General features: G+C 65.8%; 54 protein-coding genes and 1 pseudogene (1 of these 55 only partly in view). 32 read left to right on the forward strand and 23 right to left on the reverse strand.

What is annotated here, in order from left to right; translation table 11 throughout:
* The 3 genes from ABIA65_RS24835 to ABIA65_RS24845 form a co-directional block, all read left to right on the forward strand.
* On the forward strand, window positions 1–585 hold a 585-nt coding region (locus ABIA65_RS24835; RefSeq protein ID WP_354525222.1), incomplete at its 5' end, for an IS3 family transposase.
* A gap of 251 nt (window positions 586–836) precedes the next feature.
* The gene (locus ABIA65_RS24840; RefSeq protein WP_354525223.1) at window positions 837–1,634 is read left to right on the forward strand and encodes an enoyl-CoA hydratase; all 798 of its coding nucleotides are present in this window, start codon (window positions 837–839) and stop codon (window positions 1,632–1,634) included.
* Between the two features lie 64 nt (window positions 1,635–1,698).
* Window positions 1,699–3,201, forward strand: coding sequence for an adenylate/guanylate cyclase domain-containing protein (locus ABIA65_RS24845; RefSeq protein ID WP_354525224.1), 1,503 nt, complete (start codon window positions 1,699–1,701; stop codon window positions 3,199–3,201).
* A 10-nt stretch (window positions 3,202–3,211) separates the two neighbouring features.
* Here the strand turns inward: ABIA65_RS24845 and ABIA65_RS24850 are convergent, their stop codons facing one another.
* The 3 genes from ABIA65_RS24850 to ABIA65_RS24860 form a co-directional block, all read right to left on the reverse strand.
* A complete protein-coding gene (locus ABIA65_RS24850; RefSeq protein ID WP_354525225.1) occupies window positions 3,212–4,903 on the reverse strand; it encodes a hypothetical protein in 1,692 nt (563 codons plus the stop codon).
* A gap of 153 nt (window positions 4,904–5,056) precedes the next feature.
* Window positions 5,057–5,518, reverse strand: a complete 462-nt coding sequence (locus ABIA65_RS24855) for an OsmC family protein (protein WP_241400683.1) — start codon at window positions 5,516–5,518, stop codon at window positions 5,057–5,059.
* Between the two features lie 153 nt (window positions 5,519–5,671).
* Window positions 5,672–5,962: a WhiB family transcriptional regulator gene (locus ABIA65_RS24860; RefSeq protein ID WP_241400682.1), complete on the reverse strand. Its 291-nt coding sequence runs from the start codon at window positions 5,960–5,962 to the stop codon at window positions 5,672–5,674.
* Between the two features lie 441 nt (window positions 5,963–6,403).
* Here ABIA65_RS24860 and ABIA65_RS24865 point away from each other — a divergent pair, with 441 nt between their 5' ends.
* The 3 genes from ABIA65_RS24865 (at window position 6,404) to ABIA65_RS24875 (ending at window position 9,104) form a co-directional block, all read left to right on the forward strand.
* Window positions 6,404–7,198 (forward strand): hypothetical protein, encoded by a 795-nt coding sequence (locus ABIA65_RS24865; RefSeq protein ID WP_241400681.1) that lies wholly within the window; start codon window positions 6,404–6,406, stop codon window positions 7,196–7,198.
* Between the two features lie 84 nt (window positions 7,199–7,282).
* Window positions 7,283–7,861: a sigma-70 family RNA polymerase sigma factor gene (locus ABIA65_RS24870; RefSeq protein ID WP_241400680.1), complete on the forward strand. Its 579-nt coding sequence runs from the start codon at window positions 7,283–7,285 to the stop codon at window positions 7,859–7,861.
* Entirely contained in the window at window positions 7,854–9,104 is a 1,251-nt protein-coding gene (locus ABIA65_RS24875) for an anti-sigma-D factor RsdA (RefSeq protein ID WP_354525226.1), read from the forward strand. Before ABIA65_RS24870 ends, ABIA65_RS24875 begins: the two co-directional genes overlap by 8 nt.
* Window positions 9,105–9,121: 17 nt before the next feature.
* On the opposite strand, the gene ABIA65_RS24880 is transcribed toward ABIA65_RS24875, so the two are convergent.
* Entirely contained in the window at window positions 9,122–9,529 is a 408-nt protein-coding gene (locus ABIA65_RS24880) for a DUF5319 domain-containing protein (protein ID WP_163918866.1), read from the reverse strand.
* Between the two features lie 182 nt (window positions 9,530–9,711).
* Here ABIA65_RS24880 and guaB point away from each other — a divergent pair, with 182 nt between their 5' ends.
* From guaB to ABIA65_RS24895, 3 genes are read left to right on the forward strand one after another with little or no spacing between them, the layout of a single operon-like run.
* Complete coding sequence (guaB, locus tag ABIA65_RS24885; RefSeq protein ID WP_241400678.1) at window positions 9,712–11,253, forward strand: IMP dehydrogenase; 1,542 nt, start codon at window positions 9,712–9,714, stop codon at window positions 11,251–11,253.
* Window positions 11,254–11,283: 30 nt separating this feature from the next.
* Complete coding sequence (locus ABIA65_RS24890; RefSeq protein WP_241400677.1) at window positions 11,284–12,411, forward strand: GuaB3 family IMP dehydrogenase-related protein; 1,128 nt, start codon at window positions 11,284–11,286, stop codon at window positions 12,409–12,411.
* Between the two features lie 60 nt (window positions 12,412–12,471).
* Window positions 12,472–14,208 carry an FAD-dependent oxidoreductase gene (locus ABIA65_RS24895; RefSeq protein ID WP_354525227.1) on the forward strand — a complete coding sequence of 579 codons (1,737 nt, stop codon included), beginning with the start codon at window positions 12,472–12,474 and terminating at the stop codon, window positions 14,206–14,208.
* Between the two features lie 9 nt (window positions 14,209–14,217).
* Here the strand turns inward: ABIA65_RS24895 and ABIA65_RS24900 are convergent, their stop codons facing one another.
* Window positions 14,218–15,105, reverse strand: coding sequence for a TauD/TfdA dioxygenase family protein (locus ABIA65_RS24900; protein WP_354525228.1), 888 nt, complete (start codon window positions 15,103–15,105; stop codon window positions 14,218–14,220).
* Between the two features lie 68 nt (window positions 15,106–15,173).
* On the opposite strand from ABIA65_RS24900, the gene ABIA65_RS24905 reads away from it, so the two are divergent.
* Genes ABIA65_RS24905 through guaA form a run of 3 tightly spaced genes read left to right on the forward strand, consistent with a single transcriptional unit; the run spans window position 15,174 to window position 18,221 of the window.
* Window positions 15,174–15,740 (forward strand): TetR/AcrR family transcriptional regulator, encoded by a 567-nt coding sequence (locus tag ABIA65_RS24905; RefSeq protein ID WP_241400674.1) that lies wholly within the window; start codon window positions 15,174–15,176, stop codon window positions 15,738–15,740.
* A gap of 55 nt (window positions 15,741–15,795) precedes the next feature.
* Window positions 15,796–16,629, forward strand: a complete 834-nt coding sequence (locus ABIA65_RS24910) for a C39 family peptidase (protein ID WP_354525229.1) — start codon at window positions 15,796–15,798, stop codon at window positions 16,627–16,629.
* Between the two features lie 23 nt (window positions 16,630–16,652).
* Window positions 16,653–18,221 (forward strand): glutamine-hydrolyzing GMP synthase, encoded by a 1,569-nt coding sequence (gene guaA / locus ABIA65_RS24915; RefSeq protein ID WP_354525230.1) that lies wholly within the window; start codon window positions 16,653–16,655, stop codon window positions 18,219–18,221.
* Between the two features lie 19 nt (window positions 18,222–18,240).
* Here the strand turns inward: guaA and ABIA65_RS24920 are convergent, their stop codons facing one another.
* The 6 genes from ABIA65_RS24920 to kstD form a co-directional block, all read right to left on the reverse strand.
* Window positions 18,241–19,164 carry a MerR family transcriptional regulator gene (locus tag ABIA65_RS24920; RefSeq protein ID WP_354525231.1) on the reverse strand — a complete coding sequence of 308 codons (924 nt, stop codon included), beginning with the start codon at window positions 19,162–19,164 and terminating at the stop codon, window positions 18,241–18,243.
* A 1-nt stretch (window position 19,165) separates the two neighbouring features.
* Window positions 19,166–20,659 (reverse strand): flavin-containing monooxygenase, encoded by a 1,494-nt coding sequence (locus tag ABIA65_RS24925; protein ID WP_354525232.1) that lies wholly within the window; start codon window positions 20,657–20,659, stop codon window positions 19,166–19,168.
* 1 nt (window position 20,660) lies between these two features.
* Window positions 20,661–21,593, reverse strand: a complete 933-nt coding sequence (locus ABIA65_RS24930) for a ferritin-like domain-containing protein (protein ID WP_241400669.1) — start codon at window positions 21,591–21,593, stop codon at window positions 20,661–20,663.
* Window positions 21,594–21,602: 9 nt separating this feature from the next.
* Entirely contained in the window at window positions 21,603–22,451 is an 849-nt protein-coding gene (locus ABIA65_RS24935; RefSeq protein ID WP_354525422.1) for an SDR family NAD(P)-dependent oxidoreductase, read from the reverse strand.
* 5 nt (window positions 22,452–22,456) lie between these two features.
* Complete coding sequence (locus tag ABIA65_RS24940; protein ID WP_354525233.1) at window positions 22,457–23,455, reverse strand: alpha/beta hydrolase; 999 nt, start codon at window positions 23,453–23,455, stop codon at window positions 22,457–22,459.
* A gap of 78 nt (window positions 23,456–23,533) precedes the next feature.
* A complete protein-coding gene (kstD, locus tag ABIA65_RS24945; RefSeq protein WP_241400667.1) occupies window positions 23,534–25,189 on the reverse strand; it encodes a 3-oxosteroid 1-dehydrogenase in 1,656 nt (551 codons plus the stop codon).
* Window positions 25,190–25,278: 89 nt separating this feature from the next.
* Between kstD and ABIA65_RS24950 the strand changes: the two genes are divergently transcribed.
* Window positions 25,279–25,860: a TetR/AcrR family transcriptional regulator gene (locus ABIA65_RS24950; protein ID WP_241400666.1), complete on the forward strand. Its 582-nt coding sequence runs from the start codon at window positions 25,279–25,281 to the stop codon at window positions 25,858–25,860.
* A gap of 6 nt (window positions 25,861–25,866) precedes the next feature.
* Here ABIA65_RS24950 and ABIA65_RS24955 read toward each other — a convergent pair whose 3' ends face one another.
* The 4 genes from ABIA65_RS24955 to ABIA65_RS24970 form a co-directional block, all read right to left on the reverse strand.
* The gene (locus tag ABIA65_RS24955) at window positions 25,867–26,589 is read right to left on the reverse strand and encodes a hypothetical protein (RefSeq protein WP_241400665.1); all 723 of its coding nucleotides are present in this window, start codon (window positions 26,587–26,589) and stop codon (window positions 25,867–25,869) included.
* Window positions 26,586–27,815: a zinc ribbon domain-containing protein gene (locus ABIA65_RS24960; protein ID WP_354525234.1), complete on the reverse strand. Its 1,230-nt coding sequence runs from the start codon at window positions 27,813–27,815 to the stop codon at window positions 26,586–26,588. The genes ABIA65_RS24955 and ABIA65_RS24960 overlap by 4 nt, the downstream gene beginning before the upstream one ends.
* Window positions 27,812–29,434, reverse strand: a complete 1,623-nt coding sequence (locus tag ABIA65_RS24965) for a S53 family peptidase (protein ID WP_354525235.1) — start codon at window positions 29,432–29,434, stop codon at window positions 27,812–27,814. The genes ABIA65_RS24960 and ABIA65_RS24965 overlap by 4 nt, the downstream gene beginning before the upstream one ends.
* Window positions 29,435–29,516: 82 nt before the next feature.
* Window positions 29,517–29,771: a hypothetical protein gene (locus tag ABIA65_RS24970; RefSeq protein WP_241400662.1), complete on the reverse strand. Its 255-nt coding sequence runs from the start codon at window positions 29,769–29,771 to the stop codon at window positions 29,517–29,519.
* Between the two features lie 309 nt (window positions 29,772–30,080).
* On the opposite strand from ABIA65_RS24970, the gene imuA' reads away from it, so the two are divergent.
* Together imuA' and ABIA65_RS24980 are read left to right on the forward strand one after the other, a co-directional pair.
* Complete coding sequence (gene imuA' / locus ABIA65_RS24975) at window positions 30,081–30,788, forward strand: DnaE2-dependent mutagenesis accessory factor ImuA' (RefSeq protein ID WP_241400661.1); 708 nt, start codon at window positions 30,081–30,083, stop codon at window positions 30,786–30,788.
* A 34-nt stretch (window positions 30,789–30,822) separates the two neighbouring features.
* Window positions 30,823–32,385, forward strand: a complete 1,563-nt coding sequence (locus ABIA65_RS24980) for a DNA polymerase Y family protein (protein ID WP_354525423.1) — start codon at window positions 30,823–30,825, stop codon at window positions 32,383–32,385.
* A gap of 7 nt (window positions 32,386–32,392) precedes the next feature.
* Here the strand turns inward: ABIA65_RS24980 and ABIA65_RS24985 are convergent, their stop codons facing one another.
* Complete coding sequence (locus ABIA65_RS24985; protein WP_354525236.1) at window positions 32,393–33,430, reverse strand: nucleoside hydrolase; 1,038 nt, start codon at window positions 33,428–33,430, stop codon at window positions 32,393–32,395.
* Window positions 33,431–33,508: 78 nt separating this feature from the next.
* On the opposite strand from ABIA65_RS24985, the pseudogene ABIA65_RS24990 reads away from it, so the two are divergent.
* Window positions 33,509–33,946: pseudogene (locus ABIA65_RS24990) on the forward strand (IS607 family transposase); the annotation flags it as partial.
* Window positions 33,947–33,986: 40 nt separating this feature from the next.
* A complete protein-coding gene (gene tnpB / locus ABIA65_RS24995; RefSeq protein WP_241400660.1) occupies window positions 33,987–35,366 on the forward strand; it encodes an IS607 family element RNA-guided endonuclease TnpB in 1,380 nt (459 codons plus the stop codon).
* A gap of 36 nt (window positions 35,367–35,402) precedes the next feature.
* On the opposite strand, the gene ABIA65_RS25000 is transcribed toward tnpB, so the two are convergent.
* The 7 genes from ABIA65_RS25000 to ABIA65_RS25030 all read right to left on the reverse strand — a co-directional run bounded on the left by ABIA65_RS25000 (window position 35,403) and on the right by ABIA65_RS25030 (window position 41,666).
* Window positions 35,403–37,427: an SDR family oxidoreductase gene (locus tag ABIA65_RS25000; RefSeq protein WP_354525424.1), complete on the reverse strand. Its 2,025-nt coding sequence runs from the start codon at window positions 37,425–37,427 to the stop codon at window positions 35,403–35,405.
* 225 nt (window positions 37,428–37,652) lie between these two features.
* On the reverse strand, window positions 37,653–37,832 hold the full coding sequence (locus ABIA65_RS25005) for a hypothetical protein (RefSeq protein WP_354525237.1): 180 nt from the start codon (window positions 37,830–37,832) through the stop codon (window positions 37,653–37,655).
* A 1-nt stretch (window position 37,833) separates the two neighbouring features.
* Window positions 37,834–38,634: a cysteine hydrolase family protein gene (locus ABIA65_RS25010; protein WP_354525238.1), complete on the reverse strand. Its 801-nt coding sequence runs from the start codon at window positions 38,632–38,634 to the stop codon at window positions 37,834–37,836.
* Window positions 38,635–38,731: 97 nt separating this feature from the next.
* Complete coding sequence (locus tag ABIA65_RS25015) at window positions 38,732–39,886, reverse strand: cytochrome P450 (RefSeq protein WP_241400656.1); 1,155 nt, start codon at window positions 39,884–39,886, stop codon at window positions 38,732–38,734.
* Window positions 39,887–40,088: 202 nt separating this feature from the next.
* On the reverse strand, window positions 40,089–40,505 hold the full coding sequence (locus tag ABIA65_RS25020; protein WP_354525239.1) for a CAP domain-containing protein: 417 nt from the start codon (window positions 40,503–40,505) through the stop codon (window positions 40,089–40,091).
* An 80-nt stretch (window positions 40,506–40,585) separates the two neighbouring features.
* On the reverse strand, window positions 40,586–41,167 hold the full coding sequence (locus tag ABIA65_RS25025; protein WP_354525240.1) for an Rv1363c family protein: 582 nt from the start codon (window positions 41,165–41,167) through the stop codon (window positions 40,586–40,588).
* Window positions 41,148–41,666, reverse strand: coding sequence for an Rv1363c family protein (locus tag ABIA65_RS25030; RefSeq protein WP_354525241.1), 519 nt, complete (start codon window positions 41,664–41,666; stop codon window positions 41,148–41,150). The genes ABIA65_RS25025 and ABIA65_RS25030 overlap by 20 nt, the downstream gene beginning before the upstream one ends.
* A 291-nt stretch (window positions 41,667–41,957) precedes the next feature.
* Between ABIA65_RS25030 and ABIA65_RS25035 the strand changes: the two genes are divergently transcribed.
* The 15 genes from ABIA65_RS25035 to ABIA65_RS25105 form a co-directional block, all read left to right on the forward strand.
* Window positions 41,958–42,695: an MlaE family ABC transporter permease gene (locus ABIA65_RS25035; RefSeq protein WP_354525425.1), complete on the forward strand. Its 738-nt coding sequence runs from the start codon at window positions 41,958–41,960 to the stop codon at window positions 42,693–42,695.
* Between the two features lie 23 nt (window positions 42,696–42,718).
* The gene (locus ABIA65_RS25040; protein ID WP_241405807.1) at window positions 42,719–43,546 is read left to right on the forward strand and encodes an ABC transporter permease; all 828 of its coding nucleotides are present in this window, start codon (window positions 42,719–42,721) and stop codon (window positions 43,544–43,546) included.
* Window positions 43,543–44,979, forward strand: coding sequence for an MCE family protein (locus tag ABIA65_RS25045; protein ID WP_354525242.1), 1,437 nt, complete (start codon window positions 43,543–43,545; stop codon window positions 44,977–44,979). The genes ABIA65_RS25040 and ABIA65_RS25045 overlap by 4 nt, the downstream gene beginning before the upstream one ends.
* Window positions 44,980–45,016: 37 nt before the next feature.
* Complete coding sequence (locus ABIA65_RS25050; protein WP_241405806.1) at window positions 45,017–46,045, forward strand: MCE family protein; 1,029 nt, start codon at window positions 45,017–45,019, stop codon at window positions 46,043–46,045.
* Window positions 46,042–47,400, forward strand: coding sequence for an MCE family protein (locus ABIA65_RS25055; protein ID WP_354525243.1), 1,359 nt, complete (start codon window positions 46,042–46,044; stop codon window positions 47,398–47,400). The genes ABIA65_RS25050 and ABIA65_RS25055 overlap by 4 nt, the downstream gene beginning before the upstream one ends.
* A complete protein-coding gene (locus ABIA65_RS25060) occupies window positions 47,397–48,704 on the forward strand; it encodes a virulence factor Mce family protein (RefSeq protein ID WP_354525244.1) in 1,308 nt (435 codons plus the stop codon). Before ABIA65_RS25055 ends, ABIA65_RS25060 begins: the two co-directional genes overlap by 4 nt.
* Window positions 48,701–49,834 carry an MCE family protein gene (locus tag ABIA65_RS25065; protein ID WP_241400649.1) on the forward strand — a complete coding sequence of 378 codons (1,134 nt, stop codon included), beginning with the start codon at window positions 48,701–48,703 and terminating at the stop codon, window positions 49,832–49,834. Before ABIA65_RS25060 ends, ABIA65_RS25065 begins: the two co-directional genes overlap by 4 nt.
* 1 nt (window position 49,835) lies before the next feature.
* Window positions 49,836–51,329, forward strand: coding sequence for an MCE family protein (locus ABIA65_RS25070; protein WP_354525245.1), 1,494 nt, complete (start codon window positions 49,836–49,838; stop codon window positions 51,327–51,329).
* Between the two features lie 200 nt (window positions 51,330–51,529).
* Entirely contained in the window at window positions 51,530–51,811 is a 282-nt protein-coding gene (locus ABIA65_RS25075) for a helix-turn-helix domain-containing protein (RefSeq protein ID WP_241400647.1), read from the forward strand.
* A gap of 5 nt (window positions 51,812–51,816) precedes the next feature.
* Window positions 51,817–52,587: an IclR family transcriptional regulator gene (locus tag ABIA65_RS25080; RefSeq protein ID WP_354525246.1), complete on the forward strand. Its 771-nt coding sequence runs from the start codon at window positions 51,817–51,819 to the stop codon at window positions 52,585–52,587.
* A 299-nt stretch (window positions 52,588–52,886) separates the two neighbouring features.
* A complete protein-coding gene (locus ABIA65_RS25085; protein ID WP_354525247.1) occupies window positions 52,887–53,885 on the forward strand; it encodes an acyl-CoA dehydrogenase family protein in 999 nt (332 codons plus the stop codon).
* Complete coding sequence (locus ABIA65_RS25090) at window positions 53,882–55,024, forward strand: acyl-CoA dehydrogenase family protein (RefSeq protein WP_354525248.1); 1,143 nt, start codon at window positions 53,882–53,884, stop codon at window positions 55,022–55,024. The genes ABIA65_RS25085 and ABIA65_RS25090 overlap by 4 nt, the downstream gene beginning before the upstream one ends.
* Before the next feature lie 47 nt (window positions 55,025–55,071).
* Window positions 55,072–56,199, forward strand: a complete 1,128-nt coding sequence (locus ABIA65_RS25095) for an acetyl-CoA hydrolase/transferase C-terminal domain-containing protein (RefSeq protein WP_354525249.1) — start codon at window positions 55,072–55,074, stop codon at window positions 56,197–56,199.
* A gap of 17 nt (window positions 56,200–56,216) precedes the next feature.
* Window positions 56,217–57,125 carry an SDR family NAD(P)-dependent oxidoreductase gene (locus ABIA65_RS25100; RefSeq protein WP_354525250.1) on the forward strand — a complete coding sequence of 303 codons (909 nt, stop codon included), beginning with the start codon at window positions 56,217–56,219 and terminating at the stop codon, window positions 57,123–57,125.
* A protein-coding gene (locus ABIA65_RS25105; RefSeq protein ID WP_354525251.1) for an acyl-CoA dehydrogenase family protein crosses the window boundary here: on the forward strand, window positions 57,122–57,342 show its 5' end (the start). It continues 961 nt past the right edge of the window; 221 of the gene's 1,182 nt are visible here — the first part of the coding sequence; its start codon is at window positions 57,122–57,124; its stop codon lies off the right edge, out of view. The genes ABIA65_RS25100 and ABIA65_RS25105 overlap by 4 nt, the downstream gene beginning before the upstream one ends.

Consider the following 57,342-nt stretch of genomic DNA (forward strand, 5'->3'; position numbering starts at 1 on the left):
TTCTGCAGGGTGCGGCGGCGCCGTCGCTACAACTCGTTTCAAGGTGAGGTCGGCCAGGTCGCCGAGAACGTGCTTGCCCGCAATTTCACCGCTACAGCGCCCAACCAGAAGTGGGTGACCGACGTGACCGAGTTCCGCGTCGGGGCTGGCAAGGTCTACCTGTCGCCGGTGATCGACTTGTTCGACCGGTCAGTGGTGGCGCACTCGTGGTCATTCTCGCCGAACCTGGAGTTGACCAACTCCTCCCTGACCTCGGCGATCGCCACCCTGCAACCCGGCCAGCGGCCCCTGGTGCACTCCGACCAGGGATTCCACTACCGGCACCGATCCTGGCGGGGGCTGCTCGCCGACGCGGATGCCAAGCAGTCGATGTCACGTAAAGGCAACTGCCACGACAACGCCGTGGCCGAGAACTTCTTCGGCCATCTCAAGTCAGAAATGTTTCACTGCAACCGATTCGACACCGTAGAGGAGTTCACCACCGCACTCGACGCCTACATCCACTGGTACAACACCGAGCGGATCTCCACAAAGCTCAAGGGCCTGAGCCCGGTCCAATACCGGGCTCAGACCCTTGCGGCTTAAGCTCCAAACGCCAGAGTCCAACTTCTGGGGACCACTTCATCCTGTGGGCCGGGGGTGCTTTCGTTTCGGGAGGCACATTCCGATCCGCGGCACCGTGTGGACGGTCAAACGTGAGTTGGCGGGTCAGCCGGCCTAGTTAGAAGCAGGGCGCGGGGCTGATGTGGTCGCGCGTATGCGCAGCGAAGGGAAGAATGCGTCTAGCTGCGCGAGCACGGTCATCAACGCCGCGGCAATCGAAAGAGGTCAACGCGATGGACGAACCGCTGTTGCTGCAACACCGCGATGATCGCGGCGTCGTGACGCTGACACTGAACCGCCCCAAGACATTCAACGCACTGTCCGAGGCGATGCTCGCGGCGCTAGGTGACGCCGTCGACGCGCTTGCCGATGATGACGGGGTCCGCGTCGTTGTGCTCGGAGCAACCGGCAAGGCCTTCTGCGCTGGCCACGACCTGAAGGAAATGCGGGCCGAGCCTTCTCTCGAGTACTACGAGCGCTTGTTCGCACAGTGCACAGCCGTGATGCTCGCGATCCAGCGCGTGCCGGTCCCGGTGATCGCCCGTGTTCATGGGCTCGCGACTGCTGCGGGCTGCCAGCTCGTCGCGATGTGTGACCTCGCGGTGGCGAGCGATGACGCACGCTTCGCGGTCAGCGGCATCAATGTCGGGCTCTTCTGCGCGACCCCGGGCGTGGCGCTGTCCCGCAATGTGCCGCGTAAAGCAGCCTTCGAGATGCTCGTTACGGGGGAATTCGTCTCTGCCGAGGAGGCGCGCGTGTTGGGGCTGGTCAACCGGGTGGTTGCGGCCGATGCGCTCGACGACGCGGTCGAGGAGCTGGTAGCGCGCATTGTTGCCAAGCCGGCCGTCGCCGTCGCGGTGGGGAAGTCCCTGTTCTACCGCCAGATCGAGGTCGGTATCGAATCCGCGTATCAGGACGCGGGCGCGACCATGGCCTGCAACATGATGGATCCGAGCGCGCTCGAGGGCGTCCAGGCCTTCATTGAGAAGCGCCCGCCCAGTTGGTTGGCGGCGCCGGCGTCAACGACTTAGCCCGGCCGCAGAGAACCCGGAAAACCCGTACTTCACCTTCTCCAGAGGTGTTTCGTCTATTGGCATGGACCGCATCTGGCAGTGGGCGTGGGATCGGTACGGGGCCAGGTATTCGTGGGCGTGTTGGGTGCTCACGTTCCCGCTGGCGCTGCCGATTTATCTAGGTTGGTCGCTGGCCATCGTCGCCTTCGAGAGATCTGATCGCTACATCGAAGTGGTCGCGGTGAACGTGGTCGCCGTACTCGCCTACTTGTACGTGCTGATACTTCCCGGTACGAGTGGGGTCCGCCTCGGTGAGCAGTGGGCCGCTGGCGAGGACGTCGATCGAGCGAGCGCGCTACAGGCCACCTACAGGTATGGCCGGGCAGCGATTGTGAGGTCGGTGGTCCTCACCGTTGTCTGGGCCGCGGCGCTGTTCGTTGGTGTCGGGACGATTGCCGGAGCGAGCGGGTCACGGCTGGTCCAGTACGCGGTCACGGGCGCGATCGCCGCAACTGCTGGCCAGCTGATCACTGTGCACAGCTACACCGAGGGAGCGTTGCGGCCCGCTAGGGCTGCGCTCACCTCGGGTGCGGGAATCGGTGATTCCCTGCCTCGCTCTCGTCCGACGTTCACCACGTGGACTATCGCGGCCATGCTCGCGGTGGGGTTTGCGTTCGCCGTTTTGGGCGCGTTGCTGGGAGACGTGTTCGATGTGGGCAGGCGAGGCCCTGTGCTCGCCGTCGCGCTCGGCGGTGCGCTGGTGGTTGTCTGCGGGCCGTTGCTCTGGGCCGCATACTCTCCTCTCCTGCAACCCATTCGAGATCTCACCAGAGGAACTGAGCGTGTTGCTGCCGGTGACTACAGTCAACGTCTACCGGTGGTGCAGGACGATGACCTCGGCGCGCTGGCGGCGTCGTTCAACCGTATGCAGGCGGGTTTGGCTGAGCGGCAACGACTTCAGGCCGCGTTCGGGATCTACGTCGACCCGGGTTTGGCGGCGCGGCTGCTGGAGCAGGGCGACGATGTGTTCAGCGGCGAGCGTCGCGAGGTGACGGTGATGTTCGTGGACATCCGGGACTTCACGCCGTTCGCGGAGGCGAACACGGCCGAGGACACCGTCGCTCGGCTCAACGCGCTGTTCGAGATCGTGGTGCCCGCCGTCGTGGACGCGGGTGGGCACGTCAACAAGTTCCTCGGTGACGGCGCGCTGGCCGTCTTCGGCGCCCCCAACGACCTCGCGGATCATGCCGACGAGGCGGTGAGCGCCGCGGTGCTGATTCACCGCCTGGTGGGCGAGCGGTTCGGCGGCGTGCTGCGGATCGGCGTCGGGATCAACACCGGTGTGGTGATCGCGGGCACCATCGGTGGTGGCGGGAAGCTCGAGTTCACGTTGATCGGTGACACCGTCAATGTCGCAGCCCGCGTCGAGCAGCTCACGAAAGCGACCGGTGATGCGATCCTGCTCACCGGTCACTGCGTCGACGCACTTGTCGCTCGGCCACCCGGGCTGACCGAGCGGGGATCTCATGCCCTGAAAGGTAAGTCAGCCCCGGTGCACGTCTATGGCCTCAACCCAACGGCGTGAGCCGACTCGTTCAGCGGCGCAGGCCGGAATCGCCCACGTTGTGCAGCAGCCCCGTCGGATCGAGGCCGTCCCACAGGCTGATGTAGAGCAACTCCTTCGCGGCGAAGGCGGCTTCCTCGACATTGAGCAGGTCGGCGATCTGGTCGTAGCCGTAGAACAGGATCGATAGCGGCCCCGTGGTGAGGAGCAGTTGATTGATGGCGATCTGGGCGCCAGCCCTGTCGCCACCGATCGCCTGGATGATCGCCGGAATAACCTGCGTTATCGGGACGACGGCGTTGACGAACGGCACCATCTGGCTTGTCCGGTAGACGAACTCGAATGCCTCGCGGAAAATCGGGTCCACCTCGTTGGGGAGGGCGGACATGATGATGTTGCGGACCTCAAGCAATGACTTCGGCATTGCGGTGGGGTCGGGATCGTTCGCGCGGAACGGATTCGACCCCGGGTCGTCGGTGGTTGCGGCGATGGCACTGGTCGAGGCCGCAAGAATGACTTCCGGGGCAGTCTGGGATGGCGACGTCGGGGTCGACGGCGACAGGGGCAGGCCCGAGTCGCCTCTGTTGTGCAGGAGCGCGAAGGGGTCGAGGAGGTTCCAGGTTGTCGAGTAGAACCACTCTTTGAGCACCTGCGCCTCGTACTCGAGGTTGATGAGGTCCGCGACCTCGTCGTAGGCGTAGTACAGCACCGAAACCGGGTGCAGGGTCACGATGAGGTTGTTGACGATGCTCTGAGCCGCGGCCCGGACAACCGTCGGATCAGGGCTGGCCAGGTTCGGGAGCTGATTGACGATGTTGATGGCCGGGATCACCGCGTTGACGAACGGGATCATCTGACTGACCCGGAACCCGGCTTCGAAGCCCTCACGGACGAACGGCTTCAGGAACGGCGCGGGGTCGAAGGCCTTGAGGATGGCCTTCTCGACGTCCCAGATCGGGCCCGGCATGTCGTTGGGGGCCGGCTCGGGCGGCATCGGCCGGAACGGATTCAGGCTCCACGGCACCGGTGCCTCACCGGCCTTGGGTGCCGGTTCCTCCACGAGGTCAATGACCGGGTCTGGCTCGACATCGGTCACCAGCGCGAGCGGCTTGGAAGGTGTTCCGGGGACGGTGGACGGTGACGTCGACGGGGGCGCCGTGACGTCCTCGACTGCCGCGTCCTCGACGCTCTTGACGTCCTCGGTGGCTGCGGTGGCCTCGGCAGGGGCGAGCTTGTCGGACTTCTTCGCGTTCGCGCGAAGGAGGTTCGCGATCTTGTCGCCGTGCTTGATCACGGTCTTCACGTTGCCGCCGCTTGCCGCGACGGATGTCACCGGCGGGTTGCCGGCCGACGACGACGGACTCGTCGACCCGCCTGCACTCGACCCGCCCGGACTCGGCTCGACAGCCTCATCGTCGACGGCGTCGTCACGGCCCGACCCGATCGTGCTCACGGGCTTGGTGTCGGGACCCTTGTTCGGCTGTGAACCACCGTCGTTGGGTGTTTGTGCAGCGGGTGTCGACTGTGTCGCGCTTGATGTCGACCCGTCGTCCGCACCGGTGTCCGCGCCGGCGACGCCAGCCCCGTTCGCCATGGCCGCACCGATGCCGAGTGTGACGGCGCCTGCGCCCAGCCAGGCGTACCGAGCAATCCTTGGCTCCGACGGGGCACGATGCCTGCCGCTCTTGCGATGGGTGCGATGCGCCGCCGAATGGGCTGCCATTCATGATCCTTTGTTGTCGTAGCTAAGGAAGCTGAGAGCAGTGTCTCAGCGAACGCAAAGACAGCCCTGTATAGCACATTTCGGTCGCTTGGCCCCGACTTAGCCCAGCCCGTCCTTGACGCTCGTGCAACCTACGATGCGTCATCGTCGCGGTCACTGCGATGTGGTCGTGATGTGAACCTCTGAGGTCAGCGTCTGATGAATCGGGCAACGCTGCGCGATCTGTAATAGCCGTTGCCGTTGAGTCTCGTCGAGATTGCCCACCAATTCGACGTGGAGATCAATCTGGTTGATCCATCCCTTCTTGGTCTCGCAATCAGCACAGTCCTCGGCGTGAATACGTTGGTGTCGCAGTGTGACTCGAACGCGCTCGAGCGGCCAGCCCTTCCCGTTGGCGTACATCCGTACCGTCATGGACGTACATGACCCGAGGCTGGCCAGCAGCAGATCGTAGGGTGTCGGCCCCGCGTCGTCGCCGATCGGCAGTGGCTCGTCAGCGACGAGCCGATGGCGCCCGAGGGTGATCTGCTGTGTGTAGGTCCCAGCACCTGCCTCCGTCACGGTGACCGTGCCCTCGGAGGACGCAGCGGGATCGCCAGTCTGGTCGTCTGTCATGCAACTCTCCTCGGCGGAGTTCAGCGCCCAGGCCCGGGCGAATCCGATGGTCGCACGTTCGAGGACTGGAGAGCGGGCCATTGACTCACCGATGGAACACGAAGAACCCCACCCCGGTCGCCCGGGGATGGGGTTCTCTGCGTTGGTCGTGGATCAGGCGGAGCGGCGAATTCCTCTCTTGAGCAACAGCTCGCGCTCGGCCTCGCTCAGGCCGCCCCAGATTCCATATGGCTCACCGACACCGAGTGCGTGCGAACGGCACTGTGCGATCACCGGGCAGGCGCGGCACATCTCCTTGGCGCGCATCTCGCGTTGCGCGCGGGCGCGGCCGCGTTCTCCGTCGGGGTGGAAGAACACCGATGACTCGACGCCCCGGCAAAGCCCTTGCATTTGCCAATCCCAGATATCGGCGTTGGGTCCAGGCAGCTGCTGTGGCTGTGGCATTGGGAAATCCCCTCTCTACGCGATTCTTTCGCAATTCTGAGAATGCGCGAGGTCGTAAAACCATTTCGAGTACATGTCGCCGATGACAACTCGTGCACACAACGTAGAAGGACTCACGAAATCCAGTCAAGGGCCCGCGCAAGCGCTCAGGGGTGTATCCGCTGCTCGAGAATTTACGTCACGTTCATCTTTGCCACTGGACTGCAATCCCAAACATGGTTGCGGAAATTCAAGATCAAGACGTTCGGCCGTGTTTTCGCTGTTGGTGACGAACGGTCCGTGCGGTGCGTTGTCGCCCCTCAGTAGGGAGTTGACATCGAATTAACATTTGGTCCATCAAGTGTTAACCAATGTTGAGTTGGCAACACTTTCTCGGCGTGTATCCGCCGGTACCGGGTTCTCGGGGCGTGGTTTAGCCGGTGTTGATAGCGTGCCGATTCGATGACTACGTTGTCCGACGCTGCGTTCGGGGCCGTGCCGGGCCACTGGCCGTTGCCCGCCGCGCACTCCGCCGTCGACCTCTGGCACCGGTCGGTCGCGGCGGGTGGCCAGGGCCGTTACGCCAGCGCTCTGGCCGATCTCGACACGTTGGGTCGGATGTCAGGCGCAGCGGGGCCGCTCGCATCGCTTGCGCTCAGCACCAGGGCTTCGTTCCTGCGCCAGCTCGGCGGTCACGAGGCAGCCAGGGTGTGGGACGGCCGGGCGTGGGCTCAGGCCGGCGGCGACCTCGAGGCGGAGGCCGATGCGCTCATCGGACTGGCCGCCGACGCGCTCGGCGTTGGCCGGTTCGCGGCGTCGGCCCGGCTGCTCCGAAGGGCGCGCGACACCGTTGCGCGCGGCTCGGCGTGTGGCCTCGCGGCGCGCATACCCGTCCGGTTGGCGTGGGTGTCGGCCGAGCTGGCGATGGTGACCGGCGAGGGGGCGGCGGCGGTCGACCATGCCGAGCGGGCCGTCACGCTGGCCGGAAGCACCGGTTCGATGCGACACGCCGTGAAGTCAGAGGTCGTGTTGGCCGCCGCGCTGTGTTGCAGCGGCGAGACGTCCGCATCCAGCCGTGTCGCAGATGCGGCCCTCGGTCTCGCGCAGCGTCTGGGTCTGGTGCCGCTGAGCTGGGCTTTGGCGTGTTTGCTTGCCGATGTCGGCAGCGCCTCGAACACGCCGGAGGACATCGCCACCATTCGTGACGTGTCCGCAGATACGGTACGTCGCAGGGGCGGCGCATGGACGGTCCGCTGATTCTGCCCGCTGCAACGGGATCATTAGTCTTTATCTGAGCATGGGGATTGCGCCCCATCCGTAACGCTGGAGAGATCGCGCACGATGACAATTTCGGGAGATGGTCTCGATGCTGTCGTTGCTCAGGCGGTGGCCGGCGATCGAGACGCGCTCCGGATAGTGCTGGAGACCATCCGCCCGATCATCGTCCGGTATTGCCGGGCGAGGATCGGAACCGCGGAACGAAGTGGTGTATCAGCTGACGACGTGGCTCAGGAGGTGTGCTTGGCCGCCATCACGGCGCTGCCGCGCTATAGGGATCAGGGACGACCGTTCCTGGCCTTCGTCTATGGCATCGCCGCACACAAGGTTGCTGACTCCCACCGCGCTGCTGGGCGTAACAAGAGCGATGCAACCGACACCCTGCCGGACCGGCCGTCGAGAGACGCCGGACCCGAGCAGATGGCGATCGACTCCGAGTCGGCCGCCCGGATGGACAAGCTGCTGGCCACCCTGCCCGAAAAGCAGCGCGAGATCGTGATCCTGCGCGTCGTCGTCGGAATGAGCGCCGAGGAGACCGCCGAGGCGGTCGGCAGTACGGCGGGCGCCGTCCGTGTGGCACAGCACCGCGCGCTGGCGCGGTTGAAGGCCGAAATCGTAGCGACGGGACCAGACCATGGCTGATTACGGTCGCTGGTCCTCCAACGGGGGAGACCCGTCGCTCAACGAGATCAACCGCGTCGATCAGTTCATCGAGGCGTTGAGTTCCAACCGGCAGGCCTACTCGACGGATCGCGAAGAGGCAGAACTGGCGTTCCTGTTCGCCGACTGGCGCGACGGTGTCCGCGAGACGCCGACCTCCGTAACGATCACCGAGCAGGACGCCGTCGAGGCCCTGCGTGCGGGCCAGCCCTCCACCCGACGTGTTGGCCGCGGGCATCTGGCCGTCGTCGGTTCCGCCGCCGCGGCCGTGTTGTGCCTCGGCGGATTCGGTGCGGCCGTCTACGGTGCGGCACCCGGCGACGGTCTGTATGGCGTGCGGACGATGTTCTTCGGCGACCAGAAGGCCACCCGTGACGATCAGGTGGTGCTCGCCGCGCAGACCGAGCTGGCCGAGGTTCAGCGACTGGTCGAGCAGGGCCAGTGGGATCAGGCCCAGGACAAGCTCGTCGCGCTGTCGACCACCGTGCAGAGCGTCGAGCAGGTGGATAGCAAGCACGACCTGATCGAGCAGTGGAACGCCCTGACCTACAAGGTCGTCGAGCAGAACCCCGCGGCGACGCTGCCCCCGGTGGGCGACCCCATGCCGGTTCTGCCCGACTCGCCGCTGACGCTGCTGCCCGTTCCCGTCATCGAAGACACCACGTCAGCCCCGACGTCAGTCCCGGCATCACCGTCGGACACGTCGCTGCCGTCGCCGACTGACACCCCCGGACCCGAGGTGCTGCTCACACCGCCGTCGGATTCGTCGCTGCCGTCAACCTCGCCGACGAGCCCGACCGAGACGTCAACGCCGCCGAGTTCAACACCGCCGAGTTCAACACCGACCAGTTCGGTGCCGACCTCGACGACGACCGCGCCACCCAGCACGTCGACCACGACGGCCCCGTCGACGACCACCGCCCCGACGACAACGGCTCCGACAACAACGGCTCCTACGACGACGGCGCCGACGACGACAACCGCGACCAAGGCCGCGACGTCCACCGTGACCGCCACGACGACGGTGCCAACGGCTCCGGTCGCCGAAGCGCCCCCGGTGAGCCAAGCCCCGGCCGCGGAGCCGAGTCAGCCCGCGAGTGCGCCCAGGACGGCGGTCACGACGTCGGCGGCGCCGTCGACCGTGCGCGAGGAGTCGACCGATGAGGGCGAGGAGAGCGTCGCACCCGTGACGACCACAGTCGTGGCGCCGGGTGGCGGTGAATGATCTGAGCGGTTACGCCGTCAGCGATAGCCGTCGGAGTCCGACGATGTCGCCTCGTTGAGCGAGGCATCTGCGTAACCGCGGCAGTAGTCCCACGTCACGTAGGCGTCGGGCTCCGGATCGTAGGCCGGCTCGTGGGGACGGACCGTACCGTCGACCAGAAGCTGCAGCAGGTTTGCGCGCAGCATGTCCCAGTCGTGGTAGTGGTCCTGCTGGCACTCGTCGCAGCAGACAACCAGGCCGCGAATGCCCTTGTGGGCCAACAGGGCCTCGTATACCGCCAGGTCGGCGAGATCGGCCTCAACCGCGATGCGTTCCTGCGGGTCCAGCGGCTGGCCGGGCTCGATCGCATCGAGCGCAGCAGACGGATCACATGGGTCGTCGGCAAACGGGTCCGGCGGCAGACCCGGCGGCAGGTGATCACGCACGGTTCCACACTACGCAGCGGCGCGGCTATCGCGCCAGCCGTCCACGCCGCCGCGGGGGAGTGTTGGCGTCGGATTCCAAGATCAACCGAGCGTGATCTGGCGTGAACCAGATCACGTGGGTACGTGCCGATAAGATGGACACCTAAACGTCTCTATGTGCCCCGCTTTGGGAGGCCTCACCCATGTCGATCGCTGAACGTAGTTTTCCCCTCGCCGTTCCGGTGCCCACCGGCGGCGACGACCCGACCAAGATTGCGATGCTCGGGCTCACGTTCGACGACGTGCTCCTGCTTCCCGCCGCCTCGGACGTGATTCCCGCGAACGTGGACACGTCGAGCCAGCTGACTCGCAAGATCCGGCTGCGCGTCCCGCTCGTGAGTTCCGCGATGGACACCGTCACCGAGGCCCGGATGGCGATTGCGATGGCGCGGGCGGGCGGCATGGGTGTCCTGCACCGCAACGTGTCGGTGGCCGAGCAGGCCGGCCAGGTCGAGACCGTCAAGCGCTCCGAGGCGGGCATGGTCACCGACCCCGTGACGTGCTCGCCCGAGAACACACTGGCCGAGGTCGACGCCATGTGTGCCCGGTTCCGGATCTCGGGTCTGCCCGTGGTGGACCCGGCAGGGGCGCTCGTCGGCATCATCACCAACCGCGACATGCGTTTCGAAGCCGATATGAGCAAGCCCGTCGCCGAGGTGATGACCAAGGCGCCGCTGATCACCGCGCAGGAGGGTGTCACCGCTGACGCCGCGCTCGGCCTGTTGCGCCGGCACAAGATCGAGAAGCTGCCGATCATCGACGGCCACGGAAAGCTGACGGGCCTCATCACCGTCAAGGACTTCGTCAAGACCGAGCAGTTCCCGCTCGCCACGAAGGACAGTGACGGCCGGCTACTGGTCGGTGCGGCCGTCGGAGTCGGCGGCGATGCGCGCGAGCGCGCGATGGCACTGGCAGACGCCGGCGTCGACGTGCTCATCGTGGACACAGCGCATGCGCACAACCGCGGCGTGCTCGACATGGTCGCGTGGGTCAAGTCCACGATGGGCGACCGCGTGGAGGTGGTGGGCGGCAACATCGCCACCCGTGCCGCGGCCGCTGCGTTGGTCGAGGCAGGCGCAGACGCGGTGAAGGTGGGCGTCGGGCCCGGTTCGATCTGCACCACGCGCGTCGTCGCGGGAGTCGGCGCACCGCAGATCACCGCGATCCTGGAGGCCACGGCGGCATGCGCGCCGCACGGCGTGCCGGTGATCGCCGACGGTGGCCTGCAGTACTCGGGTGACATTGCGAAGGCACTCGCCGCGGGCGCCTCGACCGCGATGCTGGGCTCCCTGCTGGCTGGCACCGCGGAGTCCCCGGGTGACCTCATCTTCGTCAACGGCAAGCAGTTCAAGAGCTACCGAGGCATGGGATCGCTGGGAGCGATGCAGACCCGGGGCACCCAGAAGTCCTACTCGAAGGACCGCTACTTCCAGGACGACGTGCTGAGCGAGGACAAGCTCGTCCCCGAGGGCATCGAGGGCAGGGTTCCGTTCCGCGGTCCGCTGTCCACCGTCATCCATCAGTTGACGGGTGGTCTGCGCGCGGCCATGGGCTACACGGGCGCGGCCACCATCGAGCAGTTGCAGCAGGCGCAGTTCGTGCAGATCACCGCGGCAGGTCTCAAGGAGAGCCATCCGCACGACATCACGATGACCGTCGAAGCACCCAACTACTACGCCCGTTAGGGCCGGGGGAATCTAGTCAGCATGCGTGACATGGTTGAAATCGGGTTGGGCAGAAACGCCCGACGGACCTATGAACTCGACGACATCAACATCGTGCCGTCGAGGCGAACCCGGTCCTCGCAGGACGTGTCGACGACATGGCAGCTCGATGCCTACCGCTTCGAGATCCCGGTCGTCTCCCATCCCACCGACGCCTTGGTCTCGCCCGAGTTCGCCATCGAACTGGGCAAGCAGGGTGGGCTGGGCGTGCTCAACGGCGAGGGCCTGATCGGCAGGCACGCCGACGTCGAGGCCAGGGTCGCCGAGGTGATCGAGGTCGCGGCCAAGGAGCCTGATCCGACGGCGGCGATCCGGATGCTTCAGCAGTTGCACGCCGCCCCACTGGATCCCGAGCTGCTCGGTGCCGCGGTCATGCGCATCCGAGACGCCGGCGTTGTCACCGCGGTGCGGGTCAGCCCGCAGAACGCGCAGGCACTGACCCCCACGCTGGTGGCGGCGGGTATCGACCTGCTGGTCATCCAGGGCACCATCATCTCGGCCGAGCGGGTCGCGTCCGATGGCGAACCGCTGAACCTCAAGACATTCATCTCCGAACTGGACGTGCCCGTCGTGGCTGGCGGCGTCCTCGATCACCGCACGGCGCTGCATCTGATGCGCACCGGAGCCGCAGGCGTCATCGTCGGCTACGGTTCCACCGCCGGTGTCACGACCAGTGATGAGGTGCTGGGCATCAGCGTGCCCATGGCGACCGCGATCGCCGACGCCGCCGCCGCGCGGCGGGAGTATCTCGATGAGACCGGCGGCCGCTACGTGCACGTGCTCGCCGACGGCGACATCCACACCTCAGGCGAGCTGGCCAAGGCCATCGCGTGCGGCGCCGACGCCGTGGTGCTGGGCACACCGCTCGCCGCTGCCGAGGAGTCACAGGGCGGCGGCTGGTTCTGGCCGTCGGCCGCCGCGCACCCGTCATTGCCGCGTGGTGCGCTGCTGCAGGTCGCGTTGGGTGAGCGGCCGTCCTTGGCGCAGGTGCTGTCCGGGCCATCCGATGACCCGTTCGGGTCGCTGAACCTCGTGGGCGGTCTGCGCCGCGCGATGGCCAAGGCCGGCTACTGCGATCTCAAGGAGTTCCAGAAGGTCGGTCTGGCCGTCGGCAGCTAGCTTTACAAGTTAGGGTCCCCTGTCTAGCTAGTTACCGGTCGGTAAGTTCATACTGTTGGCATGGATCCTGACTACGACGTCCTGATCATCGGCTCGGGCTTCGGGGGCAGCGTCAGCGCGCTGCGGCTCACCGAGAAGGGCTACCGAGTCGGCGTGCTGGAGGCCGGCCGGCGCTATGAGGACGCGGACTTCGCGAAGACATCGTGGAACCTGCGCAAGTTCCTGTGGGCGCCGCAGTTCGGCATGTACGGCATCCAGCGCATCCACTTGCTGCGCAACGTGATGATCCTGGCCGGCGCCGGTGTCGGCGGCGGGTCGCTCAACTACGCCAACACGCTGTACGTGCCGCCGGATCCGTTCTTCAACGACGCGCAGTGGAAGGACATCACCGACTGGCGTGCCGAGCTCATGCCGCACTATGACCAGGCTCAGCGGATGCTCGGCGTCGTGACCAACCCGACGTTCACCGATGCCGACCGCATCATGAAGGAGGTCGCCGACGATATGGGTGTCGGCGACACGTTCGTCCCGACGCCCGTCGGTGTGTTCTTCGGGCCCGATGGCGAGAAGGTGCCGGGCAAGACGGTGCCCGACCCGTACTTCGGCGGTGCGGGCCCGGCGCGGACCGGCTGTCTGGAGTGCGGAGCATGTATGACGGGCTGCCGGTACGGCGCCAAGAACACTCTGCTCAAGAACTACCTGGGATTAGCGGAATCGGCTGGTGCACAGGTGCATCCGCTGACCATCGTCACCGGTTTCGAACAGCGCCCAGACGGGCTGTGGGAGGTGCGCACCGCGCGCACCGGCAGCAAGCTGCGCCGCAGGCGCAAGACGTTCACGGCGCGCCACGTCGTCCTCGCCGCGGGCACCTATGGCACGCAGAAGCTGTTGTTCAAGATGCGTGACAAGGGCAAGCTGCCCAAGCTGTCCGACAAGCTCGGCGTGCTGACGCGGACCAACTCGGAGTCCATCGTCGGCGCCGCCACCCTGAAGGTCACCGGCGAGTACGACCTCACTCACGGTGTGGCGATCACGTCGTCGATCCACCCGACGAGCGACACCCACGTCGAACCCGTGCGCTACGGCAAGGGCTCGAACGCGATGGGTCTGCTGCAGACGCTGATGACAGACGGCACCGGACCGCAGGGCACTGACACCCCGCGGTGGCGGCAGCTGCTGGATCAGGCGGGCGAGGATCCGAAGCAGATGCTGCGAATGCTCAATCCCAGGCAGTGGAGCGAGCGCACCGTGATCGCGCTGGTCATGCAGCACCTGGACAACTCGATCACCACCTTCACCAGGAAGACGAAGTTCGGCTTCCGCATGTTGGACAGCAAGCAGGGCCACGGTGAGCCGAACCCGACGTGGATCCCGGCGGGCAATGAGGTCACCCGGCGTATCGCCAAGAAGATCAACGGCGTTGCCGGAGGCACGTGGGGGGAGCTGTTCAACATCCCGCTGACCGCGCACTTCCTCGGCGGCGCCGCGATCGGTGACAGCCCCGAGCACGGTGTCATCGACCCGTACCAGCGGGTGTACAACTACCCGACGCTGCACGTCATGGACGGTGCGTCGATCTCGGCCAACCTCGGGGTGAACCCATCGCTGTCGATCACCGCGCAGGCTGAACGGGCCGCCTCGCTCTGGCCGAACAAGGGTGAGAACGATCTGCGACCCGATCAGGGAGACCCGTACCGCAGGCTGGCGCCGGTCGCGCCCGGACATCCGGTCGTGCCGGCGACAGCGCCTGCGGCCCTGCGGCGGTTGCCGATCGAGCCGGTCAGCTCCGCAGGCTGATCGACCGGCTCAGCTCGCCACCAGCAGTGCTGCATCGGCGAGCGGACGGCTGGACTGCCCGTGCACGTCGACGGGCACGTCGCCGGTCAGCGTCACCCGGTGCATGACGCGGCGCTGATTGTCGTAGTCGTCGACCGCGCGGTGCTGGGTGGCCCGGTTGTCCCAGATGGCGACGTCGCCCAGTGCCCAGTTCCATCGGATGGTGTTCTCGGGCATGGTGATCCGACGCTGTAGCAACTCGAGCAGGGTCTGTGACTCATGGCTGTCCAGGCCGAGGAATCCGCGGACGAAGTCTCCGGCCAGCAGGGTGCGCTCACCGGTCTCGGGATGAACCCGTACCACCGGATGCTCGGTGCGGAAGTCGGGCTTCATGAAGGCGTCGCGCAATCGCTGCTGCTCGTCGTTCACTTCGGCCACAGGCGCGGCGGCGTAGTCGTACCGATTACTGTGCACGGCCCACAGATTCTCGGTGAGTGTCTTGAGCGGCGCGGGCAGCGCGTCGTAGGCCGCGGCCGTGGATGCCCACAGCGTCGAGCCGCCGTATTCGGGCAGTGTCACGGCGCGCAGGATCGATGCGGAGGGGTAGTCGGGGACGAACGTGACGTCGGTGTGCCAGCGGGTTGCCTTGGCGTACTCGGAGTCGATCGGCGTGATGAGCGGGGCACCGTCCTGCTTCAGGGCATGGTGCCCGACCGGGGTTCCCAGCAGTCGTGCGAACGCGTTCTGGCGCTCGTCGTCGAGCTGGTCCTGGCCGCGGAAGAAGATCACCCGGTGTTCCAGCAGGGCGGCGCGGATTGTCGCGACGGTGTCCTTGGGCAGGTCGCCGTCGAGAGCCACCCCATCGACGCGGGCGCCGATGCGGCTGCCGAGCTTGGTGATGGTCGGGGCCGATGTCATGTGGTCTCCTCGTTCACTCGGTGCGGTGTAGTCAAGTGACTACACCATGCCTCGGCTAGTGTAGCCAGATGACTACACGGCCGCCATCCAAGCAGGTCGCGGCCCCGGTGGGGCGTGAGGAAGTGGCGGCAGCAGTGCTCGAGGCCGCATCCGAGTTGTTCGCGGAACGGGGGCCGGCCGCCACCTCGATCCGCGATGTCGCGACACGGTCGAAGGTCAACCACGGGCTGGTGTTCCGTCACTTCGGTACCAAGGACCGCCTCGTCGGTTCGGTTCTCGATCACCTCGCGGGCAACATCACCGACCTGCGCCGCGCCGGCGCGACGCAGGCAGAGATCGAACAGGCTGCTGGCCGGCACTTTCGGGTGATGGCTCGCGCGCTGCTGGACGGCTATCCGGTGGGGCAGTTGCAGAGCAGCTTCCCGAATCTGACCGAACTACTCGAGCAGCTCCGCCCTCGCTTCGATGACGACACCAGCGCCAAGCTCGCGGCCGCGAACGTCGTTGCACTGCAACTCGGCTGGCATCTCTTCCAGCCCTTTCTGCGCACCGCGCTCGGCCTGGACGCGGTCGACGACGCCGTCGTTCGCGAGTCCATAGCCGCGGCGGCAGCCGATCTCACCGAACCTCGGTGACGGCTGCGTCAGTAAAGGCCCGCCAGGGGGCGACCTGCTTTGTTAGTTTCTGTCGATGGTTGTCATTTCAAACAGTCGGCGAGCACGAGCCCGACGGGTCGCGATCTGCCTGGCCGCCGCGGCTGCCTTCTTCGGTACTGCCTGCGGCTCGGACTCGCCCCCAGCTGAGACGACAAGTGATGCGGCCGCCGAGTCGAACTGGGGTTGTGCCGAGGTCGCCCGGCCGAAGCCGGGTGGGGACCGCGCGAAGATTGAGGCGTCCGTCGCCGCCCGGGACGAGCAGGATGGTCCCAACGAGTACAGCGGGGTCTACGGCGACCCCGACGCCGCGACCCGGAACTGGGAGCAGCAGTCCGAGGGTGACTGCGGGCTGATGGCAACGCGGGCCGTCATCGGTGAGATCACCGACCAGCCCCCGACCGAGCGTCAGATAATCGACCTTGCGGCCAACACGCCCAGCAAGTGCTCACCGGGTGAGCCGGTGTACGACGAGAGCATCGACCCGGCCGACGGCGGAGTCGGCCACGGGACGTGCACGAAAGACCTGCTCCTGTTGCTGGATCAGTACGGAATCGGCGCTGAATACACCAACGATTTTGTCGCTGACGACGGTGGGACTGAGACGGGCATCGAGGCGCTCATGGACTACCTGGGCAATGGCCAGCAGGCCATCGTCTGTGTGAACTCGAAGATCATCTGGGACACCGAGGGCGACCGAACCAACTGCAGTCATCTGATCACCGTCGCGGCGATCGACGTCGACAACGACATCGTCTACCTCGGGGACAGCGGCGGCGAGGACACCCGCGGTGAACAGGTGACCATGGACGTGTTCGAGCAGGCGTGGCAGACCGGTGACCACGAACTCGTTGTCACCAATCCGCGCTGATTGGACCCCACTAGACTGACCGGGTGGAATCTGCAGCCCCCCGCCCCGTCCTGGTCGTCGACTTCGGCGCGCAGTACGCGCAGCTCATCGCGCGACGTGTCCGCGAAGCGCGGGTCTACTCCGAGGTGATCCCGCATAACGCGACCATCGAGGAGATCAAGGCCAAGGATCCTCAGGCGATCGTCCTTTCCGGCGGCCCCGCCAGCGTGTACGCCGAGGGAGCGCCTCGACTCGACCCGGCGATGTTCGATCTCGGGATCCCGGTCTTCGGTATCTGCTACGGCTTCCAGGCGATGGCCCAGGCCCTCGGCGGCACCGTCGCGCACACCGGCTCCAGCGAGTACGGCCGCACCACGCTGAATGTCACCGGGGGACAACTGCATTCGGACCTGCCGGAGAGCCAGCCGGTGTGGATGAGCCACGGTGACGCCGTCACCGAGGCGCCCGCCGGTTTCGACGTCGTCGCCACCAGTGCCGGGGCGCCGGTCGCGGCGTTCGAGGACCGCTCCCGTCGTCTCGCCGGGGTGCAGTACCACCCCGAGGTTCTGCACACGCCGCACGGGCAGCAGATTCTGAGCCGGTTCCTGCACGAGTTTGCCGGGATCGACGCGACGTGGACCGCGGCTAATATCGCCGACGCACTCGTCGAACAGGTCCGCACCCAGATCGGCGACGGCCGGGCGATCTGCGGCCTGTCGGGCGGCGTCGACTCCGCTGTGGCGGCCGCGCTGGTGCAGCGCGCCATCGGTGACCGCCTGACATGTGTGTTCGTCGACCACGGCCTGCTGCGCGCCGGCGAGCGCGGTCAGGTGCAACGCGACTTCGTCGCGGCGACGGGCGCGAAACTCGTCACGGTCGACGCCGAGGAACGCTTCCTCGAGGCCCTGTCCGGTGTGACCAACCCCGAGGGCAAGCGCAAGATCATCGGCCGCGAGTTCATCCGTGCGTTCGAGGGTGCGGTGCGCGACACCATCGACGACGCCGCCTCCAGCGACTCGGACGTCGAGTTCCTGGTCCAGGGCACGTTGTATCCGGACGTCGTGGAGTCGGGCGGCGGCACCGGTACCGCCAACATCAAGAGCCACCACAACGTGGGCGGCCTGCCCGCCGACCTGAAGTTCAAGCTCGTCGAGCCGTTGCGGCTGCTGTTCAAGGACGAGGTTCGGGCCGTCGGCCGTGAACTCGGCCTGCCCGAGGAAATCGTTGGGCGCCAGCCCTTCCCGGGACCTGGTCTGGCCATCCGGATCGTCGGCGAGGTGACCGCGTCGCGGCTGGACACGCTGCGCCGGGCGGACTCCATCGCGCGCGAGGAACTCACCGCAGCGGGCCTGGACAACCAGATCTGGCAGTGCCCGGTGGTGCTGCTGGCCGATGTCCGGTCCGTCGGCGTGCAGGGTGACGGACGCACCTACGGTCATCCGATCGTGCTGCGCCCGGTGTCGAGCGAGGACGCCATGACGGCGGACTGGACGCGGGTGCCCTACGAAGTGCTGGAACGCATCTCGACGCGAATCACCAACGAGGTGCCCGAGGTCAACCGGGTGGTCCTCGACGTGACGAGCAAGCCGCCGGGCACCATCGAGTGGGAGTGACGGCGGGCCGCAGGGACCGTCAGGCCTCGGGCTCGTGCTCGGCCTCCTTGGCGATGAAGTCGCCGAGGATCTGACTCACCGCCGATTCGATGGTCGACTCGATCGAGAAGGCCAGCGTCGCCGTCACCGCACTGACCGCCTGCGTGCGGAACCGCACCAGCATCGTGATCAGTTCGGCGAGTTCGGTATCCGGTGGCAGCACCGCACCGGGCTTGAGTCGATCGACGACGTGCTCGACTCCGGCAGCCACGAGCAGTCCGCTGATCTGGTCGATGAGCGGGGTGATCTGCTCGTGCAGGTCGACGAGCTTGGAGGTGGCGACGCCGTATTCGTGGATCTCGTTAAAGATCTCGATCAGCTTGGGGCGCACCACGGTTATCCGGTCGGCGTCGTCGGGATCGCGTTTGAGCACCCCGTTGCCCAGCATCCGCTCGAATGCGTCATCGTCATTGACCAGCTGCCGGGCCTCTGCCTCCGACATCCGCTCAGGCCGCTCGGTGGCCCAGCTGCCGGCGATCGCGGACTCCAGGCCGAGCATGTCGCCGAGGTCCTTGCCCTGCTCCCAGGCCGACAGCATCTCGTTGACATGCGCGATGTTGTAGCCCCGCTCGAGCATCGAGGTGATGAGGCGCAGTCGGGTCAGGTGGGTGTCGTTGAACAACGCGATGCGGCCGACCCGCAGCGGCGGATGCAACAGACCGCGGTCGCGGTACACCCTGATGTTGCGTGTGGTGGTGCCTGCCAGCCGGGCCAGCTCCTCGATGCGGTACTCGCCGGAGGACTCGATGCCATGCGGTTGGACCGCGGCGTCGAACAATTGCGACACCGCGTTCTCGATGACGTCGCGGGAGCCCCTTCGGATCTGGCGGGGTGCGCGACGCAACCCGCCCAGGATCGTCGAGATGGCGCCCGCCGGCTGCCGAGGAGGCTTGGCTGGGGTCATGTCAGGCAGACGATGTGAGGGTGGCGCGCGCATCGCGTGCCACCGCCTCATAGTCGCCGAATCTGAAGTCGCGCATCTGTCGAAGATACTGGGTGGCGAAGCCCGGGTACATCGACGCGTTGAATCCGTCGGCGGTCAGGTACCAGCTGTTGCAGCCGCTCATCCACGTCGTCTTGGTCAACCGCTGCTGTAGCCGCTCGTTGTAGCGGCGTTGGACGTCCTCGCGCACGTCGAGATAGCGCAGCTGATTGCGCAGGATCGTGGTGATGCCCGCGACGGCGTAGTCGAGCTGACCCTCCACGTACACCAGCAGCGAGTTGTGGCCGGGGCCCGAGTTGGGGCCGGTCATGATGAACAGGTTCGGATAGCCGTGGGCGTTGATGCTCTTGTAGGCCTGCGCACCGCCCGACCACTCGTCGGCCATCGACCGGCCGCCGATCCCGGTGACCGGATACGGCGGACCGGACAGGTGCACGTCATAACCGGTGGCGAAGACGATCGCATCGAGGTGGTGCTCAATGCCGTCGCTGGTGCGGATGCCCACGGGGCTCATGGTGGCGATCGGCCAGTCGATGAGCTTGCAGTTGTCGCGTTGCAGCGCGGGGTAGTAGTCGCTGGAGATCAGCATGCGCTTGCATCCAGGCGTGAAGTCGGGGGTGAGCTGACGGCGCAGCCACGGATCCTTGACCTGACGGCGCAGGTGGGCCTTGCTGAGCCGGGCGACGACGCCGGTCAGCGGTGAGTCCCACACCAGTGCGGTGGCGCTGGCCTCGTGACCCCAGTACAGCGCCTGGCGGGCAATCCGTTGTGCGGCAGGAACCTTGGCGAACAACGTCTGGGCCCGCTGGGGCGTGGCGATGTCCAACCGTGGCATCACCCATCCAGGGGTGCGCTGGAACACCTTGACGAACGCGGCCTGTTTGACCAGTTCGGGCACGATCTGCACGGCACTGGCACCGGTGCCGATGACGGCCACCCGCTTACCGGTGAAGTCGTAGTCGTGGTCCCACCGGGCGCTGTGAATCTTGGTGCCCTCGTAGGTGTCGATACCCCTGATGTCGGGCAGCTTGTGGTCGGGCAGCGGGCCCGAGGCGAGGACCACGGTGCGGGCCCGGAACGTCTTGCGGCCCTTGGTCTTGATGGCCCAGGTGCCGTCGTCCTCGTTGAACACCAACCCGTTGACCTCGACGCCGAACTGGATTCGGGGGGTCAGGTCGAACTCCTCGACCATGGCCTCGATGTGGCGGCGGATCTCCTCGGCCGGTGAGTACGCCCGTGACCACGTCGGGTTCGCCACGAACGAGAACGAGTACAGCAGCGACGGGATATCGCATGCCGCACCGGGATAGGTGTTGTCCCGCCATGTTCCGCCGACGCGGCCCTCGCGTTCGAGGATGACGAAGTCGTCGACCCCGGCCTGAGTCAGTTTGATGGCCGCGCCGATCCCGGTGAAGCCGGTGCCGACGATGATCGTGTCGTATACGCGACTCGCCACGTCAGGCCGCCGGCTCGTGGGTGACCTCGTTGACCCAGCTCGGCACCGACGGCAGCAGCGGCCGCGGGTACCGGTCGGAGAGCCAGACCATCGAGTTGGCCAACAGATGGTAGGGGTGGCGGGGGTTGGTGACCACGCCTGCATATCGCCGTAGGAAGCGGTAAGTCGGTACCCGCCGGGTGGATTCGCCCCGATCGCCGAGTTCCTTGAACCGTTTCACGGCCTTGTACAGCCGTTCCGGCTCCATACCCATGGCGACGATCTCGTTGCGGATCCTGTTGATCAGCGGTGCACCCATGATCGCGCCGATGATCAGACCCGGCGTGGCGTTGTGGCCGACGAAGTCGATCAGCAACCGCCGGATCTTGGCCTGCCCGATCATGTCGAGCACCTCGAAATCGACCACGAGATGCCGGGACTCGTCGTTGTTGATCTTCTCGAAGACCTGATGACACACCGGATCAGACACCTCGTCGAGCAGGAACTTCAGCAGCGCACCGTCGAGGGCGACCTCCAGCATCGGGATCACCGTGCCCAGCAGCGACAGCGGCATATCGTCGGCCCAGCGGTCCAGCCAGTCGATCGCAAGCCTGATGTTGACGTTCGGCTCGGGAACCTCACCGTCCTCGAGCATTCCCCACCGCTGCATCAGCGCTAGCTCGGCGTTCGCGTGGCGCTGCTCCTCGGCGTGGAAGTAGCGGTAGATCTCCGCGATCGTCGGTGTCGGCGCCTTCTTGGCCAGCGCGGCGAATCCACGGGCACCGATATTCTCGATCCAGCACAGGTCGGCCATGAAGGCCTTGAGCTTGGGCCGCATCTCGTCGGTGATGGTCTCGGCACCCGGTGCATCCCAGTCGATGTCTGCCAGCGCCCACTGCCGGTCCTTGATCTTGGCGAGCATCGCGTCCATGTCGAGCCTTGACTTGGGGGCCATGGTTACCTCCTAGGGTGTTCTGATGCGGGTGGTCAGTCCGACGGCACGGGTGTACACCGTCGGGGTCAAACGCTTGACGCCCCAACCGATCCTGGCGTCAGGCTGCGGCATGCAGTAGAGGCCGCCGCGGTCGTTGGTGTCGAGGCAGCTGCGGGCCACGCGCTCCGGGGAGAATCCGGTCCAGCGCATGAGCCGGTCGGCCAGCTCCGTGGACTGCTCGCTGATTCGACCCGCCGAGACGATGTTGGTCTTGACGAACGTCGGACACAGTGCGGTGACGGCGATCCCGGTCCCGGCAAGTTCCGCGGACAGCGTCTCCGACAGTGACAGCACGCCGGCCTTGCTGACGTTGTAGGCGGCCATCCCTGGTGCCGCGCCGAATGCCGCCGCCGACGCGACGTTGACGATGCCGCGCGGCCGGTCGTCACCAGTCTGGCTGGCCTCGCGCAGGATCGGCGTGAACACGTGGCAGCCGTGGATGGGACCCCACAGGTTGATGCCGAGAACCCAGTTCCAATCGTCGAGTCCGGCCTCGCCGATCGGCTGGCCGCCCGCCCCGACGCCGGCGTTGTTGATCACCAACGATGGGGGACCGCCGAACCAGGTCTGCGCCTGCTCGGCCAGCCGTTGGACGTCGTCGATACGGGAGACGTCGCAGCGCAACGGGATTGCCTGACCGCCCGCCGCGGTGATGTTGTCGGCGGTGGTGCGCGCCGTGGCCTCGTCGAGGTCGCTGCACACCACTCGGCCGCCCCGCTTCGCGAGTTCGACGGCGAACGCAGCGCCGATGCCGCTGCCCGCGCCGGTGATGACGGCGTCGGCGGCCTTGCTGCGCCCGCGGGATCCGAGGATGCCCAACACTCTCACCCCGCGACCCGCTCCGCGTCGTGCTGGTGCATCGAGTCGGCGATGAACGCGGCGACGTGGCGCATGGCGGGCGCGGCCTCGGGGGTCAGGCGAGGCAGGGCCTGGAACACGTGCACCTGGTCGGGCCACACCTGCAGCTCGCACCGACCGCCCGCCGCGGTGACGTCGGCGGCCAGTCTGCGAGCATCGGCGACGAGCATCTCGCCGCCGCCCGCCTGGATCAGGGTGGGTGGCATCCTCCGGCCGCCCGCGACGTCGAGGGTTAGGCGCGGGTGGTCGAGATCTGTTCCCGCGCAATACAGTCGGACGAGCCTGGCGGCGGCGGCCGCGCGGATTGCGGGGTCGCGTCGCAGGTACTCGCGGGTGCGAGCCAGTGCGAAGGTCAGATCGATGAGCGGGGAGAACAGGGCGAGCCCGGCGGGGTGCTCGATGTCGTTCTGCAGCAAGAGGTCGACGGCGAGGTGGCCGCCCGCCGAGTCGCCCGCGATGAAGATGCGGTCCGGGGCCAGTCCGCGCTCGGAACACAGCCAGTCCCAACCGGAGCGGACGTCGTCGGCTGCGGTGGGGAACCGATACGCGGGGGCGAGTCGGTAGTCGACGCAGAACACCGGCAGCCCGGTCAGTCGGGACAGCCACGCGGTCAGCCGGCGGTGCGTGCGTGGTGAGCACAGCGCGAACCCGCTGCCGTGCACGAAGTAGATCGCCCGATCGCCGGTATCAACCCCGGGGCCGCGGACCCACTCGCCGACCACGCGCCTGCCGTCGGCCATCCGGACGTCGACGGGTTCGATGCGCGTGCCGGCCAGAGACGGTCCGAACGAGTTCATGATCTGGGCGACGATCCGGCGTGAGGCCCACAGTCCCCAGGCGTGCTCTGGCGGCAGGACCGCGCTGAGTTGTCGCAGGGTGACTCCGCTGATCGCGGCAGCGCCACGGGACCGCAGCGAGCCGCGGGCGGGCAGATCAGTGCCGGTCACGGCCATATTGGCGGGCATTCGGACCTCCGTTGGTCGAAGCGTCCCACAAGTACACCACCAATGGTGACATTCGTCAATGTCAACATTGGTCGGCCGTTACGTCTGCCGATCGGTGATGTGAAGCGCTGCCAGGTAGCCGAATACGAGCGCGGGACCGATGGTGGCTCCGGGGCCGGCGTAGGTGTGGCCCATGAGGGCGGCTGAGGTGTTGCCGACCGCGTAGAGGCCGGGGATCGGTGTGGCATCGGGGGTGAGGGCGCGCGCGTGATCGTCAGTGCTGATGCCGCCCTTGGTTCCGAGATCGGCGGGCACCATCTGCGCGGCGTAGAAGGGTGCTTGGGTGATCTCGCCGAGGCTGGAGTTGGGGGTGTTGGTGGGGTCGGCGTAGTAGTGGTCGTATGCCGATTCGCCGCGGCGGAAGTCGGCGTCGTGGCCCGTTCGCGCCGCGTGGTTGAACGTGTTGACGGTGTCGGTGAGAGCGTCTGGGGGAACACCGATTTCGGTGGCCAGCGCGGTGATGGAGTCCGCCGTGGTGAGCGCACCGCTGGTGAACCACGAGGACGGTAGCGGGGTGCGGGCGGGCTTGCCGGCGAACATGTAGCGGTTGCGGTAGGTCTGATCGAATATCAGCCAGCAGGGCAGGTTGCTGGCGGGGCCTGTGCCCTGTCCGTGGGGGCCGCCGAACATGCGATGGGTGGCCTCGATGTAGGGCAGCGATTCGTTCATGAATCGTCTGCCGGTGGCGTTGACCATGATGCTGCGCGGTAGAGAGCGTTCGGCGAGGGCGAACCACGGGCCCTTGGGGAGTGGTATCGACGGTGCCCACCAGGCGTCATCCATGAGATCGGTTGCGGCACCTACCTTTTCCGCCGCCCGGATACCGTCGCCGGTGTTGGACGCCGCGCCAAGTGATAGCGCTGGGCCGGCCGGTGAGCGATGGTGGTGGGTGCGCATCTCCTCGTCGTGATCGAATCCACCGCTGGCCAGAATGACGCCGCGACGAGCGTCGATCACGCGTCCGTCGTCGCATCTGACCCCGGTGACGCGGTCGCCGGTCATGACCAACTCGGTGACAGCGGTGCCGAGGTGAACCGGGATACCGGCCCGTCGAACCCCGAGCATCAGCGATCCGGCCAGGGCGCTGCCCAGGCCGACGAGTTTGGCGCCGCGGGCTCGCGCGAGAGCGCTGCGGGCAGCGACCTTGAGCATGCGGAGGGGTCCCCGCCAGTGCCGGAATCCGACGCTGAGCCAACGGTAGTCGGACTGTTGGACCACCACGTTGAGCGGTGCCCGGGTGTAGAACGGCTGCAGCGTGGCCAGATCATCGCCGAGTCGGCGCGCGTCGAACGGACGCGGCTCGCACGAACGGCCCAAAGCCGTACCGCCGGGCTGTTCGGGAAGGTAGTCGCTGTAGCCGCGCACCCACTGCAGATCCAGCGCCGAGTGCTCGGTCAGGAAATGAAGCGCCTCGGGCCCCCGGTCGATGTACGCGTCGATACGCGCGGCGTCGACATCGGCGCCGACGATGGCCCGGAGATAGGTGCGCGCCGACTCGAGGTCATCGGCGGGCAGGTGCCTGCGCAGTTCGTCGTTGCCCGGGATCCAGACTCCGCCACCCGAGCGCGCGGTCGAACCGCCCCAGTACTGGGACTTCTCCAGAATCACCACACTCAGGCCGTGGGCGGCGGCGGTGATCGCGGCTGCCATCCCTCCAGCGCCCGAGCCGACTACCACCACGTCAACGGCATCCATCCCCATCACCCCAATCTGACAGTGTCATTCGATATGACAGTTACTATCATGTAGGTAGTTGATGGCACAAGGTGGCATGATGGTCAGCTGTGAGTTCGTCCTTGCGGGAGAAGCAGCGTGAGCAGGTGCGTCGCGATATCGACGCCGCGGCGCTGCAGCTGTTCGCCGAACGTGGCTACGCGCGGGTCACAACCGATGAAATCGCCGCCGCCGCAGGTGTTTCGCCGAGCACCTACTACCGGCACGTCCCCACCAAGGATGACCTGCTCCTGCGGCCGCTACGGGCCAGCAGCGCCGCAATCGTCAACGGATTCGCCTCGCACCCCGAGGACCGCGACGTGTGTGAGGGGTTGATCGACGCGATCCGCACACAGACCGGTCACGTCGACGCAGCCGAGATGCGGAAATGGCGAACGGTGGTCACCGCGGTGCCCGCAATACTGGACAGAGTGGCTCTGATCAGCGACGCCGACCGCGCAACGCTCATTCAGATGACCGCTCGTCGCATGCGCCTCGACCCGGACACCGACTACCGGCCCGGAGTCACGGTGTGCACCGTTCTCGCCGTCATCGAATTCGGATACCGGCAGTGGATGACGACCGCGAACACGGAGTCGACGCTGTTGTCGTGCATCGACCAGGCCATCGCGGCGTCCCCCTATGCCACGTAGCTGAGTTCAGCGCAGCGGGTCGCCACGCCAGCTGAAGCTGTTGACGTACTTGCCCATGTCCAGGGCGAGTTGGAGATTCGCCGCTGACGGCTTGCCGGAGCCGAAGTCCGGTCCGAAGGCGTGATACGGCCCGACCGCGCCGGCCACCAGGGCCAGGTCGTCCTTCACCGCGACCATGACGATCACCCGCATCCGTGAATAGCTGGCGGTCGCACCCTGGGGCCAACAGTCCGCGACCATCCCGAACCCGGGTTGATAGCCCACCATCGCGTTGGGAATCTCGTAGGCGGTCTTGGTGTCGGGGAACGTCTTGTTCACCAGGGCGATGGCGATGTCGCGCGGGGATCGGCCAGCCGCCGGCTCGCTGAACAGCCGCATGGTGCCGCCGTCGCCGGCCTGCAGGTTCGCCGTCACGCTGTTGGGCGCGGTGGTGATCTGGTAGGCCGAACCCTCGGCGGGATAGGCCACCGAGAAGGCGCCGTCGTCGGAGGTGAAGCGGGGATTGATCGTGACGGGCTCACCCAGTGGCGGTGCGCCGCAGTCCGGCGGGCACACGTAACGGGGCTTCGGTTTCTCCAGTGCGCCCGACAGCGCCACCAGACCGGCGGCGACGACGGCGATGGCCAACACCCACACGACGACGAGGCGGCGGTGCGACGTCTTGGCAGGCGGCGCCGCGACGGCATAGGTGCCGCCGAAGACCGAGTACCCGGGAGCGACCGTCGTCATCGGTCATCCGTCTCGGGCGTGGTGCCGGAGTCGATCCGTACCGGGCGTTGATCCCGGCGGATCTGTCGCGATGACCGCGACGCCGCGTGGGTGGCCGCCCCGCACGCCGGGCAGAAGGCCATATCGGGCACGACGTGACCGCAGAACGGGCACAGGATCGGTTCGTCCTCGCGGACCTCGTCGTGGGCCTCGTGCAGCAGTGCCAGATGCAGACCGATCCGAAGCGCCAGCAGCGCGATGACGGCGATCGTGAGATGCACTGCCAGTTGCAGGAACTGGGGCACTCGCGCGACGTCGACCAACCCCAGGCCGGCGTACATCGCCATCACGGCCAGGGCGAGTATGACAAGGACCAGTCGCACGTAGGTGCGGCCCTTCTCCTTCTTGTTGGCGGGTCGGGTGAACCACAGCGCCGCGCCCATCAGCCCCCCGACGCATGCCGCGGTGAGCGGTACCGCGATACCCCGGATCCCCGCCTCGACCATCAGCCCGTCCATCGGCCGCGCCCTGGCGATCATTCCGGTGGTGAACTGCGGTGCCAGACGGGTGAGGGTCGCCGCACCGGTGAACATCAGCGCACCGAGGGCGCCGAGTGCGAAGCCGTCCAACGACTCTCGCGGTCCCGGGCGGAACAGTCGGACCAGCGCGGCAGGCACGAGCATCAGCAGCATGCCGCCCACGGGTATGCCCAGTCCGTCGCGAACGATGCGAGTTGCGCTGATGCCCGCACCCAGCGGCACCCCGTACGAACGGGCCATGGCCGCGCCAGTCAGCAGCACCCAGCCCACCCCGAGGCCGATGCCAAGGGCCGCGGTGATCACCAGGGTCGCCGACGGGATGTCGCGGTGCGCGTCGGCCTCCTGCAGATAGATCAGGAAGAGCAGGGGCAGTCCCAACGCCGCCACGGTGATGAGCACGGCGGGAAGCTTGAACCAGGTGGCGGCGATGAGTGCGACCAGCAGCAGGCCGAGCCCGAGCAGGAAGACCTTCCGGGATGCCGGCGGCAGTTGCGGGAACAGCGAACTGGCGAGGTTCGGGGTCAGCAGGTGCTCACCGGGCGATGCGCTGAACGCTCTCATCCGCAACCACTTCGGGCCGCTTCGCGGGTGATCCTCCAGGTAGTCGCCGCAGTAGCCGCAGAACTGCCCGGCGGGGACGTCCATCTGGCACACCGAGCACTCCATGGTGGGCCGCTCGGGATCATTGGGTTCGGACTGCGTGCTCATCGCGTCACCTTCTGCAGAATGAGGATGTTGCGAACCAGATTGTCTACGTCAGGTGTGCCCAGACCGCTGACGAGGTCATAGCCCGGCCCCGCCGTGTCAACGGCATTACCGCCGAGGGTCACGTCGCGAAACGCGGGAAGCTGTGCGCCCTGGGCGATCCGGTAGAGCAGCGGGTTGAAGTCGCCGATCAGATCGCCGCCGTTGGCGAGCAGGTACTGGTTCATCACGGCGGCCAACCCGGCCCAGATGGGGGCCGACTGGGAGGTGCCACCTCCGACCACGTCCTGCTGATTGAGGACGATCTTCACCCCGGTGAACGGATCGGCGACGGCGGAGATGTCCGGGGTCATCCGTTTGCCGGTGTTCCGTTCGGGTGCAACCTGTTCGGTGAAACCTCGCTGCCAGGGCGGAACCTCGAAGAGCGTCGACACCCCACCGCCGGTGCCCTGGGACAGCGGCACGTCGAACCAGGCCTGTTCGGCAAGCCAGCCGCCGTCGGCGTCGGTGGACAGCGTGGTGCCACCGACGCTGGTCATCTCGGGCAGTGACGCCACCGAGTCCAGGCCGATGTCTTGTGTGCCCGGCGGTGAGTCCCAGTCATCGCCGCCCTTGCACTCCAGCCCGGCCAGATCGCCACTGGCGTTGAACGCGCTTGTGCCGTTCTCGTGGGCCACGGCAAGTGCTGAACGCACGGGTGCCAGATCGGCGGCGGTCAGCAGCTTGTCGCAGCCCCAGCCGATCGAGAAACTCCAGACCGCGCCGGGGAACTGGCGGTCGGTGTCCTCCAACATCTGACCGACCCTCTGGTAGCCGCCCTCGCCCTCGACAGTGGGCCGGGCGTTGACCACGACCTTCGTCGCATCGGGTGCAATGGCATGTGCCACTTCGAGATCCATGGTCAACTCACCACGCGGCTTGCCGGGCGATCCGCCCACGACCTCGGGAGTGAACTGGGGGAGCCCGTACTTGGTGGAGAAGGTGTCGAGGTCGGCTTGGTCGAACCCGTCGAACGCGAAGATGACGATCGTCTGGCCCTTGCCGGTGAAGCCGGCTCGCGCCAAGTCGTCCGCGTTGTAGGTGTTGAGCAGGTCGGTCGGGCTCAGCCCGCGATCCGGTACGTCGAGGGGGAAGTTGTCCGGTCGCGACATCCGGTGAGGCGTGTAGCTGAGGATCCGGCCCAGCTCGGTGACGTCGCCGGCCAGGGCGGCCGGCACGCGGGGTTGCTGCGGAGAGGCGTAGAACTCCTGGCCGCGTTTGCCGCGGTAGTCGTGCACCTCGACGTCGAGGGACTCCGACACCGCTGCCGGGGCGCCCTCGATGATCGCCCAGTTGTCGCCGAGTCGCCAGCGCGCCGAGAGCCCTTGTGCCCGTGCCCATTCGATCAACGTCACCGGTCGGGTGCGGTCACGCAGGGCAGCCGTCAGCTGGACGTGGTCACCGCGGGCGGGACCGAGATCGGTCGAGGCGGCCAGCAGTGACGCGAACGGTCCGTCGATCCTGCCTGCGGTATCGGGGCTCGGCGACGGCCGAATGTCCGATGTGACCAGGAGAGCTGCCGCGGCGACGGCAACGAACAACCACCGCGCGGGTCTGACCCGTCGGTTGGGGGGTGTCGTCATGGTCGGTAACGGCTGCCGAACCATCGCGGTATTGCGCTAGCGGTGCCTCGGAAGCCGGTGTGGCTCCCGAGGCCGCGCCAGATCAGTTGTCGCCAGGAATGGCCGTCGGCGCAGGAGGCGCCTTGACCGGAGGCGTGAACAGGTTGCCGCCCGTGGGGTTGATTGACTTCTCCGTGGGTGACAACGACGGTGCCGACGACGGAGTCGTGGTCGTCGTGGTCGTTTCGGGGGCCTGCTCCTTTTCGGTACCGCAGGCGGCGGTAAAGCCGACCATGGCAACGATGGCGGTACCGCCGACAGCTGCCGCGATGCGACGAGCCAGACGATTCGACTTCATGTGTGAGTCCTAACTATCCCCGAGTTCGAACACGAGTCTTCGGCGAACCGCTTGCGCGGCTCAGCACGGTCCGTGTCGGGGCCCGTACACCAGCCCCATCCCGAAGCGGGTTCTGGCGATCTTGACTTTAGCTCACCACTCATATCGGCGCACAGTCATTACGTATGGCCTCACCAGCGATGTTGGTCACCCACGCGGCGTATCGGCGCTCGGATCCGCTTGACGATTGTCGGAGGGCGAGTGTTTACTCGGATCATCGAACACATGTTCGATTGAAGATCTGTTCAGGATGGTGCGGGAGGTGCTTCTGTGACGAGTGCCGCGAGCCTGGAGGAACGCCGGTCGAGCCGCGCTGAGCAGGTAGAACACCTTCGCCGGAAGATGGCGGCGATGTCCGGGAAGGGGGCCGCTCCGGCCGGATCGGCACAGCGTACCCCGGCACCGGCGGGTGCCCTCCTGCCCGCCTCGGAAAGTTTGCTGCCGGTCCCGGATTCGCTGGCCGATCTGCTCCCAGGGGCATTGCCACGCGGGGCGGTGGCGGTGCTGACGGGCGCTCGGTCGCTGATGCTGAGCATGGTGGCCACCGTCACGGCGGCGGGTGATCACGTGGCCATCGTCGGGCTGCCCGACGTCGGACTGTTGGCGGCGGTCGAGATGGGTGCGGATCTGAGCAGGCTCGCGGTGATCCCAGATCCCGGTCCCGACCCGGTCGAGGTGGCCGCGGTTCTGATGGACGGCCTGGACCTGGTGGTGCTGAGCCTGGGTGGGCGATCGGTGTCGCCCAGCCGGGCCCGGGCGGTCACGGCACGGGCCCGGCAGCGGGAATGCACCCTGTTGGTGACCGGGGGCGACTGGCCGGGTGCGTCGGCGCGGTTGGAGGCCAGGGTCTGCGGATACGAGGTGACGGGTGCGGGGCCGGGGCCACCGGTGCCCGGATGTGGGCGGATCAGCGCGGTGAGGTTGGCGATGCGAGGTCGCGGTAGGGCAAGCGACCCCATTCGCGCAGTGGGTGGTTGACGTGGCTCACGCTCGGGTGCTGGCCATCTGGTGTATGGACTGGCCCACCGTGGCGGCAGCGGCGGCGGCGGGTCTGTCTGCCACCGCCCCGGCCGCGGTGACACTGGCCAATCGCGTCGTGGCCTGCTCGGCAGCCGCACGTGCGGCGGGGGTGCGGCGGGGCCTGCGGCGTCGGGAGGCCCAGGCGCGCTGCCCTCAATTGCACGTCACCGCGGCCGATCCGGCTCGGGACGCCCGCCACTTCGAGGGTGTGACGGCCGCCGTCGACGATGTGGTGCCCCGTGCCGAGGTGCTGCGGCCCGGATTGTTGGTGTTGTCGGTGCGCGGGGCGGCCCGCTACTTCGGGTCCGAGCAGGCCGCCGCCGAGCGCCTCGTCGACGCCGTGGCCGCGGCGGGTGTGGAGTGCCAGGTCGGCATCGCCGATCACCTGTCCACCGCGGTGTTCGCCGCGCGTGCCGGCCGGATCGTCGAGCCGGGGGGTGACGCCCGGTTCCTGTCCCCGCTGTCCATCCGGCAACTGGCCGCCGAGCCAAGCCTGGCCGCGCCCGGTCGGGAGGATTTGGCTGATCTGCTGTGGCGGATGGGCATCCGAACCGTCGGCCAGTTCGCCGCGCTGTCACGCACGGACGTGGCGTCCCGGTTCGGTGCGGACGCGGTGAGCGCGCACCGGTTCGCACGTGGTGAGCCGACCCGTGGACCCTCCGGCCGGGAACCACCACCGGATCTCGACGCCGTGCGCAACTGCGATCCGCCGGTGGACCGGGTGGACGCGGCGGCATTCGCCGGTCGGTCACTGGCCGCCGAACTGCATCGCAGTCTCGAGGCCGCGGGGATCGGTTGCACCCGGCTGGCCATCCAGGCTGTGACCGAAAATGGTGAGGAGCTGCAACGGGTTTGGCGATGTGCCGAACCGTTGACCGAGGATGCCACCGCCGATCGTGTGCGCTGGCAGCTGGACGGGTGGCTGAACCGTCGCCGGGAGGACCGGCCGACAGCGCCGGTGATCCTGCTGAGGCTGCATCCGGTGGAGGTGGTGTCGGCGGCGGCGCTGCAGCTGCCGCTGTGGGGGTCCTCCGGTGATGACGACAGGCTGCGTGCTCGGCGTGCCCTGGTGCGGGTCCAGGGTCTGCTCGGGCCAGATGCGGTTCGGGTGCCGGTGCTCAGCGGTGGTCGCGGGCCCGCCGAACGCATCACGTTCACCCCGTTGGGAGATGAGCCGGTGCCCCGGGCCGACCCGACACAGCCCTGGCCCGGTCGGCTACCCGACCCATCGCCCACCGTGCTGCTCGACGATCCGGTGGAACTGCTCGACGTCGAGGGCGCCCCGGTACGGGTGACCGCCCGGGGACTGCTCTCCGCGGTTCCGGCGCGCCTGACCGAGGACGGCAGATCCGAGAGCCTGAGCTGGTGGGCCGGACCGTGGCTCGTTGACGAAAGGTGGTGGGAGTCAGGGAATCCGGAGGAGTCGTCGGCTCAGGGGAAGGGGCGCACGGCTCGCGTGCAGGTGCTGCTCGAGAACCGGAACGACACAGTCGGCCGCGCGATGCTGCTGTGCTACCGGCAGAGGAGGTGGTATCTGGAGGGGGTGTACGAGTGAGGTGCCGTCAGGACAGGCCGGCGGCGAAGGGCCCCACGCGGGCGATGAACCGGTCGAAGAACGCGTCCGGGTCCACGCTGACGCCGACGTGGGCGTTGGGCTGTCGGCCCCAGTGTCCGCGCCAGTCGACCACGGTCATGGCGCGAGTGAGCCTGCCCGCCAGCTCCACATCGATGGTGGTCTGGCGGCAGCGCACCAGGTCAGGGTCGAGAGCCACCGCCGCGGCGAGCGGATCATGAAGGTGCGCGAGATACCCCTCGCCCTGGTCGAAGTGGAACTCGAAGTAGAACCGCATGGCGTCCTCGAGCACGCGGATCAACGGGTTGGCGGCAGCCGACAGGGTGCCGCGGTCGTCGAGCACGCTCATCGGCGCGGTCGCGGAACCGGCCGCGGCCGCGAGCCGGCTCAGGATCGCCGGTGTCATCACGGCGTGCTCGGTGAGGTTGAGCCCCAACACGATCGGCAGGTGCGTCGGCATCTCCAGACCCCACGCCGCACCCCAGACGTTGAACACCTCGGCGGCCGACTCGGGGTCGACGCTGATATTCCACTCGGCGACCGGTGTGGTGTTACCGCGGTAGTCGAAGGCGCCTCCCATGATCACCAGCCGTCGCAGCAGCCTGGGCAGGCGGGGTTCGGCGCGCAGGGCCAGCGCCAGGTTGGTCAGCGGTCCGGTGACCAGGCCGATCAACTCGCCCGGATACGCGTGGGCGGCCCGCACCCAGGCCTGCGCGGCGTCGTAGTCGGTCAGCCGCCCGTCCCCTGCGGGAAGCCGGGCGTACCCGAGGCCCAACGGTCCGTGGGTGTCCTCGGCGGTGCGCAGCGGTGTCGTCAGCGGGCGGTCGGAACCCCTTGACACTGGGACCCCGCTGACACCGCAGAGATCGAGAAGGCCGAGATTGTTGGCGCAGACCACGTCGACGGGGACGTTTCCCGCCGTTGACGCGATCCCGATGAGGTCGGCATCGTCGCTGGCGAACAGGTACGCGAGCGCCATCGCGTCGTCCACACCGGTGTCGACGTCGGCGAATACGGGCGCGCTCACGCCGCCAACGATAGGGCTACCAGCTGCTGCGGGTTGAGTGGCCGGTAGTTGTCGGTGGTGTGTTGTAGGAACGGAAGTGTGAATCTGGCGGCGTGGGCTGAGCGCAACGGTGTTGCGCGAGTGACTGCATATCGCTGGTTTCGCGCCGGGCTGTTGCCGGTGCCGGCGGGGAGGTTGGGACGGTTGATTTTGGTGGACGACCTGTCTGCCAGCTGCATCGCGCTCGCGAACTGCGGTGTATGCGCGGGTGTCTGCGTGGGCTACGGCCCAGCAGATCCCGGTCGACAAGGTCGTGACCGAGGTTGGGTCTGCGCGCAATGGGCACCGCCGCAAGTTCCTCGCGTTGCTGCGTGATCGGTCGGCGCACCGGATCGTGGCGGAGCGCCGGGACTGGTTGCCGGTTCGGCTCGGAATACGTTCAGGGCGCGTTGGCCGGGGGAGGTCCGAGAGTTGGTTGTGGTGGACTCGGCTGAGGTTGATGACGACCTGGTGCGCGATATGACGGAGATTCTGACACAGGCGCCGCTGGGGCTGGCGCTGACTGCGAGGCGCCCTGATGGCGCGTTTTGAGGTTCCCGCGGGCTGGTGTGTGCAGGCGTTCCGGTTCACGCTGGATCCGACCGAGGAGCAAGCCCGGTCGTTGACGAGGCATTTCGGTGCGCGGCGTAAGGCACACAACTGGACTGTGGCCGTCCTGAAAGCCGATATCGAGGCGTGGCACACCACTGGTGTTGGAACGGCCAAGCCGTCGCTTGCGGTGCTGCGAAAGCGGTGGAACGCGGTCAAGGGCGACCTGTGTGTGAACGCCGAGACCGGTGTGGTGTGGTGGCCGGAGTGTTCGAAGGAAGCCTACGCTGACGGTATTGCGGGCGCGGTGGACGCCTATTGGAACTGGCAGAGTTCCCGGGCAGGCACGCGTGCCGGGAAACGGGTCGGGTTCCCACGTTTCAAGAAGAGGGGCCGCGACGCCGACCGGGTGTGCTTCACTACCGGCGCGATGCGGGTCGAACCCGACCGCAGGCACCTCACGCTGCCGGTGATCGGGACGGTCCGCACGCATGAGAACACCCGCGGTATCGAACGCCTCATCCGTGCCGGGCGAGCGCGGGTGCTGGCGATTTCGGTGCGCCGCAATGGCACTCGACTGGATGCCAGTGTGCGGGTGCTCGTCAGACGTCCCCAGCAACCCAACGTGGCGTTACCCGGATCGCGGGTCGGGGTTGATGTGGGTGTGCGGCGTTTGGCGACCGTGGCCACCGCGGACGGTGTGGTGATCGAACGTGTCGAGAACCCGCGCCCGCTGGATAGGGCGTTGCGCGGATTGCGGCGCGTGTCGCGTGCGCGCTCCCGCTGTGTGAAAGGTTCCCGACGTTACATGGAACGCACTACAGAACTGTCCCGGCTGCACCGCCGGGTCAACGATGTCCGCACTCATCACCTGCATGTCCTGACAACGCGGTTGGCTAAAACCCACGGCCGGATCGTTGTTGAAGGTTTGGACGCTGCGGGAATGCTGCGGCAGAAGGGCCTAGCAGGTGCTCGGGCACGTCGCCGTGGCCTGTCGGACTCAGCGCTAGGCACACCGCGGCGCCACCTGTCCTACAAGACTGGCTGGTACGGGTCGCAGCTGGTCGTTGCTGACCGCTGGTTTCCATCATCGAGAACCTGCCATGCCTGCGAGCATGTGCAGGACATCGGATGGGCTGAACACTGGCAATGCGAGGCCTGTTCTGTATCGCATCAGCGTGATGACTGTGCCGCCATCAATCTCGCACGCTACGAGGACACCACTAGCGTCGTCGGCCCAGTTGGGGCCGCCGTCAAGCGTGGAGCCGACCGTAAGACCCGGCCTAGCCGGGCAGGTGGCGATGAAGCGCGGAAGGGACGCAGCCGCAAGGCTGCCGAACAACCCCGAGACGGGGTGCGAGTCGTGTGACCACTAAAGATCACTCACTCGCAACGGCCGAAACGGCTACCAGTGCACGCCGGGGATCAGGCGGACCGCCTGCTTGATCGGACGCGGTACCCGCAGGTGTGCGCCGCCGACACGCGCCGGAGGCTTGGGCCGGCGCGTGCGCGCGGGGTCGGACGTCCCGGTGTCGTTGCCGTCGGCGGCCGTGACGCCCCTGGCCGCCGCGGAGTCCGGGTACCCCAGATACAGCTGATGCAGCAGCCGTCGGGACAGCTTCGGGGTGAGGTAGGTGCCGAAGTCGGCCAGGGTGCCCAGCGGGGTGTCGATCCGCGTGGGCTTCTCGATGAGGCCGCGCACCACCATCGCCGCGGCGTGCTCGGCGGTGATGGGCGGGACGGGATTGAGCCGGCGTGAGGGCGCGATCATCGGCGTCCGGACCAGCGGCATGTGGATGCTGGTGAAGGTGATGTGCTCCGAGAGCGTCTCGGTGCCAACCACATCGGCGAACGCGTCGAGCGCGGCCTTGGTCGGCACATAGGCGCTGTACTTGGGGCTGCTGGCCTGGACTCCGGCACTGGACACGTTGACCACGTGGCCGAATCGGCGCTCCTGCCAGTGCGGCAGCAGGGCGAGCACCATCCGCACCGACCCGAAGTAGTTGACCGCCATCACGCGTTCGTAGTCGTGCAGGCGGTCGGTGGAGGCGGTCACCGATCGGCGGATGGACCGGCCCGCGTTGTTGACGAGGTAGTCGACGTGCCCGAACCGGCCGAGGATGTCCTTGACGGTGTGCTCGACGGACGCGGAGTCGGTGACGTCACAGGTGAATGCGTATGCCTGGCCGCCGGTTTGGCGGATCTCGGCGACCAGGTCGTCGAGTGCCGACGCGTTGCGGGCCAGCGCGAAGACCGTGGCCCCGCGTTCGGCGATCGCGATCGCCGACGCGCGCCCGATACCGCTGGACGCGCCGGTGATGATGACGTGCTTGCCCACCAGCGGCCCGCGCGGATCATCGCGTCGCGCCCGGTCGGGGTCGAGGTGCTGCGCCCAGTACCGCCACAGCCTCGGCGCATACGTCGAGAACTGCGGGACCTCGATTCCGGTGCCGCGCAACGCCTCTGTGGTGTTATCGGCGGTGAACGTCGGTGCCAGATCGACCACGTCGAGGATCTCGCCCGGGATGCCCAGCTGAGTGGCCACCATATTGCGCACGATCTTGACCCGGCCGCCGACCTTGAGGAATGGGGTCGCCGTGGCGCTGGGGAGCGAGCCACGAAGCGGCGGCAGTCCGGCCTCCTTGGCGATACCGCGGTAGATGCCACGCAGGCCCGTCGTCTTGGGTGCGGTGAGATGGAACGTCTGGCCGTCGCGGCCGGCGGCGTGCATGAGTTCGACCAACGCGTCCGCGACGTAGTCGACCGGCACGATGTTGGTGCGGCCCGTGTCGGGCAGCACGATCGGGGTCAGCGACGGCAGCTTGGCCAGCCTGGCCAGGATGGGAAAGAAGTAGTAAGGCCCGTCGATCTTGTCCATCTCGCCGGTGCGCGAGTCCCCGACCACCACGGCGGGACGGTAGACGCGGTAGCGCAGCCGCGGCGCCGACCGCACCAGCGACTCCGCCTCGAACTTGGTCTGGTGATACGGCGTCGGGAGGTCCTGGGCGACGTCGAAGTCCTCCTCGGTGTACTCCCCGGGAAAGGTGCCCGCCACCGCGATCGACGAGACGTGGTGCAGCGTCGCGTCCAGCCGTACGGCCAGGTCGATCACCGCGCGGGTGCCGTCGACATTGGCGGCTCGCTGGGTGGCGTCGTCGGCGGTGATGTCATAGATCGCCGCGCAGTGCACGACGTGGTCGACGGCGCCCAGCTCACCCAGCGCCTCATCGTTGAGCCCGAGGCCATCCGCAGTCAGGTCCCCGACCAGCGGTTTTACCCGCTCACCCCAGGACTGTGCGAGTCGCTCGAATCGCTCGAGGGACTCTCGCCGCACCAGCACCCACACCTGGGCGTCCTCGGAGCGGGACAGAATTCGGGACACGACCCGGCGACCAATAAACCCGGTACCGCCGGTAACGACATAGCGCATGCCAGCCATGGTCACCCTCATTGCGGCAAACGTCAACACCTGTGGATTCTCAGAACCGGCGTCACATTCTCGCGATGAACGTCACATCGATTTCATATGTGACACGAATCTGAGACGAACTTCCCCGGGCATCTGCTGCGAAATGGCTTGGCGGCTAGCGTCAAATGACCTACTAGTGGGTCTACATTGCCGGATAGATGAAGTTGACGGCGGCAACCCGGACCCTCAACGAGAGCCGGTTGCGCGAGACTTTCGGCGCAGCCTCTCAGACAGCAGCCGTGTCGGGCGGCTGACGAAGGCCAGCTCGTCATCCATGTTCAGCCCGTCGATGGCACCGATGTCATCGAGCCCGCCACCGGCCCGGTGCACGGCGTTGCAACTGAAAGCGGCTGCAACCAACTTCATTTCAGGACTTGGTGCGCGCGGCATACTGTCGATCGTGACAGTCAGGTGTAGCCGTTCGATGTTGCTGCGACTTACTCACCGCGAGCGAAGAATAGAGCTGTGCGGCGGTCCAAATCTCTGCCTGTCGCGGGAAGATCCGTCGCAGCAAGAATCTGTTCAGTTCGGGTTCGGGATCGGCAACACAACCTTCGACCATGATTATCCGGTAATCGCGGTCGGCGGCTTCTCTGATTGTGGTCAGAATCGCGCCACTGGTGTGACATCCGGCGATTATGAGTGTGGTAATACCGTAGTTCGTCAGTAGTTCGTCGAGATCGGTGTTCGAGAAGATACCCAACCGGGTGGTGCGAAACTCAATGTCCTCCGGACTTTTCAGGAGCGAAGGGTGCGACTCGCTACCGGGAGTCCCGTTCTCCAGTCGGTGTTCCTGCACCACCGCGGCGAACTCCTTATTGGTCAAAGGCGGGAACCTGTAGTCCATCGGATCGAATGCCATCCGCGCGTGTACAACGGTCCCCTCGTGGATACGCACGATGTCGATGACCTTGTTTATTTCCGCAATGAGTTCCTCGTGATCCGCTATCGGTGCGAGGATCTCTGGCTGGCATCCGAGGATGAGCAAGGCAAACTCGTTGGCTGCGACGGGTCCACCTCCGTAGATGTCGAAGTCCGCCGGCACAGGTCGTTCGACGAGCCGCGGCGTTCGGTTGTTCAGAGTCGCGGCAGAATGGTGGGGCGTCGAGGCGCGTCGGTGCAGACCGGCAGGCCAAATTAGATTTCGAAAAACTGAACCGATCAGCATCGAAACATCCTCCAGTAAAAAGACGTTGGTGCCAGTACTGTTGAAACCGAGTCAGTCAACAAGGTCACGGTTATGCTGTGCCGGTGCCGTGGCGCTGCTAGACGTTGACGGCGCGGGTGAATGCGATCGGTACCGATACCGCACCCCACACCTGGCTCTGGACATATTTGGCCTCCTGCCCGGGTGCGACATGGAAATCATCGAATGCGCGGAAGACCTCTTCTATCGCCACTCGCAGTTCCAGCCGGGCCAGGTGCATGCCGAGGCACTTGTGGATTCCGCTACCAAAAGTCAGGTGTCGAACGTTGTTTCGGTCGAACCTGGGGGCGTCGGGTTCAGTGAACTCTGCCGGGTCGCGGTTGGCGGCGGGCAGTGAGAGCAGAACCCGTTCACCCGACCTGAGCGTTTGACCTGCCACCGTGGTATCCGATTGCACCGTGCGGCCCGTGACGACAGGGGCGAACAGTCGCAACGACTCTTCCACGACCTGTGCGGACGGAGACTTCCGTGCCTGTGCCTGAATCTCTGGATTCTCGGCGAAATATGCCAGTGTTGTCGCGAGTGTCTTGTAGGTGGTGTCGAACCCGGCGCCGATCATGCTGAACCCGATTGCGGCGATCACCTCGTCGGTCAGCTCGGCGACATCGGGCTGTTTGGAGAGCAGATAGCTCAGCAGGTCGTCACCGGGGTTGTCTCGAAGTGGCGCAATGATGACGTCCTGTACGAAAGCCATCGCGCCTTGCCAGGCTTCGTGCGCCCCGCTGGTGTCCTGGCCGCCCTGGTCCACCATGTAGCGGACACCGTCGCGGATGAGATCCATGTTCTGTACCTGAACGCCGAGCACCCGCAGGATCATCTCCATCGGGATCGGCAGGGCGAAGTCGGTTGCCAGATCGGCCGGCGAGGTCAGCGAGGCCAGGGTCTCGGCAGCCAACTCGCGCAGCGCCGGTTCGAAACTGGTGATGCGCCGCGGCGTGAACCAGTCACGCAGCAGCGTCCGGTACATACGATGATCGGGATCTTCCAGCATCTGTGGGATCAGCGGGTTGCCGCCGGTCACAGCCGGTATGAGTGCCTCGCCCGATGTGAATTCGTCAGGCGCAGAGGCAATCGCATGAATCGGTTCGTAACCGGTCGCAATCCAGTAGCCGCCGTGGCTGTCGGTCCACTGCAACGGGTGCTCGTTTCGCAGCTCCCGGTACACATCGTGGATTCGGTGCGCGATGCGCTGATCGTAGTGGTCGAATTCCACTGTCGGACGTTTTTCGGTGGCCGGTTGAACCATTTTTGTCACTCTTTCTCTCCCAAGCGTCGGACACCGCGGCGTGACCAACGGAGCCAACCTCAGCTTTGCTGACCGAGTGGACATTTGGAAGGTCCGTACGTGGTGTTGGCACTACTCCGATCGATCCGGCGAGGTGCGCTGATATCCGCTCGGCAAGCTGCCGGCTGCGTCAGATTGCGGGGCTTCCATACACTGCTACGACCACCGTGCGGTCCAGCGCGTTTTCCGACCAAACCCCGATGTCGGTGCGCGTGCAGTCGCTCATCACCGCGAAGTCCTCGGGATTCCAGTACCACTTGTTGATCAGTTCCATGGAACTGATCGCCAGAGCCGGGTTGATGGCCACCGTCTCCCGAACAGTGCCGGTGTACCCGGCGTCGGCAGCGCGGTCGGGCGGCGCGGATCCGTTCGATCCGTCATGGCCGGCGAGCGCCCGGTTGTTGCGGACATCCACCGCGTGCCACTGCGCAGCCTGCTGGAGACGTCGGTCAACTCGGAGCTTGTGCCGACAGCCGGCCTTGTACTGAACGATACTGACCATCTGCACCACACTGGAATTGAGCCGGTTGTTGTCCGCATGGGCCATGGGCGGTGACACTGCCCCGGCCAACACCACGGACGCCGTCAGGACGATGCGGCAGAGTTTCATGAGATTGCCCGTTCCGCTCAGATTGGGGCGAAGTCCGAGATCAGCCAGCGTCCGTCTATCCGTTCGAGCGCGACCTTCGCGCTGGACGCGGTGTCGACGGGCGGGTCGTTGGCGATCACGGTTGTCTGGTTGACATAGACGAGCACGACAGCGTGTCCGTAGTCGGCCGACACCGAGGCCGCAGCGGGCACCGTCGCGGTCGAGACGATCTGTTTCTCCCGTGCACCGGGAATCACCACGTCGTTGACCAGTGCCGAGAACGAGTCGCGGAACTCGCCGGTCAGGCGGTCGCGGACCAGGGGCAGGTTTGTTTCGGCGGTGTCAGGGGCGTAGCTGAGCATCGCGATGGTGCCCTCCGTCGCGGCGCGGACCGATTCTGAGCCTGCATCAAGGGCCTGTCGCTGGGTGGCGTCGTGAAACTTCAACCAGCCCGCACCACACGCCAGCATCAACGCCGCACAGCCGACGACTGTCGCCGATCGTGGGCGGCGACGCCGTCGGGCGGAGTCGGTAGTGCCCGACTCATCTTCGGGCGTCGAGGTGTCAGAAGTCGACGCGGCGCGCGGCCACCATCGGTTGTCAGGGGACGAATTCCACATTGGATACCTTCATCGTCGATCCATCCAGTTGAACGCCGATCCGCATGCGCCACTGACGCGGCTGGGCCTGTGCACCGTTGATGGACGTCGTGACTGCCATGGTCACCAGCACATCGGCCTGATCACCACGGACCTCCTCCAACCCCGCCTCCAGCACGGTGCCGTGGGTTTTCGATTGCGTCTTGGTCACCGCATCGACGAAGGCCTCCGAACGAAGTTGGAAGTCCTCCAAAAAAGGCCCGGTCGATGCGGCGATGATACGGGCGACATCGTCGTCGACATGGTCGGCATCGACGGTGGTCAGCATCTCGGAACCGCTACGGGCCGTTTGGATGAACGCTTCCTGGCGACGTAGTTCCTGCCCGCCGGTGTAGCTGCGCACTGCGAGAAACCCCATCAGCAGGGCGAGGCTCAGCAGGATGATCAGGTAGCCGGCCGCGGTTACTCGCTGCGGCCGCTTCTTCGGCCGAGGTGCCTCGTCCTCGGCGTCCGACATCATGTCCCGGTCCTCCCGGGCAACGCTCTGGGTCATCTCTGTCATGCGCATCCATCTCGTAGCTCACGGCCGTGGGACCATTGTCAATGCACATACCTCGTGCCGGTCAAGACTGCCGACTTCAAATGATGCAAGACATGTGTGAGCGTCAATTATGTTCTGCACCATCTGAAATCACCGTCATTGCCGACCCGTGACGTCCCCTGTTGCACTCTGTCGAGAAGCGGTGCCGTCTCGCACCGTCGTCGACAGGGAGTGCACGCAGTGGTAAGCGCCGACATCATCACCAAGCCCATGCGGGGCATCGGTGGCTTCATCGCCATGGTGGTCGACACCGCGATGCTGCTGCCGCGACCGCCGTTCGCCTGGCGCGAGTGCATTTTCCAGATGTGGTTCGTGGCTCGGGTGTCCATAGTGCCGACGGTGATGTTGTCCATCCCGTTCACCGTCTTGTCGGTCTTCATCTTCAACATCCTGCTTGTCGAGTTCGGCGCAGCAGACTTTTCCGGGGCCAGCGCAGCCTTCGGCGCGGTCACCCAGATCGGTCCGCTGGTGACCGTGCTTGTTGTCGCGGGTGCCGCTGCCACCGCGATGTGCGCCGATCTCGGTGCGCGGACGATCCGTGACGAACTGGATGCCATGCGCGTGATGGGGATCGACCCATTGCAAGCCCTCGTGGCACCCCGGGTGATCGCCACCGTGATCGTCGCCCTGCTGCTGAACTCGGTTGTTTGTGTCGTCGGTGTGCTCGGCGGGTTCTTCTTCTCGGTGTATGTCCAAGACGTGACACCGGGTGCGTTTGTGGCCGGGATGACGTTGTTCACCGGGACTTCAGAGATCGTGATATCGCTGATCAAAGCGGCGTTGTTCGGTCTGGTGGCGGCGCTGGTCGGCTGTTATAAGGGGATTTCGGTCGGTGGCGGACCGGCCGGCGTCGGTAACGCCGTCAACGAGACGGTGGTCTTCTCCTTCATGGCACTGTTCGTGATCAATCTCTTGGTCACCGCGGTCGGCGTTCAGGCGACGATGTGAGCGGCAGCATTCCCAGCACGCTGATGCCCCGGGCACGGCGTGCCGTGACGGCGATCCAGAACGGCTGGAACCAACTGGGGCTACAGACCCAGTTCTACGGTCAGACAATCAGGTCGGTGGGCGACGCCGTGGTGCACTATCGCACCGAGGTCGCCGTCCAGGTAGCCCAGATGAGTCTCGGCGCAGGGGCATTGGCTGTCGTGGGCGGGACGATCGTCATCGTGGCCTTCCTGACCATGTCGGCAGGCGCATTGATCGCCGTGCAGGGTTACAACACCCTGGCCGGTGTGGGCGTCGAAGCTCTAACGGGCTTCACATCTGCCTATCTCAACGTTCGGATCATCGGTCCGCTCACCACCGGCATCGGACTGGCGGCGACCATCGGCGCCGGCGCTACAGCGCAATTGGGTGCCATGCGGATCGCTGAGGAGATCGATGCCCTGGAGGTGATGGGGGTGCGGTCGATCTCCTACCTGGCCTCTACCCGATTGCTGGCCGGGGTCATCGTGGTCGTCCCGCTCTATTGTGTGGCGGTATTGATGTCGTTCGTGTCTGCGCGGGTCGGCACGACGGTGGTCTACGGCCAGTCGACGGGCGTCTACGACCACTACTTCAAGACCTTCCTCAACCCGGCCGACCTGGTGTGGTCCTTCGTGCAGGCGATGGTGATGGCGTTGACGGTCATGATTATTCACACCTATTACGGCTACACCGCCAGCGGTGGCCCGGCCGGCGTCGGGGAAGCGGTCGGGCGAGCGGTACGGACATCGCTGATCGTTGTCGTCTTCGTGACCTTGGCGATCTCCCTGTCCGTCTACGGACGTTCCGGCAACTTCAACTTGTCTGGGTGAATGCGTTGCTACCGCTTAAAGATTCACGTATCCGACCGAGCTGGTGGGCGAGCCTGCTGGTGATCGCGCTGGTGGCCATCGTGGTTGTCACGGCGGCGCTGTTCAACGGCTGGTTCCGCTCATATCTCCAGGTCACGCTCACCGCCGACCGTTCCGGACTGGTGATGGAGCCCGGCGGCAAGGTGAAGATGCGCGGATTGGCCATCGGGCACGTCGCCGAAGTCCGCTCGGCTGCTGACGGGGGAGCCGTGATGACACTGGCGATCGATCCGCATTACGCCGAGTACATCCCCGCGAACGTGGAAGCGAGCATCAATGCCACGACGGCCTTCGGCGCGAAGTACGTCGATCTGGTCTATCCCAGCAACCCCAGCGCCGAGCGCATCACGGCGTGGCAGACCCTCCGTTCCCTGAACACGGCCGTCGAAGTCAACACGGTGTTCGACAACATCGTGCAGCTGCTGGACAGAATCGATCCGGCCAAACTGAACGCAACCCTGTCCGCGATCGCAGCCGGTGTTCGCGGACAGGGTCAGGAAATCGGGCAGGCCACCAGCGACGCCAATGCAGTTCTCCTGGAGCTGAATCCCCGTACCGAGACCATCCGAACGGATCTGCGGGCCGTACGTGGCTTCGCCGACACCTATGGTGCCGTCGCCGGTGACCTGCTGAACACGTTGGATGCGTTCAGCACCACGTCAGCGACAGTGGCAGCACAACCCGACGATGTCGACACCTTGTTGGCCAATGTCATCGGATTCGCCGACAGTGGTGTCCAGCTGCTGCGGGCCGGGAAAGACGACCTGGTCCGCACAGTCGAAGCCCTGGAACCCACGACCTCGATGCTCTACGAACATCACCCGGCGCTGACCTGCACATTGCTGGGCGCGCAGTGGTTCATCGACAACGGCGGGGCGCAGGCCGAGGGCGGTAACGGGTACTCGATCGTCTTGGATGCGTCGCTGGCGTGGGGTCAGGATCCCTACAGTTATCCCGACCACCTGCCGATCGTGGGAGCCAAGGGAGGACCAGGCGGTAAGCCCGGCTGCGGATCCCTACCCGACCCGAGCAAGCGGTTCCCGGTGCGACAGTTGGTGACGAATACCGGTTGGGGTACCGGTAACGACATCAGGGTCAATCCCGGCATCGGATTCCCCGGATGGGCGAACTACTTCCCGGTCACCCGCGGCGTTCCCGAGCCGCCGAGCGTGCGCAACCTCAACGGTCCCGCACCCGCGCCGATTCCCTATCCGGGTGGCCCCCCATACGGGGCCCCGCAGTACGCACCGGACGGGAGCCCGTTGTATCCCGGGCTGCCGCCTGCTCCGCCGCCGGGACAGCCACGTGCGTCGGGTGCGACGCCGGGATCTGAACCGTTTGAGGCACCGTTCCCGATGGCGACACCGCCGACCCCGTACCCGGCTCAGCCATGAGTAACACGTCAACCACACCGAAAGGAGCGTCATCGTGCTGAAATCGCCGTTAAGCGGTGTGCTGTGGCGTCTGGCGATCTTCCTCTCGGTCTGCTTGACCGGTCTGTTCGTCCTGATCGCCGTATTCGCACAGGTGCGTTTCCAACCGCACCAGAGCTATCGGGCATTGTTCAGCAACGTCGGCGGGCTCAAGAGCGGTGATTTTGTCAGGATCGCCGGGGTTGAGGTGGGCAAGGTCCACAAGATCACGATCGACCGGGACAATTTGGTGGACATCGCATTCCAGGTGGATGACACCGTCCAACTCACTCAGAGCAGCCGTGCTGTCATCCGTTTTGACAATCTCTACGGCGACCGTTACCTGGCGCTGGAAGCCGGTGACGGGGGCGGAGCAGTGCTGCAGCCCGGTGACACCATCGCCCTGGCCAACACCGCACCCGCGCTCGACCTGGACACCCTCATCGGCGGTTTCCGACCCTTGTTCCGGGCGCTGGACCCCGATCAGATCAATGCCTTGTCCAGTCAACTCATCCAGGCCTTCCAGGGACAGGGCCAGACGATCGGTTCACTGTTGGGACAAACGGCGACCCTGACCGACACCCTGGCCGACCGGGATGCGCTGATCGGCGATCTGGTGACCAATCTCGATGTTGTACTGGGGGCGATCGGTGACAACGACGCAGACTTCAGCCAGGCAGTCGATCGTCTGGAAAAGCTGACCGGGGCACTTGCCGAGCGCAAGGAAGCGATCGCCGACTCGATAGCGCATGTCGACACCACCGCCCGCGAAGTCTCAGACCTGTTGGTGCAGTCGCGGCCGGCGATTCAGAAGGTGCGGCATGAGACCGACCGGGTAGCGACCATCGTTCTCAACAACCACGAGTACTTCGACAATCTGCTCAACACCCTTCCCGAGGCGTATCAAATGTTGGGACGCCAAGGCCTCTATGGCGATTGGTTCGCCTTCTACATGTGTGAGGCGATCATCAAGGTCAACGGAAAGGGCGGTCAGCCGGTGTACATCAAGGCGGCGGCGCAGACATCGGGCAGGTGCACTCCCAAATGAAGCCGATGACCGAGCGCAACCCGGTCGTGGTGGGCGCCGTCGGAATGGCGGTCACTGCCGCCGTTCTTGTTGGCACGCTGAACTATGACAAGATCCCGATGTTCGGTGGCGGTGATGGGTACACCGCCTACTTCGCCGATGCCGCCGGGTTGCGAGCAGACTCACCGGTGGAGGTGGCGGGTCTACGGGTCGGGCAGGTGTCCTCCATCGGCCTGGATGGTGACCGGGTCGTTGTCGGTTTCGACATCGACCGCAGTGTCTTCATCGGGGACCGCTCTGAGGCGGCCATCAAGACCAAGACGGTGCTGGGGGCCAAGGTAATCGAGGTCACCCCACGCGGTGAGGAACGGCTGGTGGGTCCGATCACATTGGATCGGACCACATCTCCCTATCAACTCGCCGACGCGCTGGGTGATCTGTCCGTCACCATCAACGGTCTGGACACCAACGAACTCTCCGCATCGCTGGAGACCTTGGCCCAGACCTTCTCCGAGACACCACCGGAATTGCGTGCCGCGGTGGGCGGTGTCTCGCGACTCTCGGCCACTCTGGCCGAACGCGATACGCAACTGCGCTCGCTGCTGTCCAACGTAGGCAAGGTCTCTGGCGTGTTGGGCGAGCGCAGCACCCAGATCGTCGACCTGATAACCAACACCAACGCGCTGCTGGCCGAGATTCGCACAGAGAGCGCCGCACTGGACTCCATCTCGACCAGTATCGTCGCGGTCAGTCAACAGATACGCGCCTTCATCGCTGAGAATCGTGCGGCCTTCACCCCGACGTTGGACCGTCTCAACGGGGTGCTGGCGATCGTCGATAATCGTCGCGAACGGCTGCAGGACGCCGTCAAGCGGCTCAATTCCTATGCTATGGCGCTGGGAGAGTCAGTGTCCTCCGGGCCGTTCTTCAAAGGCTTCGTGGCCAATCTGCCGCCCGGACAGTATATTCAGCCGTTCATCGACGCGGCATTCTCCGACCTCGGGCTGGACCCGAACGTGCTGGCTCCCTCACAGCTCACCGACCCTCCGGAGGGCCAGCCGGGAACTCCGGCGCTACCTGTGCCCTTCCCGCGAACAGGACAGGGCGGCGAGCCGCGGATGACGTTGCCCGACGCGATCACCGGTAACCCCGGCGACCCGGGGTGCGGACCGCCCGGCCTGCCGCTACCCGGTCCCACCGGGTGTTACCCGTACCGGGAACCGCCGCCGGCACCCGCGCCCGGCGGCCCGCCTCCCGGGCCTCCGGCGATCGGCGATGCCTCACCGACCCCACCCACCCACGGTCCGGTATTCGTACCTGCCCCCGGGGAGATTCCAGCAGGTGGCGGTTCTCCTGAATCGGGTGACAGCGAATGAAGATCAACAGGTTCTGGCGTTTGACGGCCGTTGTGGGACTCGTCGTCATCCTTGCCGGTGGTGCTGCCGCGCTGCGTATCTGGGACACAAGTGGACGCACGCGGATCACCGCCTACTTCGCCAACAGCACCGGGATCTTCCCCGGAGACGACGTTCGTATTCTCGGTGTACGGGTGGGCGAGATAGCGACGATCGAGGGTCAGCCGACGCAGGTGAAGATCACCATGTGGGTGGACGACAGCTACCGGGTGCCGGTCGATGCCAAAGCAGTGATCCTCTCGCCCTCGCTGATATCGGCACGGGCGGTACAACTCGTCCCCGCCTACACGGGCGGGCCGGTGATGGCCGACCACGCGGTCATACCGATCGAGCGCACCGCCGTCCCGGTCGAATGGGACGATCTGCGAGATCAGTTGGCCAAGTTGGCCGACGCGTTGCAGCCGACCCAGCCGGGCGGGGTGAGCACACTCGGGGCGTATGTCAACACCGCTGCCGACAACCTGCGCGGGCAGGGGACCGACATTCACCGAGCGATAAAAAATCTGGCCACGACCATGTCGGCGCTAGGGGACCACAGTGACGATATCTTCGGCACCGTCGAGAATCTGGCACTGGTTGTCTCCGCACTTCAGGACAGCAGAGATGTGATGCGCGAGCTGAATCGAAACCTCGCGTCCACGACGCAACTCCTGGACAACCAGCCGCAGGAGATAGGCGCAGCCCTTGACGAGCTCAACGCTGTGCTGGGTGAGGTGGCGAGCTTCACCGCGGACAATCGCGAGACCATCGGCGTGACCGCAGACAAGTTGGCATCGATCAGCGGGGCGCTGCACGAGAGTCGGGCTGATCTGGAGCAGACACTGCACGTCGCCCCGACGGAACTGGCCAACTTCGTCAATATCTATCCGCCTGCCATCGGTGGATTTGCCGGTGCATTCAGTTTGAACAACTTTTCCAACCCCATTCAATTCCTCTGTGGGGCAATACAGGCCGCGTCCCGCCTCAACGCCGAACAATCGGCAAAGCTGTGCGTGCAGTATCTGGCCCCGATCGTGAAGAATCGGCAGATCAATTTCCCGCCACTGGGCGTCAATCCTGTTGTGGGCGCTTATGCACGACCGAATGAGATCACCTACAGCGAGGACTGGATGCGCCCGGACTATGTACCCCCTCCAGGGACGCCTGCCGGGCCTGGCGCGGCCCCCTTGCCTGCAGAACAACCGCAGCCACCGTCGGGCCCGCCGGTCGAACACGGCCCGCAGAATCTGCACGACATGCTCATCCCTGCGGGAGCAGGATCATGAGGAGGCGACATCCATCGAGAGTTCTTGCCGGAATCGCCGCAACGGTTGCGCTGACCGCCGGGTGTGGCTGGCAAGGCGCCAACTCCTTGCCTCTGCCGGGCACCGAGGGAGGCGGGCAGGGTTCTTACACCGTTAAGGCTCAATTGCCCGACGTCGGTAACATTCAGCGCAATTCGCGTGTGCGGGTCGGTGACGTGACCGTAGGCACGGTCACCGAGATCCAACGGCAGGGTTGGCACGCGTTGCTGACGATGACACTCAACGGTGAGGTCAATCTGCCGGCGAATTCGACGGCGACGATAGGCCAGACCAGCCTGCTCGGCTCACTGCACGTCGAGCTGGCCCCGCCGACCGTCGTCGCCCCCGAAGGGAGACTGCATGAGGGGTCACTGATTCCGCTGGCCTCCGGAGCTGCCTACCCCACCACGGAGCAGACGCTGGCTGCGCTCTCGCTTGTGCTCAACGGCGGTGGCCTGGGCCAGATCCACGACATCACCCAGTCGCTGAGCACTGCATTCGCCGGCCGCGCAGGCGATCTGCGCAGCCTCATCGAGCAGGTTGACGTGTTCGTGACCGGCGTCGAGGGTCAAACCCAGGACATCATCGGTGCCGCGGACAGCGTGAACCGTTTGGTAGCACAATTTGCCGCTCGCTCTCCGGTGTTGGATCGAGCGCTCAAAACGATTCCCGAGGCGCTCGAAGTGCTGTCCGATCGTCGTGCCGAGTTGGCGCTGGCGTTGGACAAGCTCGGGCAGTTCGGCGCACTCACCGCGGACACCATCAGCCAGACCAAGGACGACCTGATCAAGGAACTCAACGATCTCGGTCCGGTGCTGGAGTCGTTGGCCAACGCCGGCCCGGCAATGGTCACCTCGTTGAGCTATTTGACGACGTTCCCTTTCGTCAAAGAGAACATCGGAAACTACTTCCGCGGTGACTATGTGAATCTCACCGGGGTCTTCGACCTCACGCTGAGCCGCCTCGACGCGGCATTCCTCACCGGCACCCGTTTCGAAGGGGGCCTAACCGAGCTGGAGATGCAGTGGGGTCGCACCATCGGGCAGATGCCCAGTCCATACACCGGTGGGAACCCGTTGAGCGCACCGTACATAGGCGATCAGGGACGCTGATATGAGACTGAACAGACGTGTCAGGATGCAGCTTGCACTGTTCGCCGCGGTGTCCGTCGTGGCGGCGTTCGTGATGAGCGTCGGCTTCATGGAGGTGCCGTCGCGGGTTTTCGGCATCGGCCAATACCGGGTGACCGTACAACTGCCGACGACCGGTGGGCTGTACCCGTCGGGCAATGTCACCTATCGGGGTCTGGGGGTCGGAAGGGTCACCGATGTCCGGATGACTGATACCGGTATCGAAGCGGACCTTTCGTTGAACGCAGATGTGGCAGTCCCGGCGGACGTGACTGCCCGGGTACACAGCCGCTCGGCCATCGGTGAGCAGTATGTCGAACTCACCCCGCTGATCGATGCGGGAGCAACTACGCTCCGCGACGGAGATGTCATCGCCACCGACCGCACGGGGGTGCCCGTCGATATCAACACCATCCTGGAGAAGACGAACGATGGTCTGAGCGCAATCCCCGCCGACAATCTGCGCACCGTCATCGATGAGAGTGCCGATGCCTTCGGTGGGCTCGGCCCTGATCTCGCGAGACTGGTGCGCGCGTCCACGGAACTGGCCTCCGATGCCAAAGAGAACCTGTCGGCCCTCACGACCCTGATCGACCAATCGGCTCCTGTTCTCGACACCCAGACCGAGACCGCCGGTGAGATCAGGTCGTGGGCATCGCATCTGGCCGCGATCAGCGGCCAGGTCGCCCAGCGTGATACCGCAGTGCGGTCGGTGATCAAGGAAGGTGCGGTAACGGCCGAGGAGATCCGCGGACTCTTCGACCGGTTGCAACCGTCCCTGCCGATCATGCTGGCCAACCTGGCCGGTATCGCTGAGCTGGCAGTGACCTATCAGGCCGGTGTTCGCCAGGTGCTGGTACTGGTGCCCCAGGCCATTGCGGTTCTGGGTAGCTCGCTGGTACCGGGCATGGGCGTCATGTCCGCGTACAAGGGGCCCTTCGTCACCTTCGACCTCAATCTGAACATTCCACCGCCCTGCCTGACCGGATTCCTGCCACCCAGCCAGCAACGATCACCAGCCTTCGAGGATTATCCGGACCGCCCGGCCGGTGACCTCTATTGCCGGGTACCCCAGGACTCACCGTTCAACGTGCGCGGCGCCCGCAACCTGCCGTGTGTGAACAAACCCGGTAAGCGGGCACCGACCGCCGAGATGTGCAACAGCGACGAGGTATACGTCCCCCTCAACGATGGTTTCAACTGGAAGGGCGATCCCAACGCCACTACATCCGGTCAGGGCGTGCCGCAGATCGGGGCGGCCGCACCGGCACCTCCGCCTCCCGCAGAGGCGGCACCCGCATCGGTGGGGACGTCCGAACAGGACCATTCGGTCTCCCCGTCGATTGCATACGCGACATATGATCCGGCAACGGGGTCCTACGTCGGTCCCGACGGCAATATCTATGCGCTGGGCAATCTGGCGGCAGACCGCCACGAAAAGACCTGGCAATCGATGCTCACCGCGGCCAGCGAGTAACGAAATAGACCTTTACAGAATGTGATTCGGCTACACGAATCGACAGCCTGGCCGGCGAGAACATGGCCACCGGCAACCTGTCATTCCGTAGTAGCGCAAGTGCTAGCAACGAGTTCCCCCTTGTTCGCCCGTGGAGCCTCTGCCTAGAGTTTCTTGCGTATGAAAAGTGCCACAGTCGGCCTTGAGCTTCGGGAGGTGCGGTGGTAGACGTTGAGCAGCCGCTGGTCCGATCGCTGCAACGGGGTCTGCAGATCATCAATCTCGTGGCGGTCAGCGGTCCGCTGCATGCGAAGAGTGTCGCCCGGCGGGTCGAATTGTCGCTTCCGACCGCGTACCACCTGTTACGGACACTGGTGCACGACGGGTACCTCGTCCGGCTGGATGACGGTTCCTATGTCCTAGGGGGCCGCCTCGACTGGACCGGATTCGCCACCGTGCCGGCCGTGACTCGGTCGTTGGCCGCTGTGAATGCAGGCTGGTGAGACTGATGGACCAGGACGCACCCACGCTGATCCAGAGTCTGCAACGGGGCATGAAGCTCATCGATACCATCGCAGAACGCGGCCCTTCGACGGCGAGATCTCTCAGCGAATCGACCGGAATTGTGATCGCCACCGTGTATCGCCTGGTACGGACCTTGGTCCACGAGGGATATCTGGCACGGTCGGAGGACGGGCGCTACGTGCTGGGTCCACAGTTCGTCAATGTGGCGGACCTCGAGGGTCGGGCACGTGACTATCGTCTGGTGCGTCAATCGATTGCCCGATTGGCCACCACGACACGGTCGCACGTACTTATCGGCGGCCTGATTCGGGGGCGCGTAGAAGTCTGGAGTAGCGTCCGGCACCCCGCTGCACCGCATGTCGAATGTTGGCCGGGAGCCGAGCTACCGGGGCACGCGACAGCTATCGGGAAGAGCATTCTGGCACAGGTCACCTGTAGCCAACGGGACGAATACCTGGGCCGAAATCCTCTGCACAGCTATACATATCGCACGATCGAGATCGGTTCGCAGTTGGAACGTCAGCTCACCGGCGGCCCGCTGTCCATCAGCGATCAGGAGTTCAGCTACGGAGTCACCTGTATGGCCGTGCCGCTGGTCGATGTGAACATGCCAGCAGCGCTGGGCCTGTCATACTCATCGGATCGTTCGGCTCGGGTGCAGGATGAGTTGGCCGAACAGCTGCTGCCCGCCGCGTCAAGAATCTCGAAGCTGTTGTCGAACAGCGACGTATCGCGATCCCAAGTAGTCGCCTAGGTGCTGTACGGGGGTGTCTTCGATACCCCCGTTGCGTCTTCTGTCGCACCGTGGCAAACGGTATAACTGACGCTGGCGGGTGGTCCTTCGGCTGCTCGTGAATCCCGCAAATCCGCGAAAGATCTTAGATGACTACGCTTTCCGCTGAAGAGTGTGCAACGCTCGGTTCTTCGGTACGTGCTGCGTGTGCGCGTCTGCTACCCGACCACCGATTGCGCGCTGTTGCCTACGATGCACCCGCGCCCGGTGACCGGGGGTTTGACCGCCCCCTCTGGGCAGCGCTGTGCAGCCAGGTCGGAGTGGCCGAGGTAGGTATATCGGAGAACCCCGATGACGGCGGGTGGGGCGTAGCGGCGCAGGCCGTGATCGCCCATGAACTCGGGCGGGTATTGGCGCCGGTACCGTTCCTGCCCTCGGCAGTCCTCACCACCAGGCTGCTGAGCACGGTCGACGATGCCACCGAGCTGCTCGGTCACCTCGGTCAGGGTCACCAGAGTGCTGCATTCGCCGTGACCACCCGAGACGGTCGGTTCGACGGTGCCGACCTCCCACTGGCCACCGATAGATCTGGGCGCTGGCGGCTGTCCGGATCGGTCCGCCACGTTCTGGGGGCAGCGGGTGCTGACCGCATCGTCGTGGTTGCCACGTCTGACGGTCATCCGCAGCTCTATCTGGTCGAACGTGAACAACAGGGCGTCACCGTGACTGCGCAACCGGTATTGGATGCGACGCGTCCAATGGCGGTCGTCGATCTGGAAGATGCAGTCGCCGAACATCTTCCAGTCACTGGATCGGTTGTGGAGCGAATCGACGAGAGTCTGATGCACACCATCGCGGTGCTCACCGCCGAACAGGTGGGTGCCGCCGAACGGGTATTGGAGATGTCGGTCGAGTACTCCGGAGTGCGCAAGCAGTTCGACCGTCCGATCGGTTCCTTCCAGGCCATCAAACATCGTTGCGCGGACATGCTGGTGGAACTGGAGATGGCGCGGTCGGCATCCATGGCTGCCGTTGCGGCTGTCGATGCTGCGAGCCCAGAGGCGCCCTGGTTGGTCAGCATGGCCAAAGCAGTCTGCTCGGAGACGCTGCGCAACGCCGCACACAGCAACTTGCAGATCCACGGTGGCATCGGTTTCACCTGGGAGCATGCCGCGGGTCTGTACGTGAAGCGGGCCCGAACCGACGAGGTGCTGTTCGGGTTACCGACAACGCACTGGGAACGAGTGGCCGAATCCATGGCTCTGGTCGGTGGCTATCAGCGTGATACGGACACCGACGGTGTGGCGGCGGCATCATGACCGCAGACCTCGACGCGACGTCGCCGATGATCAATCGTGCGGATCTGCGGGCATTCTTGGAGGCGGCACCCAAGCCCCCGGGGTTGCGTAACTACGGGCCCACGCCAACCGAGGCCGATGTCGCGCCCGGGACGCAGTGGCACGCATACCTTGCCCAACATGGGTATACATGTCTGCACTGGCCGGCGGAGTTCGGTGGCCTCGATGCGACCGTCATGTTCCAGGCGATGTTCGCAGAGGAGTGTGCGAATGCCGAGGTGCCCCGGCAATTCAGTATCTTCGGACCGGACCTCGTCGGTCCGGTGTTGATTCGATTCGGCTCCGACGAGCAGAAGGCAAACTACCTCGAACCCATCCGCACCGGGCAGCACATATGGTGCCAATTGTTCTCCGAACCCGAGGCGGGCTCCGACCTGGCATCGTTGCGTACCCGTGCCCGTCGCACCGACACCGGCTGGCGTATCGACGGTCAGAAGGTTTGGAGCTCCGGGGCGGCCGCCGCAGACTTCGGAATTCTGTTGGCCCGCACAGAGAACAACAAGCATCGCGGATTGTCGATGTTCATCGTCCCGATGCGGTCGCCCGGGATCACGGTGCGCCCGCTGCGACAGATCGACGGGGAATCGAAGTTCAACGAGGTGTTTCTCGATTCCGTCGAGCTTCCGGAGCAGTCACTGGTGGGCCGTCCCGGGCAGGGGTGGGAACTGGCGCTGGCGATGTTGGGCCGGGAGCGACTGACCCTCGGCACCCACGCGGTGGCGATGTTCCGCCGCCATGAGGAGCTGATCGCCGCCGCCCGTGACCGCGGGGTCCTGGACCAGGTTCTGGGCCGCTCGATGACGAGGCTGTGGGCTCGGATGTGGTTGCTGCGGTACACCTGGCAGCGCGCCGTCACAGGCGGGGATGTGACATCGCCGGAGTTCTCCGTCCTGAAAATTGTTGCCTCCGAGACTGACCGAGATCTGTCCGACCTGGCGACCGACGTCCTCGGCACCGACGTCTGTGTGGATCCCGAACTCGATGACCTGGTCCGGCACATGCTGGTCGGGCGGGCCCAGACAATTCTCGGTGGCACCAGCGAGATCCAACGCAACATCCTCGCCGAGCGGGTTCTGGGGTTACCCAAGGAACCCCATTGACCGGCCCGTCGCCGTTAGAGGCTTTCCGGGCACATCTGCGACCTGGGATGACAGTTGCCCTCGGCGACGGGGTGGGCGTGCTCGGGCGGCTCGTGGACGGCACATCGGTGTGCGAGGCGCTGAGTAACGCGGCATCCGAGGTCGGGGACGTCAAGCTGGTCGTCGGGTGGCTGCCCGAACCCGCCGACGGCCTGGACGCGCAGTCCTTTGCGCGTGTGACCGTGTTGATGCCCGGTGGCGGCGCACGTCGGCTGATGCAGAGCCAGGCGACACATTTTGTGCCCGGCCGGTTCTCGGCCTGGCCGGCCCTGCTCACGGGACGGCTCAAGCCGGAGCTGCTGATCACCAGGGTGGTCGAACACGCAGGGGAACTGCATTTCGGTAGTGAGGTGTCCTATCAGCGCGCACTGATCGAGGCTGGCGTACCCGTACTGGCTGTCGTCGACGAGGCCACCCCGAAGGCTTCTGCGGAGCCCCCGCTGAGCCCCGATCAGGTGGTGATCATCGGGCGTAGCGCCTGCGGTCCTGCGCAACACCACCGGGAACCCGATCCGCTGCACGAAGCGCTGGCAGACTCGGTCCTGCGGTTCATCCCGGCCGGTACCCGGATCCAGTACGGACCGGGCCCGTTGGGCACCGCCCTGTTGCGTCGTGCGCAGGTGCCACTGATCGTCGACACCGGCCTGCTCACCGATGCGGTCATCGACCTGGAGCGTCGCGGATTATTGTGTGGCACACCGTCGGCCACCTATCTGACCGGGACCGACGAGTTCTACGACTGGGCCGACGGACAGCCGATCCTGCACGGGGTGGAGTACACCCATGATCTGACCAGACTGTCGCGGGGTCTCCCGTTCATGGCCGTCAATACCGCTGTGGAGATCGACCCGGTGGGACAGATCAATGCCGAGGGGCGCGGTGACAAGCTCATCGGCGGCATCGGAGGACACCCGGACTTCTGCGCCGCGGGCCGGATGCACCCGCGCGGACTGTCGATCATCGCCACACCGTCGGTTGTCAACGGGCACAGCCCGTTGGTGGACCAACTCAGCCGACCCGCATCCACACCTGCGAGTGACGTGGACCTCATTGTCACCGAAAACGGCTACGCGGACCTCCGTGATGCCGACTGGCCGCTGCGGCGCCGCCGGATTGCCGAACTGTTCGGCGTCTGATCGAGAAGGGATCGGCTATGTCAACACTCGACGGTCATGTCGTGTTGGTCACCGGAGGTGGACGCGGTATCGGTCGCGCCCACTGCCTGGAGTTGGCGGCGCGCGGCGCAGCGGTGGTCGTCAACGATCCCGGGGTGGACCGCGACGGTAGCGGTGGAGGTGGTGGGCCGGCGGAGTCCGTCGTCGCTGAGATCACCAGCGCCGGCGGAACCGCGATCGCCCATACCGGCTCGGTCACAGTCTGGGACGACGCCCGCGATATGGTCGCTCGCGCGGTGTCCGTGTTCGGCACGCTCACCGGCGTGGTGAACAACGCCGGCATTCTGCGTGACGAATTGATCACCAGTGCAACCGAACAGGCCTGGGACTCGGTGGTCGATGTGCATCTCAAAGGTACGTTCGCGGTCACCAAGCACGCCTGCGACTACTGGCGATCCATGGCCAAGAGCGGTCGCGCGGTGGACGCTCACATCGTCAACACCGTGTCGGGCGCCGGACTGTGGGGCAATGTCGGTCAAGCCGCCTACAGTGCGGCCAAAGCAGGTATTGCGGCGCTCACCTCGGTCACCGCGCTGGAGATGCAGCGATACGGTGTCACCGTCAACGCGATCTCCCCTCTCGCCGTGACACGAATGAGCGCAGGGTTCTTCGGTGAAGATCGGGCATCGGATCCGGAACTCGACCCGGCCTGTATCTCGGCTGTTGTCGCCTGGCTGCAGTCGCCGCAAGCATCCTGGCTCACCGGACAGATCCTGCGCATCGACGGTCGACGGCTCATTCGCATCGCGGGCTACGCCGAAGCGCCGCAACACTATGTGGCACGTAACGGTGAACGTCTGGAGTTCGATGAGCTACAGCAGGCAGTCCGGTGGCTGTGGGGGACCGCGCCGCGTGGATTGGCCGGTCCGTTGCCGGTGCGCGCATGAGCACGAATGCCATGCTCTCCGCGGGCGGACATTTCAGCGATCTGTGTGCGAACGACCCCGAACTCGCAGCGCTGCGGACGTCGATCCGCGAGTTCCTACGCGCCGACCGGGATGCGCATGGTTGGGCTCCGCAGGTCGATTCGTGGCTGTCGTGTTGGGATGAGGAGTTCAGTATCCGCCTGGGGGCCGCCGGCTTCCTGGGCATCACGACACCGCG

Origin of the sequence: Mycolicibacterium sp. 624, from assembly GCF_040548615.1 — a bacterium.
Classification (GTDB): domain Bacteria; phylum Actinomycetota; class Actinomycetes; order Mycobacteriales; family Mycobacteriaceae; genus Mycobacterium.

Coding starts and splice junctions, on each gene's coding strand:
- ABIA65_RS24840 (WP_354525223.1), top strand. CDS start 837: ATGGACGAACCGCTGTTGCTGCAACACCGCGATGATCGCGGCGTCGTG.
- ABIA65_RS24845 (WP_354525224.1), top strand. CDS start 1,699: ATGGACCGCATCTGGCAGTGGGCGTGGGATCGGTACGGGGCCAGGTAT.
- ABIA65_RS24850 (WP_354525225.1), bottom strand. CDS start 4,903: ATGGCAGCCCATTCGGCGGCGCATCGCACCCATCGCAAGAGCGGCAGG.
- ABIA65_RS24855 (WP_241400683.1), bottom strand. CDS start 5,518: ATGACAGACGACCAGACTGGCGATCCCGCTGCGTCCTCCGAGGGCACG.
- ABIA65_RS24860 (WP_241400682.1), bottom strand. CDS start 5,962: ATGCCACAGCCACAGCAGCTGCCTGGACCCAACGCCGATATCTGGGAT.
- ABIA65_RS24865 (WP_241400681.1), top strand. CDS start 6,404: ATGACTACGTTGTCCGACGCTGCGTTCGGGGCCGTGCCGGGCCACTGG.
- ABIA65_RS24870 (WP_241400680.1), top strand. CDS start 7,283: ATGACAATTTCGGGAGATGGTCTCGATGCTGTCGTTGCTCAGGCGGTG.
- ABIA65_RS24875 (WP_354525226.1), top strand. CDS start 7,854: ATGGCTGATTACGGTCGCTGGTCCTCCAACGGGGGAGACCCGTCGCTC.
- guaB (WP_241400678.1), top strand. CDS start 9,712: ATGTCGATCGCTGAACGTAGTTTTCCCCTCGCCGTTCCGGTGCCCACC.
- ABIA65_RS24890 (WP_241400677.1), top strand. CDS start 11,284: ATGGTTGAAATCGGGTTGGGCAGAAACGCCCGACGGACCTATGAACTC.
- ABIA65_RS24895 (WP_354525227.1), top strand. CDS start 12,472: ATGGATCCTGACTACGACGTCCTGATCATCGGCTCGGGCTTCGGGGGC.
- ABIA65_RS24900 (WP_354525228.1), bottom strand. CDS start 15,105: ATGACATCGGCCCCGACCATCACCAAGCTCGGCAGCCGCATCGGCGCC.
- ABIA65_RS24905 (WP_241400674.1), top strand. CDS start 15,174: ATGACTACACGGCCGCCATCCAAGCAGGTCGCGGCCCCGGTGGGGCGT.
- ABIA65_RS24910 (WP_354525229.1), top strand. CDS start 15,796: ATGGTTGTCATTTCAAACAGTCGGCGAGCACGAGCCCGACGGGTCGCG.
- ABIA65_RS24920 (WP_354525231.1), bottom strand. CDS start 19,164: ATGACCCCAGCCAAGCCTCCTCGGCAGCCGGCGGGCGCCATCTCGACG.
- ABIA65_RS24930 (WP_241400669.1), bottom strand. CDS start 21,593: ATGGCCCCCAAGTCAAGGCTCGACATGGACGCGATGCTCGCCAAGATC.
- ABIA65_RS24940 (WP_354525233.1), bottom strand. CDS start 23,455: ATGCCCGCCAATATGGCCGTGACCGGCACTGATCTGCCCGCCCGCGGC.
- kstD (WP_241400667.1), bottom strand. CDS start 25,189: ATGGATGCCGTTGACGTGGTGGTAGTCGGCTCGGGCGCTGGAGGGATG.
- ABIA65_RS24955 (WP_241400665.1), bottom strand. CDS start 26,589: ATGACGACGGTCGCTCCCGGGTACTCGGTCTTCGGCGGCACCTATGCC.
- ABIA65_RS24960 (WP_354525234.1), bottom strand. CDS start 27,815: ATGAGCACGCAGTCCGAACCCAATGATCCCGAGCGGCCCACCATGGAG.
- ABIA65_RS24965 (WP_354525235.1), bottom strand. CDS start 29,434: ATGACGACACCCCCCAACCGACGGGTCAGACCCGCGCGGTGGTTGTTC.
- ABIA65_RS24970 (WP_241400662.1), bottom strand. CDS start 29,771: ATGAAGTCGAATCGTCTGGCTCGTCGCATCGCGGCAGCTGTCGGCGGT.
- ABIA65_RS24980 (WP_354525423.1), top strand. CDS start 30,823: ATGGACTGGCCCACCGTGGCGGCAGCGGCGGCGGCGGGTCTGTCTGCC.
- tnpB (WP_241400660.1), top strand. CDS start 33,987: ATGGCGCGTTTTGAGGTTCCCGCGGGCTGGTGTGTGCAGGCGTTCCGG.
- ABIA65_RS25000 (WP_354525424.1), bottom strand. CDS start 37,427: ATGCGCTATGTCGTTACCGGCGGTACCGGGTTTATTGGTCGCCGGGTC.
- ABIA65_RS25005 (WP_354525237.1), bottom strand. CDS start 37,832: ATGAAGTTGGTTGCAGCCGCTTTCAGTTGCAACGCCGTGCACCGGGCC.
- ABIA65_RS25010 (WP_354525238.1), bottom strand. CDS start 38,634: ATGCTGATCGGTTCAGTTTTTCGAAATCTAATTTGGCCTGCCGGTCTG.
- ABIA65_RS25020 (WP_354525239.1), bottom strand. CDS start 40,505: ATGGCCCATGCGGACAACAACCGGCTCAATTCCAGTGTGGTGCAGATG.
- ABIA65_RS25025 (WP_354525240.1), bottom strand. CDS start 41,167: ATGTGGAATTCGTCCCCTGACAACCGATGGTGGCCGCGCGCCGCGTCG.
- ABIA65_RS25030 (WP_354525241.1), bottom strand. CDS start 41,666: ATGATGTCGGACGCCGAGGACGAGGCACCTCGGCCGAAGAAGCGGCCG.
- ABIA65_RS25035 (WP_354525425.1), top strand. CDS start 41,958: ATGCGGGGCATCGGTGGCTTCATCGCCATGGTGGTCGACACCGCGATG.
- ABIA65_RS25040 (WP_241405807.1), top strand. CDS start 42,719: ATGCCCCGGGCACGGCGTGCCGTGACGGCGATCCAGAACGGCTGGAAC.
- ABIA65_RS25055 (WP_354525243.1), top strand. CDS start 46,042: ATGAAGCCGATGACCGAGCGCAACCCGGTCGTGGTGGGCGCCGTCGGA.
- ABIA65_RS25060 (WP_354525244.1), top strand. CDS start 47,397: ATGAAGATCAACAGGTTCTGGCGTTTGACGGCCGTTGTGGGACTCGTC.
- ABIA65_RS25065 (WP_241400649.1), top strand. CDS start 48,701: ATGAGGAGGCGACATCCATCGAGAGTTCTTGCCGGAATCGCCGCAACG.
- ABIA65_RS25070 (WP_354525245.1), top strand. CDS start 49,836: ATGAGACTGAACAGACGTGTCAGGATGCAGCTTGCACTGTTCGCCGCG.
- ABIA65_RS25080 (WP_354525246.1), top strand. CDS start 51,817: ATGGACCAGGACGCACCCACGCTGATCCAGAGTCTGCAACGGGGCATG.
- ABIA65_RS25090 (WP_354525248.1), top strand. CDS start 53,882: ATGACCGCAGACCTCGACGCGACGTCGCCGATGATCAATCGTGCGGAT.
- ABIA65_RS25095 (WP_354525249.1), top strand. CDS start 55,072: ATGACAGTTGCCCTCGGCGACGGGGTGGGCGTGCTCGGGCGGCTCGTG.
- ABIA65_RS25100 (WP_354525250.1), top strand. CDS start 56,217: ATGTCAACACTCGACGGTCATGTCGTGTTGGTCACCGGAGGTGGACGC.